The 57,671-nt window shown below is 65.2% G+C and carries 54 protein-coding genes (1 of these 54 cut by a window edge); 25 read left to right on the top strand and 29 right to left on the bottom strand.

Annotated elements, in window-relative coordinates:
• The 7 genes from C0J29_RS09375 to C0J29_RS09345 form a co-directional block, all read right to left on the bottom strand.
• Positions 1–756, bottom strand: the 5' portion of a protein-coding gene (locus C0J29_RS09375) for an MCE family protein (protein WP_370530925.1). It extends 507 nt beyond the left edge of the window; the window shows 756 of its 1,263 coding nt (coding positions 1–756); it begins with the start codon at positions 754–756; its stop codon lies beyond the left edge, outside the window.
• A gap of 95 nt (positions 757–851) precedes the next feature.
• Positions 852–2,141, bottom strand: coding sequence for an MCE family protein (locus tag C0J29_RS09370; RefSeq protein ID WP_120794643.1), 1,290 nt, complete (start codon positions 2,139–2,141; stop codon positions 852–854).
• Positions 2,138–3,160, bottom strand: a complete 1,023-nt coding sequence (locus C0J29_RS09365; RefSeq protein ID WP_120792148.1) for an MCE family protein — start codon at positions 3,158–3,160, stop codon at positions 2,138–2,140. The genes C0J29_RS09370 and C0J29_RS09365 overlap by 4 nt, the downstream gene beginning before the upstream one ends.
• Before the next feature lie 24 nt (positions 3,161–3,184).
• On the bottom strand, positions 3,185–4,606 hold the full coding sequence (locus C0J29_RS09360; RefSeq protein ID WP_120792147.1) for an MCE family protein: 1,422 nt from the start codon (positions 4,604–4,606) through the stop codon (positions 3,185–3,187).
• A 19-nt stretch (positions 4,607–4,625) separates the two neighbouring features.
• Positions 4,626–5,429, bottom strand: a complete 804-nt coding sequence (locus C0J29_RS09355) for an ABC transporter permease (RefSeq protein ID WP_065043015.1) — start codon at positions 5,427–5,429, stop codon at positions 4,626–4,628.
• Positions 5,426–6,199 (bottom strand): MlaE family ABC transporter permease, encoded by a 774-nt coding sequence (locus C0J29_RS09350; RefSeq protein ID WP_120792146.1) that lies wholly within the window; start codon positions 6,197–6,199, stop codon positions 5,426–5,428. Before C0J29_RS09350 ends, C0J29_RS09355 begins: the two co-directional genes overlap by 4 nt.
• 242 nt (positions 6,200–6,441) lie before the next feature.
• Positions 6,442–9,759, bottom strand: coding sequence for a LuxR family transcriptional regulator (locus C0J29_RS09345; protein WP_120792145.1), 3,318 nt, complete (start codon positions 9,757–9,759; stop codon positions 6,442–6,444).
• 225 nt (positions 9,760–9,984) lie between these two features.
• Between C0J29_RS09345 and C0J29_RS09340 the strand changes: the two genes are divergently transcribed.
• The 3 genes from C0J29_RS09340 to C0J29_RS09330 all read left to right on the top strand — a co-directional run bounded on the left by C0J29_RS09340 (position 9,985) and on the right by C0J29_RS09330 (position 13,566).
• Positions 9,985–11,262 carry a cytochrome P450 gene (locus C0J29_RS09340; protein ID WP_120792144.1) on the top strand — a complete coding sequence of 426 codons (1,278 nt, stop codon included), beginning with the start codon at positions 9,985–9,987 and terminating at the stop codon, positions 11,260–11,262.
• 122 nt (positions 11,263–11,384) lie between these two features.
• Positions 11,385–12,914: an Hsp70 family protein gene (locus C0J29_RS09335; protein ID WP_120792143.1), complete on the top strand. Its 1,530-nt coding sequence runs from the start codon at positions 11,385–11,387 to the stop codon at positions 12,912–12,914.
• Positions 12,901–13,566 carry a nitroreductase family protein gene (locus C0J29_RS09330; protein WP_120792142.1) on the top strand — a complete coding sequence of 222 codons (666 nt, stop codon included), beginning with the start codon at positions 12,901–12,903 and terminating at the stop codon, positions 13,564–13,566. Before C0J29_RS09335 ends, C0J29_RS09330 begins: the two co-directional genes overlap by 14 nt.
• 33 nt (positions 13,567–13,599) lie before the next feature.
• On the opposite strand, the gene C0J29_RS09325 is transcribed toward C0J29_RS09330, so the two are convergent.
• Entirely contained in the window at positions 13,600–14,298 is a 699-nt protein-coding gene (locus C0J29_RS09325; protein ID WP_162951609.1) for an MspA family porin, read from the bottom strand.
• Positions 14,299–14,475: 177 nt separating this feature from the next.
• Between C0J29_RS09325 and C0J29_RS09320 the strand changes: the two genes are divergently transcribed.
• The 3 genes from C0J29_RS09320 (at position 14,476) to C0J29_RS09310 (ending at position 16,371) form a co-directional block, all read left to right on the top strand.
• Positions 14,476–14,739 carry a hypothetical protein gene (locus C0J29_RS09320; protein ID WP_120792141.1) on the top strand — a complete coding sequence of 88 codons (264 nt, stop codon included), beginning with the start codon at positions 14,476–14,478 and terminating at the stop codon, positions 14,737–14,739.
• Between the two features lie 73 nt (positions 14,740–14,812).
• On the top strand, positions 14,813–15,643 hold the full coding sequence (locus C0J29_RS09315; RefSeq protein ID WP_120792140.1) for an oxidoreductase: 831 nt from the start codon (positions 14,813–14,815) through the stop codon (positions 15,641–15,643).
• Positions 15,643–16,371 carry a hypothetical protein gene (locus tag C0J29_RS09310; protein WP_065043022.1) on the top strand — a complete coding sequence of 243 codons (729 nt, stop codon included), beginning with the start codon at positions 15,643–15,645 and terminating at the stop codon, positions 16,369–16,371. The genes C0J29_RS09315 and C0J29_RS09310 overlap by 1 nt, the downstream gene beginning before the upstream one ends.
• On the opposite strand, the gene C0J29_RS09305 is transcribed toward C0J29_RS09310, so the two are convergent.
• Complete coding sequence (locus tag C0J29_RS09305) at positions 16,364–16,789, bottom strand: DoxX family protein (RefSeq protein ID WP_120794642.1); 426 nt, start codon at positions 16,787–16,789, stop codon at positions 16,364–16,366. The two genes, C0J29_RS09310 and C0J29_RS09305, sit on opposite strands and share 8 nt — an antisense overlap.
• 183 nt (positions 16,790–16,972) lie before the next feature.
• Here C0J29_RS09305 and C0J29_RS09300 point away from each other — a divergent pair, with 183 nt between their 5' ends.
• The 3 genes from C0J29_RS09300 to C0J29_RS09290 all read left to right on the top strand — a co-directional run bounded on the left by C0J29_RS09300 (position 16,973) and on the right by C0J29_RS09290 (position 18,490).
• Positions 16,973–17,527: an HD domain-containing protein gene (locus C0J29_RS09300; RefSeq protein WP_231513297.1), complete on the top strand. Its 555-nt coding sequence runs from the start codon at positions 16,973–16,975 to the stop codon at positions 17,525–17,527.
• 85 nt (positions 17,528–17,612) lie between these two features.
• Positions 17,613–17,936, top strand: coding sequence for a DMT family transporter (locus tag C0J29_RS09295; protein WP_120792138.1), 324 nt, complete (start codon positions 17,613–17,615; stop codon positions 17,934–17,936).
• Positions 17,933–18,490 carry a TetR/AcrR family transcriptional regulator gene (locus C0J29_RS09290; protein ID WP_120792137.1) on the top strand — a complete coding sequence of 186 codons (558 nt, stop codon included), beginning with the start codon at positions 17,933–17,935 and terminating at the stop codon, positions 18,488–18,490. The genes C0J29_RS09295 and C0J29_RS09290 overlap by 4 nt, the downstream gene beginning before the upstream one ends.
• On the opposite strand, the gene C0J29_RS33655 is transcribed toward C0J29_RS09290, so the two are convergent.
• On the bottom strand, positions 18,487–18,897 hold the full coding sequence (locus tag C0J29_RS33655; RefSeq protein WP_065162317.1) for a CD225/dispanin family protein: 411 nt from the start codon (positions 18,895–18,897) through the stop codon (positions 18,487–18,489). The genes C0J29_RS09290 and C0J29_RS33655 overlap by 4 nt on opposite strands.
• A gap of 167 nt (positions 18,898–19,064) precedes the next feature.
• On the opposite strand from C0J29_RS33655, the gene helR reads away from it, so the two are divergent.
• Entirely contained in the window at positions 19,065–21,278 is a 2,214-nt protein-coding gene (helR, locus tag C0J29_RS09280; protein WP_242460399.1) for an RNA polymerase recycling motor ATPase HelR, read from the top strand.
• Here the strand turns inward: helR and C0J29_RS09275 are convergent.
• Positions 21,215–21,856 carry a TetR/AcrR family transcriptional regulator gene (locus C0J29_RS09275; RefSeq protein WP_371872373.1) on the bottom strand — a complete coding sequence of 214 codons (642 nt, stop codon included), beginning with the start codon at positions 21,854–21,856 and terminating at the stop codon, positions 21,215–21,217. The two genes, helR and C0J29_RS09275, sit on opposite strands and share 64 nt — an antisense overlap.
• A gap of 149 nt (positions 21,857–22,005) precedes the next feature.
• Here C0J29_RS09275 and C0J29_RS09270 point away from each other — a divergent pair, with 149 nt between their 5' ends.
• Both C0J29_RS09270 and C0J29_RS09265 read left to right on the top strand, forming a co-directional pair.
• Entirely contained in the window at positions 22,006–24,522 is a 2,517-nt protein-coding gene (locus C0J29_RS09270) for a glycogen/starch/alpha-glucan phosphorylase (RefSeq protein WP_082977775.1), read from the top strand.
• An 18-nt stretch (positions 24,523–24,540) separates the two neighbouring features.
• Complete coding sequence (locus C0J29_RS09265; RefSeq protein WP_120792136.1) at positions 24,541–25,977, top strand: APC family permease; 1,437 nt, start codon at positions 24,541–24,543, stop codon at positions 25,975–25,977.
• 13 nt (positions 25,978–25,990) lie between these two features.
• On the opposite strand, the gene C0J29_RS09260 is transcribed toward C0J29_RS09265, so the two are convergent.
• Positions 25,991–26,197 carry a long chain fatty acid-CoA synthetase Faa4p gene (locus tag C0J29_RS09260; protein ID WP_065162315.1) on the bottom strand — a complete coding sequence of 69 codons (207 nt, stop codon included), beginning with the start codon at positions 26,195–26,197 and terminating at the stop codon, positions 25,991–25,993.
• Positions 26,198–26,346: 149 nt separating this feature from the next.
• On the opposite strand from C0J29_RS09260, the gene C0J29_RS09255 reads away from it, so the two are divergent.
• The 3 genes from C0J29_RS09255 to C0J29_RS09245 are packed head-to-tail and all read left to right on the top strand — an operon-like array spanning position 26,347 to position 27,857.
• Positions 26,347–27,093, top strand: a complete 747-nt coding sequence (locus C0J29_RS09255; protein ID WP_120792135.1) for an alpha/beta fold hydrolase — start codon at positions 26,347–26,349, stop codon at positions 27,091–27,093.
• A gap of 37 nt (positions 27,094–27,130) precedes the next feature.
• Positions 27,131–27,475 carry a hypothetical protein gene (locus C0J29_RS09250; protein ID WP_065043029.1) on the top strand — a complete coding sequence of 115 codons (345 nt, stop codon included), beginning with the start codon at positions 27,131–27,133 and terminating at the stop codon, positions 27,473–27,475.
• Between the two features lie 16 nt (positions 27,476–27,491).
• Positions 27,492–27,857: a PaaI family thioesterase gene (locus C0J29_RS09245; RefSeq protein ID WP_120792134.1), complete on the top strand. Its 366-nt coding sequence runs from the start codon at positions 27,492–27,494 to the stop codon at positions 27,855–27,857.
• Here C0J29_RS09245 and C0J29_RS09240 read toward each other — a convergent pair.
• Positions 27,842–28,228, bottom strand: a complete 387-nt coding sequence (locus tag C0J29_RS09240; RefSeq protein ID WP_242460398.1) for a nitroreductase/quinone reductase family protein — start codon at positions 28,226–28,228, stop codon at positions 27,842–27,844. The two genes, C0J29_RS09245 and C0J29_RS09240, sit on opposite strands and share 16 nt — an antisense overlap.
• A gap of 27 nt (positions 28,229–28,255) precedes the next feature.
• Positions 28,256–28,732 (bottom strand): DUF1772 domain-containing protein, encoded by a 477-nt coding sequence (locus tag C0J29_RS09235; RefSeq protein WP_120792132.1) that lies wholly within the window; start codon positions 28,730–28,732, stop codon positions 28,256–28,258.
• A 106-nt stretch (positions 28,733–28,838) separates the two neighbouring features.
• Between C0J29_RS09235 and C0J29_RS09230 the strand changes: the two genes are divergently transcribed.
• From C0J29_RS09230 to rnhA, 4 genes are all read left to right on the top strand, one after another.
• The gene (locus C0J29_RS09230; protein ID WP_120792131.1) at positions 28,839–29,411 is read left to right on the top strand and encodes a TetR/AcrR family transcriptional regulator; all 573 of its coding nucleotides are present in this window, start codon (positions 28,839–28,841) and stop codon (positions 29,409–29,411) included.
• A gap of 139 nt (positions 29,412–29,550) precedes the next feature.
• Positions 29,551–29,994: a hypothetical protein gene (locus C0J29_RS09225; RefSeq protein WP_120792130.1), complete on the top strand. Its 444-nt coding sequence runs from the start codon at positions 29,551–29,553 to the stop codon at positions 29,992–29,994.
• 137 nt (positions 29,995–30,131) lie between these two features.
• A complete protein-coding gene (locus tag C0J29_RS09220) occupies positions 30,132–33,341 on the top strand; it encodes an AAA family ATPase (RefSeq protein WP_120792129.1) in 3,210 nt (1,069 codons plus the stop codon).
• Between the two features lie 67 nt (positions 33,342–33,408).
• Positions 33,409–33,879: a ribonuclease HI gene (rnhA, locus tag C0J29_RS09215; protein ID WP_120792128.1), complete on the top strand. Its 471-nt coding sequence runs from the start codon at positions 33,409–33,411 to the stop codon at positions 33,877–33,879.
• 10 nt (positions 33,880–33,889) lie between these two features.
• Here the strand turns inward: rnhA and C0J29_RS33650 are convergent, their stop codons facing one another.
• Both C0J29_RS33650 and C0J29_RS33645 read right to left on the bottom strand, forming a co-directional pair.
• Complete coding sequence (locus C0J29_RS33650; RefSeq protein WP_242460396.1) at positions 33,890–34,837, bottom strand: putative bifunctional diguanylate cyclase/phosphodiesterase; 948 nt, start codon at positions 34,835–34,837, stop codon at positions 33,890–33,892.
• A complete protein-coding gene (locus tag C0J29_RS33645) occupies positions 34,837–36,231 on the bottom strand; it encodes a GGDEF domain-containing protein (RefSeq protein ID WP_242460395.1) in 1,395 nt (464 codons plus the stop codon). Before C0J29_RS33645 ends, C0J29_RS33650 begins: the two co-directional genes overlap by 1 nt.
• A 306-nt stretch (positions 36,232–36,537) precedes the next feature.
• On the opposite strand from C0J29_RS33645, the gene C0J29_RS09205 reads away from it, so the two are divergent.
• The 4 genes from C0J29_RS09205 to C0J29_RS09190 all read left to right on the top strand — a co-directional run bounded on the left by C0J29_RS09205 (position 36,538) and on the right by C0J29_RS09190 (position 40,833).
• Positions 36,538–37,341 carry a DUF1906 domain-containing protein gene (locus C0J29_RS09205; RefSeq protein ID WP_120792127.1) on the top strand — a complete coding sequence of 268 codons (804 nt, stop codon included), beginning with the start codon at positions 36,538–36,540 and terminating at the stop codon, positions 37,339–37,341.
• A 21-nt stretch (positions 37,342–37,362) separates the two neighbouring features.
• Positions 37,363–38,472 (top strand): galactose-1-phosphate uridylyltransferase, encoded by a 1,110-nt coding sequence (gene galT, locus C0J29_RS09200; protein WP_120792126.1) that lies wholly within the window; start codon positions 37,363–37,365, stop codon positions 38,470–38,472.
• On the top strand, positions 38,469–39,572 hold the full coding sequence (locus C0J29_RS09195) for a galactokinase (protein ID WP_120792125.1): 1,104 nt from the start codon (positions 38,469–38,471) through the stop codon (positions 39,570–39,572). The genes galT and C0J29_RS09195 overlap by 4 nt, the downstream gene beginning before the upstream one ends.
• A gap of 109 nt (positions 39,573–39,681) precedes the next feature.
• Positions 39,682–40,833 (top strand): glycoside hydrolase 5 family protein, encoded by a 1,152-nt coding sequence (locus tag C0J29_RS09190; RefSeq protein WP_120792124.1) that lies wholly within the window; start codon positions 39,682–39,684, stop codon positions 40,831–40,833.
• 4 nt (positions 40,834–40,837) lie between these two features.
• Here the strand turns inward: C0J29_RS09190 and C0J29_RS09185 are convergent, their stop codons facing one another.
• The 7 genes from C0J29_RS09185 to C0J29_RS09160 all read right to left on the bottom strand — a co-directional run bounded on the left by C0J29_RS09185 (position 40,838) and on the right by C0J29_RS09160 (position 46,612).
• Complete coding sequence (locus C0J29_RS09185; protein WP_162951428.1) at positions 40,838–41,326, bottom strand: LURP-one-related/scramblase family protein; 489 nt, start codon at positions 41,324–41,326, stop codon at positions 40,838–40,840.
• Positions 41,327–41,342: 16 nt separating this feature from the next.
• Positions 41,343–41,687 carry a hypothetical protein gene (locus C0J29_RS09180; protein ID WP_120792122.1) on the bottom strand — a complete coding sequence of 115 codons (345 nt, stop codon included), beginning with the start codon at positions 41,685–41,687 and terminating at the stop codon, positions 41,343–41,345.
• A 93-nt stretch (positions 41,688–41,780) separates the two neighbouring features.
• On the bottom strand, positions 41,781–42,530 hold the full coding sequence (locus C0J29_RS09175) for a VOC family protein (RefSeq protein WP_120792121.1): 750 nt from the start codon (positions 42,528–42,530) through the stop codon (positions 41,781–41,783).
• 150 nt (positions 42,531–42,680) lie between these two features.
• The gene (locus tag C0J29_RS09170; RefSeq protein WP_120792120.1) at positions 42,681–43,271 is read right to left on the bottom strand and encodes a hypothetical protein; all 591 of its coding nucleotides are present in this window, start codon (positions 43,269–43,271) and stop codon (positions 42,681–42,683) included.
• Between the two features lie 58 nt (positions 43,272–43,329).
• Positions 43,330–45,453, bottom strand: coding sequence for a WD40 repeat domain-containing protein (locus tag C0J29_RS09165; protein WP_162951427.1), 2,124 nt, complete (start codon positions 45,451–45,453; stop codon positions 43,330–43,332).
• A 161-nt stretch (positions 45,454–45,614) separates the two neighbouring features.
• On the bottom strand, positions 45,615–45,809 hold the full coding sequence (locus tag C0J29_RS32770) for a hypothetical protein (protein WP_133436640.1): 195 nt from the start codon (positions 45,807–45,809) through the stop codon (positions 45,615–45,617).
• 290 nt (positions 45,810–46,099) lie between these two features.
• Complete coding sequence (locus C0J29_RS09160; protein WP_162951426.1) at positions 46,100–46,612, bottom strand: hypothetical protein; 513 nt, start codon at positions 46,610–46,612, stop codon at positions 46,100–46,102.
• 438 nt (positions 46,613–47,050) lie between these two features.
• Here C0J29_RS09160 and C0J29_RS09155 point away from each other — a divergent pair, with 438 nt between their 5' ends.
• Positions 47,051–47,611, top strand: coding sequence for a hypothetical protein (locus C0J29_RS09155; protein ID WP_162951425.1), 561 nt, complete (start codon positions 47,051–47,053; stop codon positions 47,609–47,611).
• A 176-nt stretch (positions 47,612–47,787) separates the two neighbouring features.
• On the opposite strand, the gene C0J29_RS09150 is transcribed toward C0J29_RS09155, so the two are convergent.
• From C0J29_RS09150 to C0J29_RS09125, 6 genes are all read right to left on the bottom strand, one after another.
• On the bottom strand, positions 47,788–48,687 hold the full coding sequence (locus C0J29_RS09150; RefSeq protein ID WP_242460626.1) for a YncE family protein: 900 nt from the start codon (positions 48,685–48,687) through the stop codon (positions 47,788–47,790).
• 291 nt (positions 48,688–48,978) lie between these two features.
• The gene (locus tag C0J29_RS09145; RefSeq protein WP_120792115.1) at positions 48,979–50,013 is read right to left on the bottom strand and encodes a hypothetical protein; all 1,035 of its coding nucleotides are present in this window, start codon (positions 50,011–50,013) and stop codon (positions 48,979–48,981) included.
• A gap of 232 nt (positions 50,014–50,245) precedes the next feature.
• On the bottom strand, positions 50,246–50,488 hold the full coding sequence (locus C0J29_RS33640) for a WD40 repeat domain-containing protein (RefSeq protein ID WP_276322739.1): 243 nt from the start codon (positions 50,486–50,488) through the stop codon (positions 50,246–50,248).
• Between the two features lie 53 nt (positions 50,489–50,541).
• Positions 50,542–51,387, bottom strand: a complete 846-nt coding sequence (locus C0J29_RS09135) for a serine hydrolase (protein WP_162951423.1) — start codon at positions 51,385–51,387, stop codon at positions 50,542–50,544.
• Between the two features lie 344 nt (positions 51,388–51,731).
• A complete protein-coding gene (locus C0J29_RS09130) occupies positions 51,732–53,153 on the bottom strand; it encodes a DUF2252 domain-containing protein (protein ID WP_120792112.1) in 1,422 nt (473 codons plus the stop codon).
• Between the two features lie 244 nt (positions 53,154–53,397).
• The gene (locus C0J29_RS09125; protein WP_232004073.1) at positions 53,398–54,006 is read right to left on the bottom strand and encodes a TetR/AcrR family transcriptional regulator; all 609 of its coding nucleotides are present in this window, start codon (positions 54,004–54,006) and stop codon (positions 53,398–53,400) included.
• A gap of 417 nt (positions 54,007–54,423) precedes the next feature.
• Here C0J29_RS09125 and C0J29_RS09120 point away from each other — a divergent pair, with 417 nt between their 5' ends.
• Positions 54,424–57,465, top strand: coding sequence for an MMPL/RND family transporter (locus tag C0J29_RS09120; protein ID WP_120792111.1), 3,042 nt, complete (start codon positions 54,424–54,426; stop codon positions 57,463–57,465).
• Positions 57,466–57,671 lie beyond the last annotated feature (206 nt).

The raw sequence follows: 57,671 nt of genomic DNA, 5'->3' as shown, positions 1-57,671 counted from the left end.
TCGATTCTCGGCCACGAACCCGGTGACGTCGCGGGCCACTTCGGCGACGGCCGCTACGGCGTTGCCCACCTCGTTCGGGTCGTTGGCCAGCAGTCCGGTCACCGCGGCGAGATTCTGGTTGAGTTGTGTCATCAGGTCCGCGCTGCTCTGCAGCGCCGAAACCAGGATCGACAGATTGCGCACCGTGCTGAAGAGGTCGTTGCTGTGGTCCGCGATCGCTGAAACCGCTTGGGAGAGTTCGACAAGGGTGTCGCGGATGCTCGCGCCCTGACCCCGCAGGTTACTGGCGGCGGTGTTGACCACCGCCCCCAGTGCGCTGACATCGCCTGGCCGGGTCGGCTGCAGCAGTTGCGCGAGTCTTTCCAGATCCGAGCGCAAGTCGTCCCACTCCACGGGAACGGCGGTGCGCTCCAGCGGGATCACCGCATTGGTATGCAATTGCGGTCCGCCCGTGTAGGCCGGTGTCAGTTGGATGGCACGCGACGTGACGAGTGACGGCGACAGGATCACCGCTTTCGCGTCGGCGGGCACCTGGTACTTCGAGTCGTAGAAGAAGGTGATCTTGACGCGTTGCGGCTGCGGCTCGATGGTGTCGATCTTGCCGACGGCCACACCCAGGATGCGCACCTCGTCACCGGCGAAGATGCCGTTGCTGTTCTGAAAGTAGGCGACGACTCTCGTTTTGCCGGGCGTCGCCAGCCCGTGCCAGGCCGCCGCGACTCCGCCGATGAGGGTCAGCACCAGCACGGCACCCAGTCCGATTCGAATAAACGGTCCGATTCGAATAAGCGGTCCGATTCGAAAACCAGACCCGACACGAACACCCGACTTGATGCGAATAATGTTGCTGTTCATCGTGGTTCCCCCGGAGCAGGCACGAACACCGGCGGGTGAGTGGGTACCGGCGGCGGGGCGGTCTGACCGGGTGCCAAGGCCGGCGGTCCCGGTGGCGGTCCGCCGGGCGGCGGTGCGGGTGGCGGTTCCCGATAGGGATAGCGGGGATCGCCAGGATTGCCGGTGATGGCGTCGGGAAGGGTCAGCCGCGGCTTACCGCCCTGGCCGGTGCGCGGGTACGGCATCGGCAGTGCCGGGGTGCCGGGCTGCCCGACCTCCGGGTCGGTGAGTTGTGAAGGCAACAGCACATTGGGGTCCAGACCGAGGTCGGAGAACGCGGCGTCGACGAAGGGCTGAATGAACTGGCCCGGGATCAGGTTCGCGATGTAGAAGTTGAACCATGGTCCGGTGGACATGGACTCGCCCAGCGACAGCGCATAATCATTGAACTTCTTGATGGCCAGCGCAATCCGTTCTTTGCGATTGTCGACGATCGCCAGCGCCGCATTGAGCCTGTCCAGCGTCGGCCTGAGGGTCTGCCGGTTTTCGGCGATGAAGCCTTTGAGTTGACGGCTCGCCGCCTCGATGTTGCCGGATAGCTCGTCCAGCGCACGGCTCTGGCTGCGCAATTGGGCCAGGACCGCGTTGGTGTCAGCGACCAGACGCACGATCTGGTCGCTGCGCTCGGCAAGCACCGTCGTCGCCTTGTTCGCGTTCGACAACAGGTTTCGCAGTTGCGCGTCCCGGTCGGCCAGTACCGCGGAGAACCGGGCTACCCCACTCAGCGCGACCTTGAGATCGGGCGCGGTGCCGGAGAAGGTGTCCGCCAGCACGCCCAGTGATTCGGAGAGCCGGTTCGTGTCCAGTCCGCTGATCGTCGCTGCGAGATCCCCGAGTGCGTCGGGTAGCTGGTAGGGCGATGTGGTGCGCTCGAGCGGAATCGGGCCGCGCAGCCTGCCGTCGCCCCGGGGGGTGACCTCCAGGATCTTCGCACCCAGCAGGCTTTTGGTCTTGATGGATGCCTCGCTGCGTTCGCCGAGCCGGATATGTTTGTCGACCTCGAAGGTGACCAGCACCCGCGGCCCGTCCAGGGCAATGCTGTCGACCTTGCCCGCCTTGTATCCCGAGACCTGCACCGCGGTCCCGATCAGCAGCCCGCCCGCTTCGGCGAAGTAGGCCGAATACTCTTTATTGGACTTGAAGAACGGCAGCTTGCTGTACGTCAGGGCGGTCACGACCGCCGCGGCGACGACCACCACCCCGACCGCGCCGACGATAAGCGGATTGCGCTCCGAGAAATACTTCATCGCGGCGTGCACCTCCCCGACGGCTGACCGATCACCTTGACGTAAACCGGTTGCCCCCCTTTGCCATTCACTTTCAAGATCAGGTCACACAGGTAGAAGCTGAAGAAGTCGCCGTGTAGGCCCTGCCGATTGAGCATCTGATAGGCATCGGGCAGCGTGTTGAGCAGATCGTCGAAGTAGTCGTGATCGGCCAGGACGAGACCCGCTATCCGGTCCGACTCGTGCAAGGTCTTCCCCAGCGGCTGCCGTCCCCGTGCCAGCAGATCGGTAATGGAGCCGGCGGCCGCGTTGGTGTAGGCCAGTGACGTGCTGAGGTCCTGTTTGTGGTCAGCCAGCGTGGCCAGCAATTGCGACAGGGCGTCAACGGCTTTGGCGAACTGGGTACTCTGGTCGCCGAGCGATCCGAGCACGGTGTCCAAGTTGGCGATGACCTGCCCGATCAGCCGGCCCCGATCCGCGAGCGTGTTCGTCAGCGCCGCGGTGCGCACCAGGACTGAGCTGATGGTGGCGCCCTCACCCTGGAATGCCTTGATCAGCTCGCTGGACAGCACGTTGACCTGGTTGGGATCCAGCGCGTGGAACAGCGGCCGGAAGCCGCCGATCAGGGCGTCCAGATCCAGTGCGGGAGCGGTCCGGGTCAGCGGGATCGTCCCGCCGGGTGCGAGTTGCCTTGTGCCGCCGCCCCCTTCCTCGAGAGCGAGATAACGACCGCCGATCAGATTCTGGTACCGGATGACCGCCCGGGTGCTCTCGGTCAATACCACGGAATCGTCAGTGCTGAAGTCGACCAGCGCGGTGCCGTCGTCCTGAATCGAGATCTTCTTGACCTGGCCGACTTCGACTCCGGCGATGCGCACGAAGTTGTCGGCCTCCAGCCCCGAGACATTGCTGAACGACGCCCGGTACTGCTTCTCTTTACCGAACCGCAGGTCGGCGAAGATGGCCAGCATCGCGACCAGGCCCAGCACGCATACGGCCATGAAGATGGCGAGCCGCCAGATCGCGCCTAGCACAGTCATTCTCACGTGGGCTGCTCCTATGTCCTAGTGCCCGCTCGGGGTGGGCTGCACCTGGGCGGGCGCCGGTGGCACGAACGGCTCGGATCCCGGTGGCGCCGGGCCGGATTCACGCGGCGCACCGGGCGGGGGCGCCGGCGGCAGCCCCGGGTAGAGCGGAGTCCCGTCCGGGGCGTATTGCGCGGCGCCGTAGGGCGGCGCCCCGGGATACGGGATGGGTCCCGGCGCCGGCCCGCCCGGGTAACGGATGCTGGGCGGCTCGGGCACCCCCCGGGTGATGGGGAGGTAATCGGCGTACGCCGGGAACGCGATGCCCGGATTGGGCCGGATGTCGAGGCCCGTTCCCCAGCCGGTGTCCGTGATGAGTTGCCGCAGCGGCCAATTGGCGGCGACATCGGGCAGGGAGCCGCAACCCGGCTTTCCTCCGGGGCCGCCCTTTGCCCCGACGATCGGCAGGTTCTGCGGATATCGGTATTGATCGGCGCCGAACAGTGGAGTGCTGTCGATGACCAGGGAGTACCCGTTCGCGCCTCCGGTGGCCTCCAGGTAGCCGGTATCCAGGGCGAGCTTGGCGCCGACCAGCATGCACGTCAGCCCGGGGTTGTATTTCATCAGCAGGCTCGTGGTGGGCTCCAGCAGGTTCGCGGCTCGAATCAGGTTGTCCCGGTTCGCTCCCAGAACTTGGATACCGCTGCGCGACAACCCGATGACGTTGGCCAGCAACGCATCCAAGTCGGGTGCGTCCGAGATGGTCGAGCCCGTGACACTGGCGCCGTCCAGTGCCCGCAGAATGTCTTGTGCGGCAGCGCTGTACGTGTCGGCGACCGTTGCGGCCGCACGGGTGTCGGCGCGGATGGTCTCCGCTCGCGGGTTGACCGCCAGTAGCACCTCATTGGCGTCGGTGATGCCCTGGCCGATGGCTGCGCCGTGACCGCGCAGACCGTCGGCCAGCGCCGAGAGCACCCCGTTCAGCTTGGCCGGGTCGATCTGGCTCAGTACCTTGACCAGGTTGGCGAACATCGTGTTGACCTCGGTGCCGACACTGTCGACCTTGATCGCCGCGCCGGCGGCCAGCCGTCGGCGATCCGGATCGCTGGGGTACACCAGGTCAACGTATTTCGCGCTGAACAACGTGGTCGCCCGGATGCGGGCCCGCACGTTCGCCGGGATGTATCTGATCTCCCCCGGGTACATGTCCAGCCTGATGCGTACCTCGTCTTTGCCGGTGCTGATGGCGCCAACCCGGCCCACCTGCACGCCACGCATCTTGACCTTGCCGCCGCGATCCATGACCAGACCCGCCCGGTCCGAGATCAAGGTCACCGGAACATACGATTTGAAAGACCCGCTGAACAGCGCCGAGGTCGCCACGACGACGCCGATGGTCGATACGAGCAGTATCAGGGTCCACCACGCGGGATGCATTCCCCCCGGGCGTGATTCCTGCATGGCTACCCCGATCTGCCCGCTAGCCCGACAAGTTGAAGTGACCGGACTGGCCGTGGACAGACAGCGAGATCGCCAGCACCACAAGGGTCAACACGATCAGGGAGGTGCGTACCGAGTGGCCCACCGCCTCCCCGACTCCGGCGGGCCCACCGCGGGCGGTGTAGCCGTAATAGGTGTGCACCAACATGATTGCGATCGCCGCGACGATCACCGTGACGAATGACCAGAGCAGGTCGATCGAGTTGAGGAAGGTGTGGAAATAGTGGTCGTACACCCCGGTGGACTGCCCGTACAGCCTGGTGGTGCCGAATCGTGCGGCCTGGAAGGCGCACACCACGGCCACGCAGTACAGCGGGATCACCACGACGACTCCGGCCACCACCCGGGTGGAGACCAGGTAGGCCACCGACCGGACAGCCATCACCTCCAGCGCGTCGATTTCATCGGCGATGCTCATCGCCCCCAGTTGCGCGGTGGAACCGGCTCCGATGGTGGCGGCCAGACCCACGCCGGCCACGGCCGGTGCGATGATCCGGACGTTGACGTAGGCCGAGATGAAGCCGGTCATCGCCTCCACGCCGATGCCCGAGAGCTGGTTGTAGCCCTGCACGGCGATGACGGCTCCGGTTGACAGGGTCAGGAAGCCGACGATGACCACCGTCCCGCCGATCACTGCCAGCGCACCGGTTCCCATGCTCATCTGGGCGACGAGTCGTACCATCTCTCTGCCGTACCGCCGGAAGGCCGTGCGCATCTCGGTGAACGTCCGGGCGTAGAAAGCCACCTGGGCGCCAACGTGATTCCAGCTCGCCACCAAACTCATTGCGGCCCCGTGTAGAAGACCGCCGTGGCGACGATGTTGATCAGGAACAGGGCGATGAAGGAGTAGACGACCGTCTCGTTGACGGCGTTGCCCACACCTTGCGGCCCTTTGCTCACGGAAATGCCTTTGTAGCAGGCGATCAGGGCCGCCGCCATCCCGAACAGCGCTCCCTTGACCAGTCCGAGGATCAGATCGGGCAGGTGGGTGATCAGCGTCAGGCCCGCGGCGAAGGCCCCCGGGGTGACGTGCTGAACGAACACCGAGAAGACGAAGGAGCCGGCCAGCCCCACCAGGGTCACCAGCGACACCAGGGACACGGCTACGACGGTGGCGGCCAACACCCGGGGCGCCGCCAGCCGGCGAATGGGATCGACGCCCATCACCCGCAACGCGTTGAGCTCATCGTGGATCGCGCGGGAACCGAGGTCGGCACACATTGCGGTGGCTCCGGTACCGGCGACGACGAGAACCGTCACCACCGGCCCGATCTGGGTCACCGACGCGGTGGCCGCCCCGGTGCCGGAGAAGTCGGCGGCGCCGAACTCCACCAGCAGGATGTTGAGGGTGAATACGACCAGCACCGTGAACGGAATGGTCAGCAGCAGCGTCGGAATCAGCGAGACCCGTGCGACGAACCAGCTCTGCAGCAGGAATTCGCGCCACGGAAATGGCAGCTTGAACATCGCCACCAGCGTGTCCAGTGACATCGCGAAGAACTCGCCGACCGCTCGCAGCGGCCTGGTGACCCTCTCCAACTCAACTGAAACCATCGGCGGCTTCCTCTACTTTGCGCGATGCCGGCCGGTTCAGCTTGCGTAACGCGCGCGCCGCCTCACTAGGGTCTTAGGTCGCCAACTTACGTCCCCGAAAACACTTGCGTACTGGCTGGCTCCCAACTATTTCCGCCTATTCCGCGGCGCTCCCCACTCACGGCGCGCGCTGGCGGCCCGAAACCGATCACCTGACCCTCGGCATCTCAGAGTTCTGTGGTTCTCGTTCCCCGGCCATCAGTTCACGATCCGCGTCGGGTGGCTTCCTGCGCGAGTTGCACCCGCGAAGACAAGTCGAGCTTGGTGTAGACGTGTGTGAGATGGGTTTCGATGGTGCGGGGTGAGACGAAAAGCCTTGCGGCGATGTCTTTGTTGCTCAGCCCCTCGCTGACGAGGCGTATGACGTCGCGTTCTGTGGGTGTGAGCGAAGCCCAGCCGGAGGACGGGCGCTTACGTTCACCGCGACCGCGCCGCGCGTAAGCGATCACCTCCCCGGTCGACAGCGCGGCGCCCTCGGCGTGGGCAGCGTCGAAGTCGCTCTGGCCCATGGCATCTCGGACCGCCGCAACTGCGGCCTCGTAGTCGGCTTGGTGGATCTTGTATCGGGCCTCGCCGGTGCGTTGCCGGATTGCTGTTGCCGCACCGAAGAGTCGGGCCGCTTCCCGGTAACTCACGGCTCGGGCGGCCAGCCCCGCAAGATTTTCGATAACGTCGGGCACGCCCAGCCGTGCCCCGCAATCGGCCGCAAGCGCCAGTGCTTGGTACGCGTCCCTTTCGGCCTCCTCGATGCTCTCCGGGTGGCCTTCGGCAAGGACCACGCGGGCATGAGTATTCAGCGCGAGCGTTCGGTGATATCCCGCAGTTGCCGACACCGCTTGATCGGCCCAGAGCCGGGCCGCCACGAGATCGTTCGCCGCGAGTTCCGTTTCGGCTCTCCACATCAAGTTCGTTGCAGACCAGCCGGCGTCCGGGATGCGGCCGTAAGCCGCAGCGAGAGTATTCCTGGCGGCCGCAACATCTCCCGCGGCCAGGAGCGTCCAACCCAACGCGAGATAGCCGAGTCCCTCGATCGCTGCCCCGAGCTCGGCGGCGGACTCGACCGCCGTTTCGGCGGCGGCGAGCGCCGCGGCAGTGTTGCCGTGCCATCCCAGCACGAAGCTTTGCGCCATCAGGGCGTTGAACTTGGTCAACAGATCGCCGGCCGCCTCGGCATCGGCGAGTAGTTCCCGTAATTCGTCCTCGGCGCCTTGGAGTTCGCCGCGCATCGCCCGCCCGCCGGCGATACCCCAAAGCCGGCACTGACCCGAGGCGACTCGGTCACCGATCGAGTCGGCGAGGTCGCGCCCTTCGACGGCCGCGCTCTCGGAGATAGCGCCTCCTGCCATGGCGGCCGCGTACGCCTGGAAGCCGAGCAGCTGGCTCAATCTCCACTTGTCGCCCAGATCGCGGGCCAACTCAATGGCCTCGGCGAAGTATGTCGCCGCCTGTTCGGGATTGAAGGCGCCCGTACCGACGCAGGCGGTAAGGGCACGGACCAACAGGGATGGGTCGTCGAGTTGGCGGGCGATCGCGAGCGCCTCGTTGGCCTGCTCCCTGCGCTCCGGCACACCGACCCACCCGTCGAACAGCGCCGCGTCGGCCAGCGCCCTCGCCAGCACTGCCGGCGCGACCTCGCGGTCTATCCTGCCCAGGTCCGCCAGCGCCTCATCGATCCAGCTCATTCCTTCGCGCAGGCGGCCGCGTGTCAGCCACAGCGGCTGCAGCGACGACGCGAGCTGCAATGCCAATTCGATGTCGCCGCTTTCCCGACTCCAGGCGAAGGCCGCCCGCAGGTTGTCGAGCTCCGATTCTGTTTGCTCGACTCTGCGTTGGTGTCCGGTGGCGGCCGGCGCGTCGAGCGCCGCCGCCATCGCGGTGTAGTAATCGCGGTGACGGGCTCGCACCTCGGCCGCCTCGCCCGACTCGTCGAGCTTCTCCAGAGCGTACTGGCGAACGGTTTCCAGCAGGCGATACCGGCTTCGGCCCCCGGTGTTGTTGGCCACCACAAGAGATTTGTCCACGAGCAGCGTGAGCTGATCGAGGACCTGGAAGCGTTCGATATCGGTGTCCCCCGCGACGGCCCTCGCGGCGACGAGATCGAAGCCCCCCATGAACGCCGCAAGCCTGCGGAACAACACCCGTTCCGATTCCGTCAACAGCGCGTGTGACCAGTCCACCGACGCGCGCAACGTTTGCTGTCGCCGCACTGCAGTGCGCCTGCCGCCAGTCAGCAACCGGAACCGGTCATGCAGACTGCCCACGATCTCGTCAAGCGACAACGCCCGCATCCGAGCCGCAGCCAACTCGATGGCCAGCGGCATGCCGTCGAGGCGGCGACAGATCTCTTTGACCGTCTCGACATCGTCGTCGACGATCCGGAGGTCGGATCGCGCTCGCCGCGCCCGGTCCAGGAACAGCGCGACCGCATCGTCGTCGAGTGAGAGGGACGGCACGCGCCAGGTCACCTCGCCGGGCACGTCGATCGGCTCGCGGCTGGTCGCCAACAACGTCAAGGCGGGGCAGGCGGTCAACAGCGCGGTGGTAAGCGAGGCAACCGCATCGAGGAGGTGTTCGCAATTGTCCAGTACCACCAACGTCCGTCGGTCCCCCACGAACCGGATCAACGCGTCGGTTGTCGAGCGGCTCGGCTGATCCGCCAGGCCGAGGGCACCCGCTGTTGCGACCGGCACGAGATCGGGGTCGGTGATCGGCGCGAGGTCGACATACCACGCGCCATCGGCGAAGTTGGCGGCCACTTGTTCCGCAACCTGTATGGCAAGCCGAGTTTTGCCCACACCGCCGGCGCCGGTCAGGGTGACCAGCCGGTCGTCCGCCAGGGTCCGTCGCACGCCGTCGATTTCGACGTCACGCCCGACAAAGCTGGTGAGCTGCACCGGCATATGCTCAGCGGCAGCGGATTTCGATGTTCTCAGCGGCGGGAAGTCATTGCGGATACCGGGTTGGCAAAGCTGCGCCACCCGCTCGGCTCGCGCGATTCCGCGCAACTCGTACCTGCCGAGGTCGGTCAGCCACGCGTCAGCTGGAAGCGCGTCGGCTACCAAATCCTCGGTGGTGCCGGACACCACCGTTTGTCCACCGTGAGCCAGATCGCGCAGCCGTGCCGCGCGGTTGATCGTCGCTCCGACGTAGTTACCCTCATCGCGCAGTTGCACCTCGCCGGAATGCACGCCGATGCGTAACCGGATCGGGGCCAACGGCGCCCGCTGCAAATCCAAGGCGCACGCGACCGCCTGGCTCGCGCGGGCGAACGCGACGACGAAGCTGTCGCCCTCCCCCTGCTCGACCGGTCGCACTCCGCCGTGGGTGGAAAGCAGGTCAACCAGCGTGCGGTCAAGGCGCGCGAGGGCCGCCGTCATCTCCTCGGGTTGGGTCTCCCACAACCGCGTCGAGCCCTCGACGTCTGCAAGCAGCAGCGTCACCGTCCCGGTTGGCAGCTCGCCCACGCCCAACACACTCCAGTCCACCGGCGGGATGTCCGCGCGCAGATCAGTTTCCGTCATGCTAGCCAGGATCTAGGGGCTGCCACCGGCAAACATCAGTGAAATCCCGTACTCGACGCCCGTACGTCCTCGAAGCAGCCGACCTGTCGGGCCGATCGTGCGGAAACCCGAAAGAACACAGCGACGACCGGCGACGTCAATTACGCGTTCTCCCTGACGATCCGGCGCCGAGGAAACGCCACAGTCGAGTCAGCCGAATCGACAACCCGCCAGCGGAGGAGCGCCATGACCGAGATTGTGCGTGGTCGCACAAGCGGCCCAAATGTTTTCGAAGCCGGGCTGCCGACGATCAACTACGCAGCCGCTCAACATCCCGACGAAGCCCACGCAATCATCAGCCAGGCCCGTGAGCAGAGCCCGATCGCGATCGGTCCGTACGGACCCGAGTTGCTGACTTATGACCTGGTGCGGACCGTGCTCCGCGACCCCCGATTCCGGGTGCCGCCAGGAATGTTCCTTGCCGCGCAAGGCGTCACCTCCGGACCCCTGTGGGACCGCGTCGCGGCCAACATTCTGAGCCTCGACGGGGATGAACACCGCCGGCTACGCCGATTGGTGTCTGGAGCCTTCACACCTAAAGCGACCGCGCGACTGCGCACAGTAGTCGTCGACATCATCACCGGACTGATTGACCGGCAGACCCCTCGCGGGCACTGCGACGTTGTCACTGATATCGCGCGTCAATACCCGATCCAGGTCATCTGCGCACTACTCGGCGCACCGCCCGAAGACTGGGAACTGTTCTCCCGCTGGGCAGATGTCATCATCAAGGCTTTCAGCTGGGACGCCGTTGCCGAAGCGCCGGCCATCCTCACCGCCTGGGATGCCCTGGACGCCTACCTCGACGACATGCTCGCCCAGCGGCGCCACACTTTGACCGACGACCTGATCTCCGAACTGATCCGCGCCGAAGACGACGGCGATCGCCTCAGCTCCGACGAACTCAGAATGCTCGTCGCCGCCCTGCTGATGGGAGGCAACGACACCACTCGCCACCAGTTGGCCGCGGCGGTACACGTGCTGTGCGACCACCCCGGTCAATGGACACTGCTCGGTCAGCATCCGGAACTGGCATTCAGTGCTGTCGAGGAGGTCATCCGCCATTCGCCGATCACGCTGATCACTTTGCGTACTGCCGTAGAAGACGTCGATCTTGCGGGTCTCACCATCGCGGCGGGCACCTTGGTCGTCGTCAACACAGGGGCTGCCAACCGTGACCCCACCGTCTACGACGATCCCGATCGGCTCGACATCCGCCGGGTGGGGGCCCCCGCGATCCAGACGTTCGGCGCCGGCACGCACTACTGCCTGGGAGCAAATCTTGCCCGTCTCGAGTTGGCCGAGGCTCTGTCGGTCATCACCCGCCGCATGCCCAATGCCCGCCGAACCGGCGCGGCCCCGTGGAAACCGCTGACCGCGCTGACCGGACCGCTGAGCGTACCCATCGCATTCGATCCACTCCTTCGAAACCACGAGTTGTCCTCAGCCAGCCATCAACGTTAGGCCGAATCGCAGCGAGTCCTCGCGAACCGGGCCGCGACTCTGACGCGGTAACCGCGGACGTTAAACGGTTTCCGGGGCCTGCTGGTGTCGAACTGCCTTGCCGGTCCCTAGAATTGTGCGGAATGAGAGTCGGTATCGACTTCGGCACCACCCACACCGTCGCAGCGATTGTCGACCGTGGCAATTACCCGGTCGTCGCCTACGACGGTGTCGACGCGTGGCCGTCGCTGATCGCGGCCAGCGCCGACGGCGAGTTGCGCTTCGGGTTGGATGCGGCGGCCGTGCGCCACGAGCCGGGCTGGGAGGTGCTCCGGTCGTTCAAGCGACTGCTGAACGACGCCGGGCCGCAGACCACCGTGCAACTGGCCGGCCGTGAACACCGATTGGCCGATCTGCTAGCCGGGTTTCTGGCGCAACTGAAAAGCGACCTGATCGAGCGCTCGAACGCCGGTGCCGCCAGCGGTGAGGCCGTGCAGGCGGCGATCAGCGTGCCCGCCAATTCGTCCAGCGCCCAACGCTTTATGACCCTTGACGCCTTCGCCGCGGCGGGGTTCGAGGTCGTCGCGCTGTTGAACGAGCCGTCGGCCGCGGGACTGGAGTACGCGCATCGGTACCGCTCCACGATCACGGCCAAACGCGAGTATGTGTTGATCTACGACCTGGGCGGCGGCACGTTCGACGCCTCGCTGTTGAAGATGGCCGGGCACGTCAACGAGGTTGTGGTCAGCGAGGGAATTCAGCGCCTCGGCGGTGACGACTTCGACGACGCGATCGCGCAGTTGGTGCTGGCCGACTCACAGCTGCCGACGCTGCAGGGCGCACCCTATGAACTGCTCGTGGAAGAGTGCGCCACGCGCAAGGAGGCGGTCGGCCCACAGACCCGGCGTTTCCTGGTAGACCTCAGCGTCATCGACGGCGTCGACCGGCCACCGTTCTCCTGTCCGATCGACGACGTGTATGCGGCGTGCGCATCACTGGTCGACAAGACGACGGAGCTGCTGGGGCGCGTCCTGCACGACCCCGTGGGTGACGGCAGGGACGTCCCATGGTCGGAGGTGGCGGGCATTTATGTGGTGGGCGGTGCGGGCAGCTTTCCGATCGTTTCGCGGATGCTGCGCGCGAGTTTCGGCGACAAGCGGGTCAAGCGCTCACCGCACCCGTTCGCCGCGACGGCGATCGGACTCGCTGTTTTTCTGGACACCGAGTCGGGTTTTGTTCTGTCCGAACGATTTTCGCGGCACTTCGGGGTGTTCCGAGAGGCGCACGCCGGAGCGGACGTGGTCTTCGACCCGATCGTGCCCAAAGACGCCGCACTTCCCGCCGACGGCCGCACCCCGCTGGTCGTCAGCCGAAAGTACCGGGCCGCGCACAACATCGGGCACTTCCGGTTCGTGGAGTGCAGCCGCGTGGTCAACGGACGTCCCGACGGCGACGTCACGCCCTACGATCCCGTTCTGTTCCCGTTCGACCCGGCCCTGAGCGACCGTGACGATCTGGGGTGCCAACCGGTGGGCCGTTGGCACGACGGACCTGACGTCGAGGAGATCTACACCGTCGCGCCTACCGGCGCGGTGGAAGTCACCGTCACTACCCAGCCGACCGGCATTCAACGCACCTTTAGGCTGGAACGGCGGGGCCATGGAGTTCTATGACGTGTTGCGAAGCACTTTCGCCGCAAGGGAATTCACCGACGATCCACTGCCCGACGACGTCTTGTACCGCATCCTCGACAACGCCCGGTTCGCGCCCAGCGGCGGCAACCGGCAGGGCGCGCACATCACGGTGGTGCGTGACGCCGGCACCCGCCGCCGGCTGGCGGAATTCGGGGCGCCCGCCGCCCGCCGCTATTTCGCCCAGCTGACGGCCGGTGAGAACCCTTGGAATCCGGTGCATCCCAGCGCGGTGCCGCAAGACGTCATCGATGACACCGAAATTCCCCAGACGTTTGTCGCTCCGATGATCAACGCCCCCGTCGTCCTGGTCGTCTCCGTCGACCTGACCGTGGTGGCCGCCCTGGATCAGGGGCTGGACCGCGTCGGGCTCGCCGGCGGAGCCTCGGTCTACCCGCTGGTGTGGAGCATCCTGCTGGCCGCCCGCTACGAAGGCTATGGCGGCACCATCACAACGATGGCCATCCCACGCGAAGACGCGATCCGCGAGCTGTTGGCAATTCCGGGCACACACGCGATCGCGGCACTGGTGCCGCTCGGAAAACCTCCGCGTCAGCTGACCAAACTGCGCCGCCGCCCGGTCCCCGATTTCGTCACCCTGGACCGTTTCGACGGCGGGGCCTTCACCGGCTGACCCGGCCTCTCAGAAGGCCTCTCAGACTGCCCCTCAGACGGCCTTGGTGGTGCCGACGTAGGACACCACCACGTCAGACTCATCGGTGATGCGGGTCAGTGTGGAGTACGAGCGGATGAAGGACTGGCCCACGCATCCGTCGATCTTGATGTGGAAGTCGCTGATCATGATCCAGGGGTTCGGACCTTTGAACTCTTTCCGCACCACCGGCACCACAACCACGAAGCCGGGCTTCATGCCCACGCTGACGACCCCGTTATACGAGCCGGTGATCAGCGGCAGCAGCACCGGCGGTTGGCCGGGCCCCAGGGGCAGCTCCGCACCGAGCGACGGAGCGATGCCGCCGCCGTTGGCCATGGTGACGCCGTTGGCGGTGCTCATGTCGATCCCGCAGCCGATCTCGTAGCCCACTTCCAAGATGCCGTGCGGCGGTTCGGGCCCGATCAGCGACGCGACGAAGACTCCGCTGGACAGGTATTCGCGGGACGACGCCGCGGTGGTCAGCGGCGCGACGGGAACCTGTTTCTCGTCTTTCGCGCCGAGGGCCAGCGTCCAGCCATCGGGGGTGTTGACCCGCGCGGGCGTGCCGGGGGGCAGGACCCCGTCGGCCGGCGACCCCGTGCCTGACACCGGTTCGGCGCCGGGCTGGGCGGCCGCCGCAGCCGCGGGCGTCATCAAGAGAAGGCACACAGCGAATACCGCAGCACGGCGAACAACCGCGAACATCGGCATCACGGCCTCCACGCTAAGCACGGGCCGATCGCTCTCGGGTTTGGCCGGGGCGGCAACTCGAAGTCGTTGCACGTTTGTGGCTGGTTCGCGATGCAAAAACGGGAGGCTGGACAAACCGCGTGGCGAGTAGACTCCGCAGGTAGCCGGGATCGTGCCCATCGGCAGGGAGGGCGACCAATGACACGTCACAGGTTCGCTTCAGCACTGCTGGCCGTCCTGATCGCGATGACGGCGCTGGTGGGCAGCGCCGGCGTGGCCCGCGCCGACCCGGAGGATGCGGCGCCTCAGATCATCGACGATCTGCTCATCATCGTTCCGGGATTGACGATCGATCCCCGTGACCGGGACGCCACTGAGAAGGGTCCCGGGCCGAAGGAATGGACCGGTAGCGGAATGTACTGTCAGAACCGAAACGTCAAGTGCCAGAAGATGGGATTCTGAGCCGACCGAGACACGTCGCGAATTCCGTTCCGCCTGCTGGCTTTAACGCCTTCGACCGGAAGGAAAGTCGCCGATGTCCACCTGGCTCATCACGGGTTGCTCGACCGGCCTCGGCCGCGCCCTCGCCGAAGCGGTTGTCGACGCCGGCCACAACGTCGTCATCACCGCACGCGACATCTCGAAAATCGCCGACCTGGCCGACACCGCATCCGAGCGCACGCTGGCCGTCGCCCTCGATGTCACCGACACCGAACAGGTCAGCGCCGCGGTACAGCAGGCCCAGGAGCGGTTCGAGGGCATCGACGTCCTGGTGAACAACGCCGGCTACGGGTATCGCGCCGCCATCGAAGAAGGTGACGACGACGATGTGCGCGCCCTGTTCGAGACTCACTTCTTCGGCACCGTCGCGATGATCAAGGCGGTGCTGCCGGGCATGCGGGAGCGCCGCTCCGGTGCGATCGTGAACATCTCCTCCATCGGCGTACAGCTGACACCGGTGGGATCGGGTTACTACTCGGCGGCCAAAGCCGCCGTGGAAGGCATGAGCGGGGCACTTCATGGTGAGCTTGCGCCGCTGGGCATTTCGGTCACCGTCGTCGAACCCGGGGCTTTCCGAACGGATTTCGCCGGGCGTTCGTTGACCCAGTCGTCCGCCGTCATCGACGACTACGCCGACACCGCCGGGCGACGTCGCATCGAGAACGACACGATGCACGGCAGTCAGGCCGGTGATCCCGCCAAGGCGGCCGGGGTGATCATCACGGCAGTCGAGTCCGACGAGCCCCCTGCGTTCCTGCTGCTCGGCGAGGATGCCCTGTTCTCCTACCGCCACATCGCCGAACGCCGAGCGGCCGAGATTTCGGCGTGGGAAGAGTTCACTACCAGCACCAACCTGGACAGCTGATGCAGGCAGCGGTGATGGCGGCGGGAGTCATCGGCGCACTGGTCTGCACTGCGCTGGGTGTGCCCCTGCTGATCATCGGATTGCGGAATCGTTCGGCGCGGCGCAGTCAGGGCCCCATCGGTTACCCGCCGGGCTACCTGCCCGGGTACCCGGCCGGTTATCCCCCCGCGTTCCCCGGCTATCCCGGTGGCGGTTATGCGCCGGTGCCGCAGCCGCCGCGCAAGTCCGGCACCGGTTTGATCGTCACCGGCGTCGTGCTTCTCGCCTTGAGCGCCCTCGGCGTCGTCGGCACGGTGGCCCTGGCCGCCGGCCGGAGTTCCCGACTGGCGGTCGGCGACTGCTTCACCAACGAAATCCTGGATAAGCAGCGCTGGAAGTCCAAGAGCTGCAGCAGTCCGGAAGCAGTGCTGGAATATGCCGCCACTGCGGACGCCGGGGGGAACTGTCCCGACGGCAAGCTGGACAGCAGCTCGTATCTATCCGTAGAGCATGACGGTTCGCGGCGCTGCTTCATACCCAATCTCCTTGTCAGCCACTGTTATTCCTCCGATCACAATGGCGAGACCATCCGCGCGGTGAGCTGCGGCGCCGGCGGCACCGTCGTTCGAATCACCACGCGGCTGGACAACACGGTGGACACCTCGGCCTGCCCCTCGGGAGCGCGCACGGTCACCTTCCCCCAGCCCAGACGGACCTACTGCAGCGAACGCGTCGCCGGAATCATCTGAGCCGCAACCGCTTACCGTCCACCGCGTACCGGCCCGGCCCCATGAAGACCAGCAGCAGGAAGCCGAAGCAGAACAAGATCGCCGGAGTTCCTCCGTTGCCGTCGGGCGGGTTACTGATCGGCCAGAGCGCCAGCGGTTGATGCATCCAGAAGTACGCGACCGCCATCTGGCCGGAGGCCACGAACGCAGCGACGCGGGTGAAGAACCCGAGAGCGATCAACAGCCCGGTGACGAGTTCGATCACGCCGGCATACCAGCCCGGCCAGTCGCCTACCCGGATGGGATGCCCGGATGGAACGGGCCAGTCGAACAGGATCATCGAGCCGTAGCCGGCGAAGAGAAGGCCGTAGACCAACCGGAACAGACTCAGGACTGCCGGCGACGCGCCGGCCACGCGGTGGTTGAGGTCGTTCGTCATGGCGCCCACGTTACGGTCGCGGCCCGGCATGGCCGAAATAGTGGGATCGGTGTCTGCTGCGCCACTCACGCCCACACCGCCGCGGCTCGTACAGTCGTGCTCATGCAAACGATACCTTCCCTCATTGACTCCCAAGTCGCTTGTGCTGCAATAGAATTAGCTCGCTCCACCGAGTCGTCGGCGGTGTTCAACCACAGCGTCCGCAGCTACCTGTTCGGCGAACTGCTCGCCGCACACGAAGGCCTGCAACCCGGATCAGATTTCGACAGCGAGACGCTGTTCCTGGGCTGCGTCCTGCACGATCTCGGCGCCGGCACCGCCGCCGCCGGCAAAGAGCGCTTCGAGGTCGAAGGCGCGGATTTGGCGGCGAAGCTGCTGACCGAGCAGGGCTGCGACCGGGCGGTGGTCGATGCGGTATGGGAAGCGATTGCGTTGCACAGTTCGTTCGGAATCGCCCAGCGCCGCGGGCCCATCTGCTACCTGGTCAACGGAGGCGTCGGAATCGACTTCGGGCGCAACGCCGACTTCATTGATGAGCAGGCGGCCGCTGCCATCCACGCTCGCTACCCGCGTCTATCGATGGCGAAGTCACTGATGGACGCGATCGCCGCCCAGGCCCAGCGCAGTCCCGAGGCGGCACTGCCCTACACGATGGCCGGAGAGGTGTTGCGCGAACGTCTCGACGGCGGAATCACCCGGTTGGAACAGATGGCCGCGCTCGGCCGCTGGGGCGCTTGACGCTCGCGCAGCACGCCACGCCACCACCCGCCACAGTGCTAGTGTACATTTGTACATGTACATCTGTGCACAAGGGAGAGTTGTCGTGGCTTATGCGTTCCTCCTGGTCGCCATCTTCGCGGAGGTCGCGGCGACCAGCCTGCTCAAGAGCACGGAAGGTTTCACCCGACTGTGGCCCACAGTGATCTGCCTGCTCGGCTACGCGGTGTCGTTCGCGCTGCTTGCGCTGTCCATCTCGCGCGGAATGCAGACCGACGTCGCCTACGCGTTGTGGTCGGCGATCGGGACGGCCGTCATCGTGTTCATCGCGGTGGTCTTCCTCGGGTCACCCCTGTCGGCGGCGAAGCTGATCGGTGTCGGATTGATCATCGGCGGGGTGGTCACGCTGAACCTCGGCGGTGCGCATTGAGTGCTGCACCCGAACGCCGGCCGCGCGACCCGGCCGGTCGCCGTCAGGCGATCGTCGAGGCGGCCACCAGGGTGATCGCCCGCCGCGGGCTCGGCCAGTTGACGCACCGCCTGGTGGCGGCCGAGGCGGACGTCCCGGTGGGGTCGACAACCTACTATTTCGCCGACCTGGGCGAACTGCGGGAAGCCGCCCTGGCGCACGCAGCCACCGCCTCGACCGAGCAGCTGGAGCAGTGGCGTCGGGAACTGGACGCCGACGCCGACCTGCCCGCCGTGCTGGCGCGGCTCACCGCCGACTTCCTGGTCGATCACGACCAGTATCGGACCCTCAACGAGTTGTACCTGGCAGCGAGTTACCGGGATGAATTGCGGCCCCTGGCCCGGATATGGAACGAGGGTCTCGTCGCACTGCTGGAACCGCGCGTCGGACGACGGGCCGCGGACGCCATCGCGGTGTTTCTCGACGGCGCCATGCTGCATCCGCTGGCGACCGGCACCCCGCTGAGCACCGACGCACTGACCGACGCCATCACCCGACTGGCGGACGGCCGTTAGGAAACGTGGGAGCCGATCCTGCCCAGATAGGACAACCACAGCAGCCCGCCGAGAACCGTTCCCACGATGGCCCACGTCTTGGCCGTGTTCGCGGACCTGCTCGCCTCTGCCCAGCGCCCCTGCGCCCACAACCCGTCAACCTTGCTGGAGTACACCGTGGCCACGATGCCCGGGATCATGCACAGGAAGATCGTGATGATCGACCACACCAGGTAGTTGTTGGGCTTCATCGGCTGCCCGTAGGGCCCTTGTGGAGAGAACCCGCCATAAGGCTGCGGCGACGGCGGCGGGTAGCCGCCATAGGGCCCTTGCGGTGGTGGCGGCTGGTAACCGCCGCCCTGATATGGCGGATAACCCTCGGGCGGCTGGTAGCCACCGTACGGATTGTCGGGCGGCGGTCCGGTCATGGCGACTCCAGACGACGAGTTGGAGCTCAAAGCCTTTTTCAAGCCCTTTTCACCTTATAACGGCTCCGGGGGCTTGCGGCAAGGCCCGGTCCATGCCGCACAATTGCTGGCCGGACGTGCTGGCCGGACGCGCTGCTTGAGTTGGGGTCCATGGATTGGGGGGTGAATTGCGGGAGTCAGCTACCAACTTCGACGACGAACTGCGGTTGGAACAGGACTACGTCACCGGCCTGTACGCCCGGCTCGACGCTGAACGGGCGCAGGCGAAGTCGAGGTACAGCACCGCATTGCGGGGCGACGGCGAGACGCCGATGGATCGCGATGTCGAGGTGCGGGCACTGGCGCGGCGGATGAAGCGACTGGATGTCGCCGACGACGGGTTGTGTTTCGGTCGGCTGGACGGCATTTCGGGCAGCCGGGCCTACATCGGACGCATCGGCCTGCTCGACGAGGACAACGAGTACGAACCGTTGTTGATCGACTGGCGGGCGCCGGCGGCACGCCCGTTCTACACAGCCACCGCCGCCAACCCGGAGGACATCAGGCGGCGCCGCCAGTTCCACACCCGCGGACGTCGCGTCGTCGATTTCACCGACGAAGTGCTCGGCCGGCCGGGCGACGGTGACCAGCGCGAAAGTTCAAGCGACGCAGCCCTGCTCGCCGCCATCAACGCCCCCCGTGGCGACGGGATGCGCGACATCGTGGCAACCATCCAGGCCGAACAGGACTCGATCATCCGCCTGGATCACTCCGGCGTGCTGGTGATCGAGGGCGGTCCCGGCACCGGCAAGACGGTGGTCGCGCTGCACCGCGTCGCTTATCTGCTCTACACCCAGCGCGAGCGGATGGAACGCCACGGCGTGCTGGTCATCGGTCCCAATCCGGCGTTCCTGGACCACATCAGCCGCGTCCTGCCATCACTTGGCGAATCCACCGTGGTCTTCATGACCATCGGCGACCTGGTTCCCGGACTGCACATCACCGACGAAGACGAGCCAACGGCCGCGCGCCTCAAGGGTTCCCTGAAAATCCTCGATGTGCTCGCCGCCGCGATCGCCGATCACCAACGGCTGCCGGAGGATCCGCTGTTCATCAAGCTGTCCGATGTGACTTTGCGCATCGACGCCGAGACGGCGCAGTGGGCCAGGGAGGAAGCGCGCGACACCGGGCTGCCGCACAACGCGGCCCGCGCCGCGTTCACCGACATCGTCACCTGGGTCCTGACCGAGCGCGCGATCGGCAAGATCGGGCGGGGCTGGCTGACCCGGTCGGACCGGGACGCGTGGGAGAAGCTTCGCGAGGAGCTGATCGAGGAACTCGCGGACAACACCGCGTTCGCCGCCGCCCTCGACGATCTCTGGCCGATACTTACTCCGGATGCGCTGTTGTCCACGCTGTTCGAGTCACCAGAAAGGCTGCGCGCGGCCGGTGCCGATCCAGCGCTGTGGCGGGAAGTCGGCGATGCGTGGACGGTGTCCGATGTGCCCCTGCTGGACGAACTCGTGGACCTGCTGGGCGTCAACAAGGAAGCCGAGGAACTCGCCAGACGGACCGCTGAACGCGAGCAGGCTGAAGAGGCGGCATATGCGGCCGGGGTGCTCGACCTCATGGTCAGCCGGGAAGACCTGATGGACGACGAAGACCAGTTGCTCGCGCAGGACCTGCTCTATGGCGCGGACCTGGCCGACCGTTTCGTCGAACACGACCTGCGTGAACTGGCGGAACGTGCTGCGGCGGAACGGAATTGGACCTACCGGCATGTGGTGGTCGACGAAGCGCAGGAACTGTCCGAAATGGACTGGCGGGTGTTGATGCGACGCTGCCCGGCCCGATCCTTCACCGTGGTCGGCGATCTCGCACAACGACGGTCCGCGGCCGGAGCGACGTCCTGGGACGCGATGCTGCGACCGTATGTGCCCGACCGCTGGGTGTACCGGTCGCTGACCGTGAACTACCGCACGCCGGCGGAGATCATGGCCGTCGCCGCGGCGTTGCTGGCTGAGTTCGCACCCGATGTCGTGGCGCCCGAGTCGGTCCGCGCATGCGGTGTCCCGCCGTGGTCGCGGCAGCTACAAGAAGGCCAATTGGCTTCGGCCATAGCAGAATTCGTGCAGTACGAGGAGTCCCGCGAGGGCACCAGCGTGGTGATCGGGCCACCCGGCGTTCCCGGCGCGGTGCCTCCGTCGGCGACCAAGGGGCTGGAATTCGACGCCGTTCTGGTGGTGGATCCGCAGCGGATACTCGCCGACGGCCCACGCGGCGCCGCCGAACTCTACGTCGCGCTCACCCGCGCCACGCAACGCCTCGGCGTCCTGCATCAGGAACCGCTGCCCCCGGTACTGGCCGGCCTGGCGACCACGTCTCCGTCGATGTACCGCTGAATATTGGGCGCGACGGCGGCTACCACGTCCTCCTCGGACATCGACGCGACGGGTTCGATTCTCCAGATGAAGCGAATCAGGGCGAAGCCGATCAGCTGACTGGCGATCAACCCGCTGCGCCGCAACCGATCCGTCTCGTCGGTACCCAGTGTCGATCCGCCAATGAGGCTGCGCTCGACCACCGCGCGCAGCTTCTCCCGGGTGCGCTCGTCGTGCGCAGCCGTCAGCACCACGGCGCGCAATACCGGGCCGATCTCGTCGTCGGCCCAGGCGCCGAGCACGGCCCGCACCAGCTGGGTGCCCAACTCAGCGCGGGGCGTGGCCCACGTCGCGGCGACGGTCTCCAGCCATTTGGCCGGCGGCTCGGTCGCCGCGTCGAGCAGGCGCTCCTTGGAACCGAAGTAGTGATACACCAGCGCTGGATCGACGTCGGCGGCGCGGGCGACAGCCCTGATGGTGGTCCCCGCCCAGCCGTGCGTGGCGAATTCCTGCCTGGCGGAGTTGAGGATTCGTGCTTGCAGCACCCCGCGCTCGTCGCGCGGCCCGGGAGTCACCGCCTTCTTGGCCATCTGTTTCATCGTAGCGTGAGACTAATGCATAACGAGTACATAGCCCGCTGTTCATGTTTCGGAAGGCATTCGCGTGCCGGGTGTGCAAACATCGCTGACAGACTGTCTGCCGGTCTTCTGCCATGTTTCGGTGCGATTCCTAGGGAATAGGACCCACGATGACTGATCTCGATCAGACACCCTCCGACGAAATTCCTGCCGCCGGGCGGGCCGAACTGACCGAGCACTCCCGGACGGGGATGGGCGCCGCCGCGCTGCAACGCGCGATCACCGATCATCTGCGCTACTCGATCGGCCGCCCGGCGGCGGCGCTGCGGCCCGAGCACTACTACAAGGCACTCGCACTGGCCGTGCGCGACCGGATGCAGGACCGCCGGGTGGCCTCCACACAGGTGTCCCTCGATCTCGGCCGCAAGGTGACCTGCTATCTGTCGGCCGAATTCCTGATGGGTCCCCAACTCGGCAACAACCTGCTGAACCTGCGCATGGAAAGGGCGGCCAAACAAGCATTGTCGGCGATGGGCCAGAACTACGACGAAGTGCTGGCCTGCGAAGAGGAACCCGGTCTGGGCAACGGCGGCCTGGGCAGGCTCGCCGCGTGCTACCTGGACTCGCTGGCCACCCTCGAGCGCCCGGCGATCGGTTACGGAATCCGCTACGAATTCGGCATTTTCGATCAGGAGATTCACGACGGCTGGCAGGTCGAGCAGACCGACAACTGGCTGGACAGCGGAAACCCTTGGGAGATCGCCAAACCCGACGTCAACTACCTGGTCAAGTGGGGCGGTTACGTCGAGCACTACACCGACGACACCGGCCGCGAACGCGCCCGGTGGGTGCCGGGCCTGATGCTCAAAGGCGTCGCCTACGACACCCCCATCCAGGGTTACGGCGTCAACACCTGCAATGTGCTGACGCTGTGGAGCGCCCGTGCGGTGAAGTCGTTCGCACTGGAAGCGTTCAACACCGGCGATTACTACAAGGCGGTCGAGGACGAGGTCACCTCCGAGACGGTCACCAAGGTGCTCTACCCCAACGACGAACCGGAAGCGGGCAAGCGGCTTCGACTGCTGCAGCAGCACTTCTTCGTGTCCTGTTCGCTACAACACGTGCTGCACATCATGGACGATCTGGCCGACGTCTCGGTGCGTGAACTCCCCCAGCGATTTGCCCTGCAGCTCAACGACACCCACCCGTCGATCGGGGTTGCCGAATTGATGCGGCTACTGCTCGACGAGCGCCACCTGGACTGGGACGAGGCGTGGGACATCACCGTAGCCACGTTCGCCTACACCAACCACACGCTGCTGCCCGAAGCGCTGGAAACGTGGCCGTTGGAGATGTTCGGCGAGTCGCTGCCCCGTCATCTCGAGATCATCTACGAAATCAACCGCCGGTTCCTCGACGAGGTGCGTATCCGGTTCCTCGGCGACCACGACCGGGTCCGCCGGATGTCGCTGATCAGTGAGGACGGCGGCCGGAACGTCCGGATGGCGCACCTGGCCACGGTCGGCAGCCATGCCGTCAACGGTGTCGCCGCACTGCACAGCGAACTGCTGAAAGACAGTGTGCTGAAAGACTTTTACGAGATGTGGCCAGAGCGGTTCAGCAACAAGACGAACGGGGTGACGCCACGCCGTTTCCTGGCGCTGGCCAATCCCGGTCTGCGGGAACTGCTGGACCGCACCATCGGCGACGGGTGGCTGACCGATCTGGGCCGGCTGCGGGGGTTGGAGCAGTTCGTCGACGACTCGTCCTTCCGGGAGCAGTGGCGGGACATCAAGCGCAACAACAAGGCCCGCCTGGCGTCTTTCGTGCGTTCGGCGACGGGAGTGGAGCTGAATCCGGAATGGATCTTCGACATCCAGGTCAAACGGATTCACGAGTACAAACGTCAGCACCTCAACGTGTTGCACATCATCGCGCTCTACTATCGGCTCAAGCAGAACCCCGAACTGTCGATTCCCCCGCGCGCCTTCATCTTCGGCGGCAAGGCGGCGCCCGGGTACTTCCTCGCCAAGCGGATCATCAAGCTGATCAACGCCGTTGCGGAGACGATCAACAACGACCCGGAGGTCAACAAGTTCCTGAAGGTGGCGTTCATCCCGAACTTCAACGTGCAGAACGCCCATCTGATCTATCCGGCGGCCAATGTGTCCGAGCAGATCTCGACCGCCGGCAAGGAAGCGTCGGGCACCGGCAACATGAAGTTCATGATCAACGGCGCCCTGACGGTCGGCACCCTCGACGGTGCCAATGTCGAAATCCGTGAGGAGGCCGGGCCGGAGAACTTCTTCCTGTTCGGTCTGACGGTGCCGGAGGTCGAAGCGCTCAAAGCGAGCGGTTACCGACCGTCGGATTACATCGACCGCAACGAGGAGCTCAGCGCGGTGTTGGATCTGATTGCCGGGGGAACCTTCTCGCACGGCGATCATCAGGTGTTCCGGCCGCTGGTCGACAACCTGCGTTACCACGACTCCTTCCTGGTGTGCGCCGACTTCGCGTCGTACGTCGAATGCCAGGAGCGGGTGAGCCAGGCCTGGCAGGACCGGGATGCATGGACGAAGATGTCGATCCTCAACACCGCACGCAGCGGAAAGTTCTCCTCAGACCGCGCCATTGCCGAATACTGCGAAGACATCTGGAAAGTCTGGCCGCTGACCGTCAAGATCTGAGAATGCCCAGGGGGCTGCATGACCGAGTTTCGCGAGGAATACGGCTACGAGCCCGAACTCAAACGCACGCTGGGTTCTTTTCAGGTGTTCGCGGTCTCGTTCGCGTTCATCTCGGTGGCGGTGGGTATCTTCGGCACTTACGACGACCTGCTGCGAAACTCGGGTCCGGTGGGGATCTGGACATGGATCGTCGCCGCAATCGGACAGCTGTTGATCGCGTTGGTGATCGCGCAGTTCGCCGCTCGCATCCCGCTCAGCGGTTCGTCCTATCAGTGGGGTTCCCGGTTGGCCAACCCGAAGATCGGCTGGTTCTTCGGCTGGCTGACCTTCTGTTACCTGATCACCGGGCTGATGGCGATCGACAGCGCGATGTCGAGCACGTGCCTGATGCCGCTGTTCAACATGGCGCCGGATGAAGGCACCGCGCGCCTGATCACCGTGGCGGTCATGGTGATCCAGGCTGTGCTCGCGATCGCCTCGACAAGGATTGTGGCGCTGATCAATTCGGCCGCGGTCGCGATCGAACTGTCCATCGTCGTGGTGCTGGCCATTGCGCTCGTCGTTGCCGTCGTGGTGACGGGGAACGGATCAGTCGGCAATCTCACGTCGCGCGGTATCACCGAGGGAGCCCCGAACTACTTCGCTTTCGGCGGTGGGTTGATGGCGGTCATGATCGTGGGTCTGGGAACGCTGGTGGGCTTTGACTCCGCCGCCAATATGGCCGAGGAGGCCAAGGACCCCTTCCGCAGCGTCCCGCGTGCCATCGTGGGATCGGTGGCCGCCGCCAGCGTGCTGGGCCTGCTGTTCCTGGTCGCGTTGACGGTCGCCATCGACAACGTCCCCCGCGTCTCGGCCGCCGGGTCACCGGTGGCGATGATCATGCACGATCAACTCGGCACGGTGACCGAACGAATCTTCCTGGTCGCCATAGCGATTGCCTTCTTCGGCGGCGGGATGGTCACGCTGACGAGTGGCTCGCGCATGATTTTCGCGATGTCGCGTGACGACCGGTTCCCCGCCCACCGACTGATGCGGCGCGTCAATTCTCGTACTCAGACGCCTATTCCGGCGACCGTCGTGCCGGTCATCATCGGAATTGCGGTGCTGGCCGCGCTGCCGGGGGACGCCCTACTGGAGCTCATCACCTCCGGGACCGTGTTTCCGGCACTGACGTACGGCATGATCGTCGTCCTGTACCTGGCGGTGCGCAAACGACTCGATCGTCAGGAAGGGGCCTTTGACATCGGGCGATTCGAGTTGCCGATCGCGATCGCGGCGCTGATCTGGTCGATCTGCGCGTTGGTCATCCTGCTCTCCCCCGACGCCGCAACGGTCCCGATGATCATCGTGGCAGGCCTACTGGGGGCGGGTGCGCTGTATTTCGGGTACATGATGATCTTCAACCGCGAAGTACTCGACCACGAGCCTGGCGATCTGACCGTCTTCTCACACTGAGAAACGGGGCCGGTTAACCGCTTTCGTTGGCCACCCATACGGCGACGTAACCGATGGGGATGCCGGTCTTGCGTGCGATGCACTGCCGCGCCGCGAGTTCGACCGCCGACCGTCGACCGGCGCGGGCGATCCCGTCCACCTCGGGTATCCGGATCAACCATCCGTCGGCGTCACGGCTGATGTCGATGTCGAAGCACTGGCCAACCGTTACGCAGTTCAAACGCTGGGTACGACCCCTGCGCGCCGAATGCGGGCGCCGCAGAGTGGGCTGAAGAGGCATAGGTGTGTTCCTGAGTCGATGACGGACCGCGCGCAAGACTAATGCGACTGCGGAGTAAAACCTAATCGGAACTCGGAAAAGGAGGCAGCGTGTCGATTGTTCTGGTGCACGGCAATCCGGAGACGGACGCGATCTGGGGTCCGCTGGTCGACGCGCTGGGCCGCGACGACGCGGTGCGGCTGTCCCCGCCCGGGTTCGGCGCGCCCCTGCCGGAGGACTTCCCGGCGACCTACCTCGCCTACCGCGACTGGCTCGAAGGCGAGCTGGAGCGGATCGGCGGCGCGATCGACCTGGTCGGCCACGACTGGGGTGGTGGGCACGTGATGAATGTGGTGATGCACCGGCCCGAGCTGGTCCGAAGCTGGGCGAGCGACGCGGTCGGCCTGTTCGACCCCGACTACGTCTGGCATGACCTGGCCCAGGTCTGGCAGACGCCGGGCGAGGGCGAGCAACTCGTCGACACCATGCTGGGCGGCACCGTCGAGGACCGGGCGGCGCAGATGGGTGCGCTCGGCATACCGCCGGAAATCGCGACGTCGATTGCGCAGGAGCAGGGTCCGGCGATGGGCCGGGCGATCCTGGCGCTCTACCGGTCGGCGAGCCAACCGGCGATGGCCGAAGCCGGACGGTCGCTCGAGAACGCGGCGACCCGGCCCGGGTTGTCGTTGCTGGCGACCGACGACCCCTACATCGGCGGCGAGGAGACGAGGCGGCGCGCAGCCGACCGGGCCGGGGCCCGCACCGCAGTGCTTGATGGGCTCGGTCATTGGTGGATGGTGCAGGACCCGGCACGGGGTGCGGCGGCCCTGACCGAGTTCTGGAATTTGCTGGACTGAGCGACCCACGTCGCAAACAGGCCTTACGCTTCGTCTCGTGGGGAAATATCTCGTGCTGTATTCGCCGGCCCACCGCACCGGCCAGGAGCTTCGGTGGCGCCTCGCTGAAGACGCCGATGTCACGGACGTGCGCCGTCGCCTCGACAAGGCGCAACCGGGTGAATTCGTGACCGTTCCCGTGGTGCTCGAAGACGAACTGGACACGCTGTTGCTGCGCGTACAACCCCATCAGTTCGGTGCCTGGCTGGTTCTGGACCTGGCCGAGGTGCAGCGTTCGACGGCCCCCCTTCCTGCCGCGCGCGCCCGGGTGCCCGATTTCGGGCAGATCTTCCGCGACGCGGCCGAAGCGGTGCGGGAATCCACGCGCCAGCAGCACAAGTGACACAACCGGTTCGGCGATGAAGCGTCATTTCGCCGAATTCCTCGGCTTCCGCTACGTGCCGTCGGAGGGGCCGGACTCGATCGTCGAGGCCTTGCCGGCTGCGGAGCACTGCAACGAACGCGGAAGCGTCCACGGTGGGTTTCTCGCGGCCCTGCTGGACACCAGCACCGGCCTGGCGGTCCACTCCGCACTCGGTGACGGAGTGGCGGCACCGCACTTCGACTTGACGATCCAGTACCTGCGCCCGGCGGTTGCCGGGACGCTGCTCACCTGCACGGCGCGCACGACGAAGGCCGGTCGCCGCGTCGTCGCCTCAGAGGCGGAGGTGTTCCAGGACGGCAAGTTGGTTGCCCGGGCGATCGGCAGTCACGCGGTCGTTTGACCCGGACCGTCGTGCAGGCGGACCGAGACGGTGACCCGGCCCCTGCTGTCGCGGGTGGCCACCGCGCGCCCGGTGTGCTCGGTGCCGTCGAGTTGCAGCGCCATCGGGCCGCCGTCACCGAGGAAATTGCGCCACCACGTCTTCGTCTCGGGCAGGTTGGCGTTGATGGTGACCTCCTCGCCGGTGCGGCGGTAGGCCACCGGGATGCTGAACTCGCGTCCGGACTGTCGTCCGGTGTAGGTCAGCATGGTGATGTTGCGATTCACCAGCCCGCCGAAACGGCGCGATCTGGCCAGCGCGGCCACCGGCGCGTTGATCAGAGGCGCGGCGCGCATCACAAGTCGCCCAAGGGTTTTCGGTTTCGCAGTCATGTTCGGAGTAGTCCTTTCGGGTGTGAGTCAGGCGGCCAGAGTTAGGCACAGTGCAGTGAGGGCAAGACCCTGCAGGACGGCACGAGCGTTGATGATCCGATCCCAATCGGCCTGCAGGGCACGAACATTCGTCAATACCCGATTGTTTTCGGCGGCGGCGGTGAGCCTTCGGTTTATTGGCGCGCTCACCCGCAGGTAGAGCAGCAGCCAGATCACCAACAGGACAACGGCGACCCCGGCCGAGATCGCCTGGGCCCAGTGCCCGGCGAGGGCGGCAAACGCCGCACTGGCGGCGGCCGCGGCCACACCGACCACCCCTGGCACGGGCATCCGCCGGTCGCCGTAGCGGTGCACGAATCCGCTCACCGCGGCCAGAGCGCGGTCGTCCACGTGGGCCAGCGCGGGCCGCAACACGATCGCGCTGAACACGTCGGTGCCGTAGACCACCGCGTTACCGATGACGGCGATCAACGCGGCGAGTTGGGCGAGTTGTGTCAGGGACATCTCGGAGACTCCTCTTTGCCGATGCTAGATATGCTAGCAATGCTAGGACTCGTCGCCGATGGCGTCAATAGCATTGCTACTAGTTCTAGCGATGCTATTGTCGCGTATGCCCGTCGAAGACCGTCGCACGCGCGAGCGAGCTGCACGGCAGCGGTTGATCGTCACCACCGCGCGCCGGCTGGCCGAAACCGAAGGTTGGGACGCCGTCACCACCCGACGGCTGTCCGCCGAGATCGAGTACAGCCAGCCCGTGCTCTACTCCCACTTCACCAACATGGATCAACTCGCGCGGGCCGTCGCCCTCGAAGGCTTCGGCGAACTCACCGAAAAGCTAAGTGCCGCGCGTGCCGGCGCCGAGACCACGACCGACGCGCTGAGCCGGTTGGCGCACGCCTATGTCGACTTCGCCCGGGAAAATCCGGCGCTCTACGACGCGATGTTCACCCGAGCGACCACCCTGCACTTCGCCGCGGCAGACACCCCGCCCGAACTGGAAGCGGCCTTCGCCGAGTTGCGCGACGCGGTTACACCACTCGCGCAGCACCGGGACGCGGACACCCTCGCCGAGGTGCTCTGGGCAGCCCTGCACGGGTTGGTCAGCCTCGGGCGCACCGGCCGGCTGCGCCCAGACTTCGAGGCCGACCGCCTCCAGCTTCTGATCGCTCAGCTTTCCGAATAATCTGCCGACTCGGCCCTTTTCGGCCCCTTTTCCAGGCGTAGAAATTCGAGGCGTAGAAAACCCGACACCGGGTAAACACACGTGTAATAGTTGCCGTGCAGAACCGGAGGGCTGCGCCGTGAGGTGGTTACTGGGTGTGATGGGCACCGCGGCCGTGCTCGGATCGCTGTTCGGGCTGACCCTGCCGTTGTCCCTGCACGTGGTCGATCGCAGTGGTTCACCGATCGCCTGCGGCACCGCGTTTCACCCCGACCAACGCCGCGCGGCCCGCGAAGACACCGTTAATCAAGAGCTGCACAACAGTTTTGGCGCACCGTACGAATCCAGCGACTATGGGGCTCAGTGCGATGCGCTCATCTCCGCGCGACGCGGCGTCTCGGCCCATGTGATGGCCTTTGGGGCGGCGTTGCTGGGGATCACTTGCCTGTTGGGCTTCGGCGTGAGGAGTGCCGCGGTCTTCTCCCCACGGAGCGGTGGCCTGCCTACGCCACTGCGCGACCCTAAACCCGCGCCGGCGACCGTCGCGTCCTGCGACGATCTACACAAAGCACTGAGCACCATCGGCATCCGCGTCCAGCATTGAGCCGTCCAGCACTGAGTCACGTTTCGGAGCGGCGCTGAGTTCCAGGCGCCACGGTCGGCGCCGGAAGTTGCGACGGTTCGCATCCGGAGGGCGGCAAATTCACGGACATCGTCGACCGGTGATGACACGATATCGACGTGGACCCCAGCGCGGACGACGGTCCCGGTGCACGGACAGCCACCGGGCCGTCCTGCGGGTCGTGTGGCACGCAACTCCTGGCGAGTTTCAAATTCTGTAGCGAGTGCGGCGCGCAGGTCACACGCGTCAGCCCATCGGCTCAGTACAAGCAAGTCACGGTGCTCTTCGCCGACGTGGTGCGGTCGATGGACATAGCCGCCGCCTTGGACATGGAGCGGTTACGCGAGGTGATGACCGAGTTGCTGGTGCGTTCGGCGGCGGTGGCACGCCGCTATGGCGGCGGCACCGTGGAGTACACGGGTGACGGTTTGATGGTCATCTTCGGTGCGCCAGTTGCGTTGGAAGATCACGCTTTTCGAGGGTGCCTTGCTGCACTGGCGATTCAGAAGGAGGTCGACCGACTGGCGGCGGGGGTGGCACAGCGCGACGGCGTGGCCCTGCGGCTGCGGGTGGGAATGAATTCGGGCCGGGTTATCGCCGGTGAAATCAGCCGCGGTTCAACGCTATACGCGGCTACGGGTGAGACCGTCGGCTTTGCACATCGGATGCAGTCGGTGGCACCCCCGGGCGGAGTCATGCTGTCGGACGCGACCGCGCGATTGGTCGAGCACGCCGTGACGTTGGCGGTACCCGAATGGTTGCGCATCAAAGGCGTCGAAGACCCGGTTCGCGGCCGGCGACTTCTCGCGATCGACCCACACGATGGTTTGGTAGGCCGCGTCGAGACCAGCCTTGTCGGGCGGCGCTGGGAGGTGGCGGCTCTCGACGCGATGCTCGAGCGCACGATCGGCCGGCGCGGTGGTGTGGTCAATGTGGTGGGGCCACCCGGCATCGGAAAGAGCCGACTGGCTCGGGAGGCGGCGGCCCTGGCCGCCGGTCGTGGCGTCGAGGTGTTCTGGGGATACTGCGAATCGCATGCTCGGGATGTTCCGTTCCACGCGGTGACTCGCCTACTGCGCGCACGAACCGGAGTGGTCGCCTTGGATGACGACGCCGCCCGTGCGCTCCTACGCCGGCAGCTGCCAGACGCGAACTCGCAGGATTTGCTGCTGCTCGACGACCTGCTCGGTATCGCCGACCCCGATATGCCCTTGCCCCAGATGGACCCGGACGCGCGGCGGCGGCGGTTGACCGCGCTGATCGACGCCTACGCGCTGGCGCAGACGCAACCGGCGCTGCTGATCGTCGAGGACGCGCACTGGATTGACGCGGTCAGCGAGTCGTTGCTGGCCGACGTGCTGGCGGTGCTTCCCAGCACCGCGTCCATGGTGCTGATCACTTCCCGCCCCGAGTATGAGGGTGCGCTACTGGAAGTGCCGGGAGCCCAGACCATACCCGTTGCGCGACTGAGTGATTCACAGATCAGCGGGCTGCTGCAAGAGCTGCTGGGATCGGACCCCTCGGTCGGACAACTCAAAGGGGTGATCGCCGAACGGGCGGCCGGGAATCCGTTCTTTGTCGAGGAGATGGTGCGCGAGTTGGTTCAGCGCCGGGTGCTGACCGGTGACGGCGGCGACTACATCTGTGCCGCCGACGTCGCCGAGGTGAGTGTGCCGGCCACGGTAGCGGCGACAATCGGGGCGCGCATCGACAGGTTGAGTCCGCCGGCCAGGCGAACGCTGCACGCGGCGTCGGTGATCGGAGCCCGCTTTGACGCGGGGCTGCTGCGCACCTTGGGCGTCGATGCGGTGTATGACGAGTTGCTACGCGCGGAATTGATCGATCAGATGCGATTCGGCGAAAGCCCTGAATACGCCTTCCGCCACCCGTTGATCAGGTCGGTGGCCTACGAATCGCAGCTGAAATCCGATCGAGCCGAGTGGCACCGGCGTCTTGCGGCCGCGATCGAGGAGCGTGCGGCGGTGTCGGCGGAAGACGACGCGGCGCTGATCGCCGAACATCTGCAGGCAGCGGGTGAGTTATCCGGCGCTTATGCCTGGCATATGCGTGCCGCCGCGTGGTCGACCAACCGCGATCTCGTTGCGGCCCGGCTGAGTTGGGAACGGGCCGGCCGGATCGCCGACGGGTTACCGGCCGACGACCGCGACCGGCTGGCCATGCAGATCGCCCCGCGCGCCATGCTGTGTGCCACTGACTGGCAGGCCCGGGAGGCTCAGGAGAGCCAGGAACGTTTCGCGGCGCTGTGCGAGTTGTGTGAGGCGGCCGGGGACAAAGTGTCACTGGCCATCGGGATGACCGGCCCGGCGACCGAACACTGTTACGCCGGACGTGCGGATGCGGCGGCGGCCGTTTCATCCCAGCAGATGGAGCTGCTCGAGGTGACCGGTGACCTCACCCCGACCATGGGACTGGTTCCCATCGCGTTCGTCAACTGGATCGGGGTAGGTGCATTCGACAAAATCATGCGGTGGTCGCAGACCGTCATAGACCTGGCTGATGGGGATCCCGGCAAAGGCGCCGGTTTCGGTGTGGCTTCACCGCTGGCGATCGCGTCGGCATGGCGGGGCACTGCTCGATGGTGGTTGGGCCGCGCCGGATGGCGCCAGGACCTCGACGACGCTATGTCGCTGGCTCAACGCAGCAATGCTGAGACCTTCTCGGGCGCCTCGGCGTGGACCTACGGTTTCGCACTGCAGTACGGGGTTCTCCGGGCCGAAGACTCGGTGGTGCGGGTGAGCGAGGACGCGCTACGGACCGCCCAAGCAGCCAGCAGCGATCGCGCGATGGGTCTGGCCGCCTACACCTTGGCCGTCGGGCTTCTCAATCGGGATGCCGCCGCAGACCGGCACCGCGGACTGGAGCTGATGATGCAAACCCGCGACATCTGGCTGCGCAAGCGAGCCCTTTTCCTGATCCCGGTCACCGACATGTGGGCCGCTTGGGAAACGTCAAGGCGCGGCGACCGCGAGGCCGCGATTCCGCTGATGCGCCAGGCGGCGCGTGAGTTACGTCAGGCGGGACACCTCTTCTACGGGGTTTGGGCCACCGGCGTGCTGGTCCAGACGCTACTGGAGCGCGGCAAGGATGATGATCTGGTCGAAGCGCACGAGGCGATCGACTGGTTGACAAAGCTTGCGGCCGAACACGAGTCGGTGATGCTCGAGATCATGCTGCTGCGGCTGCGTGCGCTGCTTTGCCGGGTTGCGGACAACCAGGGCGCCTACCGCGACTTGGCGGATCTCTACCGTGCGATGGCCTCAGAGCTCGGCTTCGAGGGCCATCTGGCCTGGGCGAACGCGATGCTGTGAGCCGGTCCTGTTGGCGGCCGCGCGAGTCGTGCGGAGGAACGCGCGGCGCAGTGAATATTCTCAGCGCATGGTCGACACCGCCAGGGACATCGTCGTCATTCACACCGACGGCGGGTGCCGACCCAATCCCGGGCCCGGCGGGTGGGGTGCCGTGCTGCGGCAACGGCAGCACGTCCGTGAGATGTACGGCGGTGAGTCCACTCCAACCAGCAACAACCGGATGGAACTGACGGCGCCGATCATGGCGCTGGAGGCACTGACCCGCGCGGTGCACGTCCACCTCCACACCGACAGCACCTATGTCCGGAACGGCATCACCAAGTGGGTGCTCGGCTGGGAGCGCAACGGCTGGATGACTGCCGCGAAGCAGCCGGTGAAGAACGTCGACCTGTGGCAGAGGCTGCAGGCCGCCTGCGCGCGACACCGGGTCGAGTGGTTCTGGGTGAAGGGGCACGCGGGTGTCGCTGACAACGAACTCGCCGACCAACTGGCGACCAGAGGTCTACAGGAAGCGATCGGCTGGCAGCGATCGCCATAGCGGCGAAATCTCAGTCAGGGTGGCGCGGTAGCGGTGCCGCCGTCGCGCGGCGGACGTCGACGAGTTCTGCGACGACAGCGGCTGCGGCGGGCATTCCCAGGTAGAAGCCCTGGCCCAGATCGCAACCGTGGTCACGCAGCCAGGTCACCGTCTCGCCATCCTCCACTCCTTCGGCAACCACCGTGATGCCCAATTCGTGGCTGAGATCGATGACGGCGCGAACCACTGCCGCGGCCCGTTGATGACCCGTCACTGACGCAATGAAATGGCGGTCGAGCTTCACCTCGTCGATTTGCAGGTCACGCAGGTAACTCAGCGCCGAATACCCGCTGCCGAAATCGTCGATCGCCACCCGGATGCCGCGTTCACGTAGCCCCCGCAACACCGCCGTCACCTGACTCAAGTCGTTGAGAACAACATCTTCGGTGATCTCGACGGTCAACCTGTCCGCGGGCAGGCCGCGGTCTTCGAGCGCACGGCACAGCCTGACGGGCAGTTGCCTGTCGCGCAGCAGCGCCGCGAACAGGTTGACCGCCACCGGCACCCCTTTTCCCACTGCCATCCACTGCGCAGCATCTTCGAGTGCCTTCTCGAACACCAGATCGGTTACCGGCCGCATCAAACCCTGCCGACGTACGAGCGGTATGAATGTGTCCGGTCGCAACACACCCAACTGCGGGTGCGGCCAACGCAGCAGCGCCTCCACCCCCACGACGTGGCCGGTGCTCAACTGCACTTTCGGCTGGTACACGACATCGAGTTCGCCGCGGTCGATGGCATGACGCAACTCCCCCAGCAAGCGGACCTGTGCAGCTCCATCACTCCCGCGCTGGTCAGCCTCTCTGTCCGACAAGTCCACCGCTTCGGGATCGATCAGCATCATGTCCGGACTGAACGTGGACACCAACGAACTGCGTGAGCGTTTCGCGGCGTACATCGCCAGGTCCGCTCGCGTCATCAACCCTTCCGGCGCCAGATTCGGCTCTGCGACGAGGCAACCGCCATCCCGACACTGGGACGCAGCAGCATCTCCTGGCCGTCGATCACAAACGGCTCATCGAAGGCCTCGACGACGTCCTGTGCGATTGCCTGGGAACGATCGACCCGGCCCTCGAGCAGCAGCGCGAACTCGTCGCCGCCCAGCCGCGCGACCGTGTCCCCCGGCCGCGCGCAACGAGCGAGCCGCTCGGCGACCCCGACCAACACGCTGTCGGCGGCCGGATGACCCAGGCTGTCGTTGACCAGTTTGAAGTCATCGAGGTCCAGCGACACCACTGCCACCCCACGATCATCGCGCTGACGCAACGCCATCGCGTGAGCCAACCGATCGTGAAACAGGACCCGGTTCGCCAGCCCGGTCAAAGGATCGCGCAGTGCCTGATCGGCTACCGCGGAGAGCAGTCGCCTGTTCTCCCAGGCGGCGTATGACTGCCGCATGAAGACGAGCGCCATCAGCACCGGAACCCCCACTCGCAGTGGGCCGGTCATCGCCATGGCCGGCCCGACGGTGCCGGCCAGCAGCAAGGGCAGATAGGGCAGCCACAGCGTCGCCCACGTGGGCACCAGATCCGTCGATCGTGCCGCTGCTCGCGCTCCCCTGGCCACCAGAGCTGCGGCTCCCAGGATGATCAGCGACACCGCCCACCCGACGTCGACTGCAAACCAAGCGTCGAAGCGGCCGGTCGCGATCTGATAACTGAGCGCGATATCGGACAGCTCTCGTAGCAGGAAGGCGGCGGCAACCAACCACAGCGGGCCCCGCTGTCCGGCGCCTGCGTGCGCGAGAGCCAGCACGGCAACCATCGCAATGAAGAGATCGAGGGCTGGATAGACGTGCGCAGGAGCCGATCCCACTGCACCTTCCCGAATCGTCTGCTGGTACAGAGATTCCTCGCCGGTAGCCAACAACAGCACGACCAGAGCCACGGCGACGACCAGGCAGTCCAGTAATAGACGCGTCCGCGAACGTGCGGTCATCCTGGCCGGCAACTGAAGAATCGCGGCGACGGCCAGCACGGAAAACGCCCAGTACATCGCGTCCACCGGTGAAGGCGAGGAAACCTGGTGCAAGACGAGCGAGTAGAACGCCCCGGTAAGTCCGGCCACTGCCAACGCCGCCAACGCGACCGACATCGTGGTCCAGGCGGCACGGCTGCGGCCATGGGCTGACCGCGCGGCCAGCGCCGAGCACACGGTTGCGTAGATCGAGAACACGACCGGACCGACAGAGTCGACGACGATCACGACACCGTCACCACCCCACCCGAAGGCGAGCCAGAGAGCCATACCCAGACACACGAGCACCGAGAACGCGACCGCTGAAGCGGATCGCGGATCTCGGCGAGCGTTCACAATTTCATCTTCGCGGTCATCTTTACGGTCATCTTTGCGTCGTCACCTTCGGAACAGATCGAATTCCCCTCGTTTGGATACGTAGCAAAGCTCAACGATTTCGGCGCTGTGCCCGCATTCTGCGATCTTGAGCCGAACTGGCCCACTTTACAATCACCGCGCGGCGCAGGGGACTTACGCGCCACCCGCAGGAATTGCCTCTTCGACCCCGCTTGGGGCTCGGGCGGGTGAACCGCACGGACCGATTTGGTATCAGCTGCAAAACGCCACTTCTGTTCCCAACAGTCACATACTTAACATCACGCGATGCAGGACTGCTCGATCAATTTTTGTTTACGCCAGGCGCGCCCTGTTGCTCGTCGAGACCTATTGCGCTATGCCATCGCCCTGTCTGCCCTGCCGGGCTTGCACGCGGTGTCGGCAACCGCACCTGCGGGGGCTGCCGCCGCACCCAAGTTGATCGACTTCGCTATGCACCAGATTCCAGCCGAACACATCAAAGCCGCCGGCTACTCCGGGGTCATCAACTACGTGTCGCTGTCGCGTCCCGGCTCGTCCTTCGGCGCGAAGCCGATCACCCGGCCCTACGCCGAACAGCTGACCGCCGCCGGGCTGATGATCGTCAGCAACTACCAATACGGCAAGCCGGGCGGGACAGCACAGTCGGACTTCAAGCGAGGGTTCGCCGGCGGCGTCGAGGATGCCCGCACCGCCTGGAAGCTCCACACCGCCGCGGGCGGCGGTCAGAGTGCCCCGATCTTCTTCACCATTGACGAGGACATCAACCGTGACACCTGGAACAACGTGGCGCTGAAGTGGTTTCGCGGAATCAATTCGGTGCTGGGCGTGCAACGCACCGGTGTCTACGGCGGCATCGACGTGTGCCAATGGGCGGCCGCCGACGGGGTCATCGGAAGTTCACGCACCCCCGGCCACCGGTGGGCCTGGCAGACCAAGGCCTGGTCCGGCAGCAAGATCGACCCCGCCGCGGTGCTCTACCAACGCGTGGTGAGCACCGCGTCAAACCCAGGCCCCAAGGTCGGGGGGCAGGAAGTGGATGTCAACGACGTGCTCGCCGCGGATTGCGGCCAGTGGAATCTACACCCCTGAGCCCGGCTAACCTTCAACGTCGTGGAATCGCCGACCCGGGCAAAGCTGGCCGATGGCCGTGACTTGCTGTTCTTCTCGTTGCCCGGGCACCGTCCAGCGCCGGTTCCGGATCGCCGGCCTCTGCCCGCGCAAAACCCCGACCAGTCGGAGTTGCGCTTCGACCGGTCAACCGGACAGTGGGTGATCATCGCCGCGCTACGCCAGGACCGCACCTACAAGCCGCCCGCCGACCAGTGCCCGCTGTGTCCGGGTCCGACCGGACTAATTAGCGAGGTGCCCGCCCCTGACTATGACGTGGTCGTTTTCGAGAACCGGTTCCCGAGCCTCTCCGGCGACGCACGGTCGACTCCGGCGTCAAATGCCGCATCAATCCTGGCGCCTGCGGATGGCGGCTTTGTGTCGGCGCCGGGACACGGTCGATGCGAGGTGATCTGCTTTTCCAGCGAACACTCCGGGTCGTTCGCGGATTTGGAGCCGGCCCATGCCCGGTTGGTCGTCGATGCGTGGCGGCACCGCACCGCTGCCTTGATGGCCGAACCGGGCATCGAGCAGGTGTTCTGTTTCGAAAACCGCGGCGAGGAAATCGGGGTGACGCTGACCCATCCGCATGGTCAGATCTACGGCTATCCCTTTCTGACGCCGCGGATCACCGCGATGCTGGGGCAGGCACGTGAACATCGGATGCGCTACGGCGGCAACCTCTTTGCCGACCTGTTAGCGCGCGAGGTCGCCGATGGCAGTCGCGTGGTGGCGCGCACCGAGCACTTCACCGCCTTTGTGCCGTTCGCGGCGCGCTGGCCGGTCGAGGTGCACCTCTACCCGAACAGGTTGGTGCGCAGTCTGGTTGATCTTGAGGAGGTCGAACTGGACGGGTTCGCACAGCTGTACCTCGACGTGCTGGGGCGATTCGACCGCATGTACGCCCCCACTCCGCTGCCCTACATTTCCGCCCTACACCAGTTTGCCGCGACCGAAGCCCAAGCCGACGGCTACTTCCACGTCGAGTTGATGTCAGTCCGGCGCAGCGCCACCCAGCTCAAATACCTGGCGGGCTCCGAGTCTGCGATGGGGGCGTTCATCAGCGACGTCATGCCCGAAAGCGTGGCCCAGCGACTGCGGGAACTCGGATGACGGTCCGCTTCGCCGCACCCGGGCGGATCAACCTGATCGGGGAACACACCGATTACAACCTCGGCTTTGCACTGCCGATCGCGCTACCGGAGCGCACCACCGTCTCGTTCACCCCCGACCACAGCGATGCGATCGTGGTCAGCAGCGATCGCGCGGCCGGATCCGTGCGCATTCCACTGGGCACCGCACCCGCTGACCCCGACAGCTACATCGAGGGCTGGGCCGGCTACGTCGCCGGCGTGATGTGGGCGCTGCGTGAAGCCGGCCACCCGGTGCCCGGGGGCGCGATGTCGATCACCAGCGAAGTGCCGATCGGATCGGGCCTGTCTTCCTCGGCTGCGTTGGAGTGTGCGGCGCTGGGCGCGATCGCGTTGGCCGCCGATACACACATCGACCGAATGGAACAGGCACAGCTTGCGCAGCGCGCTGAGAACTACTATGTAGGCGCGCCAACGGGTTTGCTTGACCAGCTGGCATCGCTGTTCGGTGCACCGGCCACCGCTTTGCTGATCGATTTTCGCCGCCTCACCGTCACGCCGGTCGCATTCGACCCGGACGCGGCCGGCGTCGCGCTGATGCTGATCGACTCCCGAACACGCCACACTCATGCCGGCGGAGAGTATGCCGCTCGACGCGCATCGTGCGAGAGAGCGGCCGAAGATCTCGAGGCGTCATCACTGCGTGAGGTTCAAGACCGCAGCCTGTCGGTACTGGCCGCGGTGACCGACCCTGTCGCTGCCCGTCGTGCTCGTCATGTGTTGACCGAGAACCGCCGGGTGCTTGACTTTGTTGCCGCGCTGGGTGATTCGGATTTCGCCCAAGCCGGCCGGATCATGAGCGCCTCGCACGCGTCGATGCGCGACGATTTCGAAATCACCACCGGGCACATCGACCTGATCGTCGATGCCGCCATCGATGCCGGAGCTCTGGGTGCCAGGATGACCGGCGGCGGATTTGGGGGCTGTGTGATCGCCTTGGTGCCGACCGACCGGGCGGATATGGTCGGCGAGGCGGTGCGCCGGGCGACGTGTGACGCCGGGTTCGTGCGGCCGACGATCACCCGAACCCGGGCCGCGGGGGGCGCCGGGGCGGTCCGGTAAGAGGTCCGGAAGCCCTGGCGCCCTAGCGCCCTCGCTGCCGCCGCACCTCAAACGGTCCAAATCGTTCAAACCTGCGCAATCACCTCACCCGGGGAACTATCGTCGTTTCGTGAGGCGTCGAACGGTGCTGAAGCTACCGGCGCTGCTGGCGGCAGGGCCTACCCTGACGCGCGCGCCCCGCGCCGCCGCGCAGCAGAGCCGGTGGTCGCCCGAGCGAGCCAACGGCTGGTATCAAGGGCAAGCCTGGCCCGTCGGTGCCAACTACATCACCTCGAACGCCATCAACCAGCTCGAGATGTTTCAGGCCGACACCTTCGACCCACAACGCATCGATGTCGAACTCGGCTGGGCGCAGCAGCACAAGCTGAACACGGTGCGGGTATTCCTGCACGATCAACTCTGGGCCCAGAATCCCTGGGGCTTCCGAATGCGTCTGGCCGAGTTTGTCACCATCGCGGCGAAACATCGCATCAAGCCGATCTTCGTTTTCTTCGACTCGTGTTGGGATCCGTTCCCACAGCCGGGTCCTCAGCGTGCGCCGACGCCCGGCGTGCACAATTCCGGCTGGGTGCAAAGTCCGGGGGCTCAACACCTCGACGACCTGGACTACCGCCGCACGCTGCACGACTACGTAACGGGAGTGTTGAACCAATTCCGCTCCGACGATCGCATTTTGGCTTGGGATCTGTGGAACGAACCCGACAATCCATCGCGTGCGTACCGCAAGGTCGAGCGGAAGGACAAGCTGGAGCGGGTCGCCGACCTGCTCTCATTGGTATTCGATTGGGCACGTTCGGTGGATCCGAGTCAGCCACTGACGAGTGCCGTGTGGCAAGGTGAGTGGGGAAACCCCAACCGCCGCAGCGTAATTGCCAACATACAGCTGGACAATTCCGATGTGATCACATTTCACAGCTATGACCGACCAGCGGGTTTCGAGGCTCGGATCGCCGAACTCACTCCGCTGGGGCGGCCAATCATCTGCACCGAGTACCTGGCCCGGACGCTCGGCAACACCGTCGAAGCAATATTGCCAATTGCGAAGCGCTACAACGTAGGTGCGATCAACTGGGGTTTCGTCGCCGGGAAGACCCAGACCTATCTGCCCTGGGACTCATGGGATCATCCGTATACGACGACTCCGGAGACCTGGTTTCAAGACCTGATCCAGCCGGATGGAAAGCCGTACCGCGACAGCGAGATTCAAACCATCGGCAAACTGAGCAGCCCCGAAGACGCCGGCAGCCGCGGCCCAGGGTGACTGTTCATTGTGTTGCCCTCCGCCGCGCCCCTTCCTTCTTGACGTAGTTGATGGCGAGCACCAAGCCCAGCACCAGCAGCTCGTCGCGCGGATCCAGCACCTCAATCCGGTACCTGTCGCGGACAGACCATTGCTTGTCGATTCGCCCGATGACAGCGCCGCCACGCTGGATTTCAAAATTCATGTCCCAGATATTGCCCACCACCTCGACGCCGTACGCATCGATGCTGTACTTGGGCTGGAAAAAGCTGGGCTTCTTCTGGATCACCGCTACCTGCTGGCCGCCGATTTCGAGCGTAAAGCGCGGCAGCAGCGAGACAATCGTGTGCGTTACGCCAGCCAGGTCCCGACCCTGCACGTCGTAAATACGAAATTCTTTCGGGATCTTTAAAAAGCTACCGATGACCTGATAGCGAGGATTTCCCGCGTCGTCCGTCACCCAAAACTCGCCACCCAGCGAGAACATTTTTGCGTTGATGATCAGATTGCTCAAAGCAGTCTCCGAAGCCCTATGAGGAAAATCCTCGACCATCCATCCACAGCGGTGGCTCCTGGTCGTTGTACATGCTTGTGGGCCGCCATCGCTGTCGGTGCAACAGCCGGCCGGCGTGGTGCTCGGCTACGTCCTTCAGATACTCGACGTCATCGCTGGTCCACGGGTGCTGGCCCGTCCCGTCCAACGACCACCTCGGTTGGCCGTCCTGCTCGAAGCGGGTTATGCGGTAACGCCAGGCGACGTGCGCACCCTTGGCGTCAACCTGCCAGTCCAGCAGCCGCGGACGGATGACGTCGGGCACTCGCTGGTCAAATTCCCAGGGCTCGGTTATGCGGATCTCGATGAACTCGCCGCCCACGAGTCAACCCTACCAAGGAGCCGGACCGACGATCATTGGTTCTAGCTGCGAAAATAATGGCCTTCTAGGCTCCCGATCCTGTTTCGAGGGCCGTCACGGCGCGCCCACGACGAAACGCACTCCGCCTATCTCGGCGACCGGCCCCGCGCCGCGGGGCAGGCCCTCGAGGCCCGGTGTCAACCAGATCTCGGAGATGCCTTCGGCGCGGCCGTCGACCGCCGGTACGAACCGCACGGCTTGGCCGGCCGCATGCAGCCGGACCACGGCCAGCCGGCCATCTTCCTCCGCGTCGAGCCCGAGAACCTGGGCCCACCGGTGAGCGGCCGTGGGCGGTTCTTCCACGCTGACCGTGATGCCGGCGATTCCGCCGGCCGAGTGATCGGGCGCGGTGCCCGTCCATGCCGGTCCCGCCCAGCGCCACGAGCGGGTGGGCGACGCCCAGTCGAGGGACACGATCGCCCCGGGGATGTCCTTGGGGTGCAAGTGGGTACCGGCGATGTCCTCGAGGTCAACCTTCCACACGACTCGAACTCCCAGCTCGGCCACCCGGCGGCGGGCCCCCTCGAGCGAGGGCACATGGAAAATGGCCATGTAGCCGCTGTCTGATCCGCGGCGGACCAGGTAGCGCCCGGCGGTGGTGTCGGGCCGCACGGGAGAGACGACTTCCACGAAGGTATCGCCGACCGGGAACACCGCGTTGATCAGCCCGAACTCGCCAACCCCCGGGTCATGGAACGGCCCCGGCCAGCCGAACGTCTCCTGCAGAGCAGTGGCGGTGTTCTCGCAGTCGTGCACAACCAGCGCCACCTGGCGCAGACGAGGACCGGGCAGCGAGTCGGGCATACACACCCTCCCATGGCAGTGGCGTAGGACCACCGTACCTGGGCCTCCCCCGCGCCGCGCGCCACCCTTGCCTTTGCGCGCGACCGGGACGGTCCAGCGTCGAAGCGTGATATTGCGTTGCGGCACAGAGAAATTCGGCTGTGCATTCTCTTACTTCGTCGGCGGCGGCATCGGTGCATACTTCGACGCCTCGACGATCTTGAAGGTCGCCTTCTTCATCGCGTCGTACCGGTCCCTTGCGACGGAAACGAACATGTCCCTCTGAGTGACTTCGCCCGGCGCCAGCACGTCGACGAAAGCGGTGTCATCTGCGATGCGATGTCCGGCGGCGTCCAAAGCTTCGACCTCGACGCTGAAGGATTGGCTTTTGTTGCTCATATTGCGCAGAGTCACAACCATTTTGCCGGGCTTGCCCGGATCGCTGTCAAAGACGAATTGTCCGAGCTGGACGTCGAGATCGTCGCGCAGAATCTCTTCGGTGTCCTGCCCGGTGATGGACTTTCTCGAGTCGCCGCGGTCCTGGAAGGAGCTGAGGATCACGACAATCCAGAAGCTCCCCAGGATCAGTGCCAGCACGCAGAGCAAGGTGCCGGCAATGGCCCCGGCTCTGCCCTCGCGCACTCCTCTGATCGCCCCCACCACGGCGACGACGCCGAACCCGAGGCCCACGACGGCGATCGGCGCGGCCAACATCCCGACCACGGGCAACAGCCCCAGACATGTGCCGAAGATGCCGACCAAAAGGGCCGTCAGCGCAAGGCCCTTGCCCTTCTTTGCGTTAGGTGGCGCGGCTGGTCCTCTAACCATTTGCCACTGGTAATCCCGGGCAGCCTGCGATGTAGCCGATATCGGGCGATACCCATTCCCGCCACTCCCGGCGGCTCATATTGGCAGAAAGCTTGGCGCACAACCCGACCACTGCATCGTGATAGTTGAGCCACAACCGGACGCTGTGGTCGACACTGCCGGACACCAGATAATTTCCATCGGGGCTGAACGCCACGCTCGTCACCGGCTGCGTGTGGCCCCTGAGCGGAGCGCCGACGGGTTGCCCGGTGTCGGCATCCCATAGCCGCACGGTGAAATCGTTACCGGCGGAGGCGATCCGCTTGCCGTCGGGGCTGAAAGCGACGCTCCTTACGCCCCCCTCATGGCCGTTCATCGGCTGGCCGACGGGTCTGTCGGTCGCCGCGTCCCACACGCGCACCTCATCGTTCAAACCGCCGGCGGCAACGCGCTTGCCGTCGGGGCTGACCGCGACGCTGTCCACCGAGCCCGGGCCGGCCATCGGCTCGCCAATTCGCTTGTGGGTGGCGACGTCCCACTGGCGCACCATGCCGTCGTCACCGCCCGAAACGATCCGCGTGCCGTCCGGGCTGAATGCGACGCTTAGTAGCAAGCCCGTGCCGGTTATGGGATCACCGACCTGTCGACCGGTCGCTAAGTCCCACAGTCGCAACGAGTCATCGCCGCCGGACACGATCCGCGTGCCGTCCGGGCTGAAGCCGACGATATCTACTTTGTCTCCGATCGGGGCGCCGACGGGTTCGCCGCTGGCCACGTCCCACACCCGTACGGCGGAGTTCTCGGCACTCCTCGCCGCGATCCGTGCACCGTCTGGGCTCCACGCAATGTCTCCCCCGCCGTAGCCCGTGATCGAGGGGCCGACGGGTTGGCCGGTCGCGGCATCCCACACCACGATGCGGTCGCGACTGCCCGAGGCGATCCGCTTGCCGTCGGGACTGAACACAGCGCTGTTTACCGCTCCCGGCGAGCCGGTCAACGGCTGGCCGACCAGTGGGCTCGGTTGCGCACTCCATACCCGGACCGTGTGATCCTCACCGCCGGAGACGATCCGGTTGCCGTCAGGGCTGAACGCCACGCTGTGAACCAGGCGCAGGTTGCCCACCAGGGGCGGGCCCACAGCCTGACCGGTGGCAGCGTCCCACAACCGCACGGTCGTGTCGCCACCACCCGAGGCGATCCGCTTGCCGTCCGGGCTGAATGCCACGCTGCCCACCGGCCCGGTGTGGCCGGTCATCGGCGCTCCGAGAGCCCGGATTGCCTCGGAGTCCCACACCTGTATGGTGCCGTCCCCGCTACCGGAGGCGATCCGAGCGCCATCGGGACTGAACGCGACGCTGACCACCCTGCTGCCAATCAGTTGCTGACCGACGGGTTGACCGGTGTCCGTATCCCATACCCGCATTGTCTTATCTGCGCTACCGGAGACGATTCGCCGACCGTCGGGGCTGAAGGCCACGGCATCCACCGAGTCCTGGTGCCCCGCAAAGTAGCGCCCGACCGTTCGGCCGGTATTGAGGTCCCACACCTGCACGGTGCCGTCGCGCCTGCCGCAGGCGATCCGGGTACCGTCCGGGCTGAAAGCCACGGCGTCGGTAATGCCGACAAGACTGAGCTGGTTACCGATCGGATGACCGGTCTGGGCGTCCCATACCCGCGCGACATTCGCACTGACCGCAACGACCCGGGCGCCGTCCGGACTGAACTGCACCGCACGGATCGAGAAGAGGCTCATGCGCTCGCCGGTCGGCTGGCCCGTGTCGGCATTCCACAGCAGCACTCCGTTGGCGCCGCCTGAGGCGACCCGCCGCCCGTCGCGACTGAACGCCACGCTGTCCACCGACTCAGGTGTCTCGATGATCTTCAAGAGCCGCGAATTGTTTTCCAGTGCGCTGCGCAACGGACCGTCGTCGGGCGTTTGCGCGAGTTGCGCGGCGGTAACCAGTCTTTGGAAGGCCGTCACGTCCGACCCGGGTCGGGTGCGGGCCAGAATCGACTGGGCCTCGGCGACCAGACGAAGGCTGGTCGCCTGGCGAAGATCCCGCTCCGCGGAATGCTTGGCCCGGAATGCCATCACGAAGCCGACCGTGGCGGCGACCAGAGCCGCAACGGCAGTCACCACCAGCACCGCTATCAGAACCCGCGGGCGCTCTGTGGCCGCGGGAGAGTGCCTTTGGGCAGCATCCGGTGCAACGGCAACCTGGGGACCGGCCTTCTCTCCCACGGAAGATCTCCTTCACAGCAATGCGTTTGCCGCCTTGCACAGGTCTGGCTCCACGACTATTTCGGCTTTGTCGTCGAGGTCTTGTCGGGCACGCACGTCTCGGGATTGTGCTCGCAGTGATAGCCGGTCCCAGGGCAGGAAACGCAGTACGGCGTCGGCTCCGGAAACGTCGTCGATCCCGCGCCACGCGAGTTGCCGCAGGCGGCCACCAAAATCGTTGCCGCAAAGACGAATAGCCAGCGCAAGAACATTTTTCGCTCCTCTCAGAAGCAACTCGTTCGCGGTTTCCGCGGGTTAGGTCGCCGCTGGGCGGAACGCGGCAAACGCCGTTACGCTCGCCGCCGCCGAAAGTGTGCGAACCATGTCACGTCCTCGATCTTGTAGCGCGGGTGCTGAATTCGTGAAACGTCACGTTCCCGCATCCCAGTGCTGTTCGAGAAGGGCCTTTTGAACCAAGCGCGGAGAGTCTTAGGGCCCCGATATTCGCAGCAAGGGTCCAATTACTCTTTTTAGAGCCATTGGGAGCCCCGACCGGCCGCGGCTATGAAGGCGGTTGCCAGCCCACCGGAAACCAGCCCGCGCGTGCCCAGCCGACCGCGTTAGGGCCGCCGGTCCGGAACGGGCCCATCGGAGTATCGATCGGTGTGGCGTCCGGTGCTACTTCGCTGCCCGAATGCAGGAGGGCGCTATGCCATTGCGGCTCGGCCGAGGTTTCGTCGCTGACGTACATGCGGTACACCCAGTCGTTCGACACGCCGATCGTGGGCGCGTTGGTCGTGTGGGTCTTCATCCACTCCATCATGTCGACGCGGATCATTCCGCAAACGTCCCAAAGCACCCCGCACTGGACATTGACGAAGTCTCCGAGGGGCGTGCTCACCCGTTGCCCACCCTGAACTTCGAGCGGAGTACCGCCGGTGTCGTACAGCACGCCACGCCAGCCCTGGCTCCTGGTATCCGGTGCAACCACAGCCATTTCGTACAGCAGGCGACCTGACGGGTCGGCCCGCGCGGTGCTCGGCATCAGCAATCCCCCGAGCACGGCCACTGTCAAAAGCAGCAGGGTCCACAGCGGTCTTGCGGGGCGACGCGCACTGTCGTACCCCCGCACAACTCTCGTGTCCAGGCAAATGCCTGAAGAGCTGAGAGTCGACACACCTCCCTCGGACGGCGATTGACAATCCGCCAGTCGCCAATACCATTGTTCAACAATGGAATTAGTCGCTAGTGAGGGAGGCCGCAACTGAACATGTGGCAGCCATCTCGACAAAAGCGCCGGCACCAGCCCTAGCGGCGATACGACAGCTGACAAACCTGACCTCATGATGGCTTTCCCTTCGTCCGCGATGTGGGCAATCGTCCGTGAACTCCCCGGTAAGGGGCTAGGACCGAAAGTCCTTTTGCGGAGAAGTGGTCAGGTCCGCGATGCGGGGTTTTGGCGGCGCGTTCTCGTAGCGAAAGGGTCGAAACTATCGGAAGCCATCTAAATCCGTTGCGGTGGCTGGCAATCCGGCCCCTTGCGGTGGCCGGAGCCGTCGCGACGATCGCCATCGGTGCGGCTCCGACGGCCGGCGCCGGCCCCGAAGAACAGCTCAGAAGTGTGCTGCCAGCCGGGTATGGCCCCGCTTCGTGCCAGTCGCCGGACAACCCGTCCTCACCAACGGGAGTGCCGCAGTCGACGCATGCCCTGGCCGCCCTTGAATGTCGGGACAATTCCCTGCCTGGCGGCCCGACCTATGCCTACTACAGGCTGTACGGGGATCAGACCACGCTGGATAAGGCCTTTTCGGGGGAAAAGGGCGCCAGTCGCCAGGCGTATTGGTGGTTTCTGCCGTGCCCCGGCCAGGAGGGAACCGGTCCTGCAACCTGGCGTGACAACCGCGCACCCGACAAGGTCGCCGGGTGGGTGGTGTGCGGCAAGGTCTACGGGCCGGTGCACGGGAACCCCGAGGCGAAGTCCATCATGTGGACGAGGGATGCCGACCTGCTCCTCAGCATTGCCGAAGGGCCGGATCTCGCCAGTTTGTATGACTGGTGGACTCGCAACAGGTGAGCTCTCTACGGCGCTGCGAAGATGACTGTGGTGTGACGGTTTCCCAGTAATACCCGCGAGACCGACAGGCCATGTGCCGACTTAGTCTTGAGGTCGAGGTGTGGCCATCCGGGTGGTGGGCGTAAGCGCCTCCTGCACAGCCCTTTCCATCGCAATCAGGTCCGCACCGGCACACCCTACGATCGACGTTCGATCACCAACACCGTGGCTTTGCCTTGGTTGGCGCCAAAGACAGGGCTGCTGACGTAGACGGTATGGGCGCCCGGGTCCACCGCCAGCGTGTGGAGCGTTTCCTTGCCAGTGGGCAAGTGCACGGTCGCGGTGACAGTGCGGGTCGCACCGTCGATCACGGACATCGTCTCGTTGTAGTCGTAGGTGACGTAGACGCTCTGGGTACCCGGGTCCACCGCCAGGTCGTACGGGTACGCGCGCATCGAGCCGTTGTCGATGTGCAAGGGCACGGTGGCGGTGACGGTGCGCGTCACCCCGTCGATCACCGACACACCCTCGCCCGCGCTGACGTAGACGGTGTGCGTGGACGGGTCGACCGCCAAGTTGTCCGGATGGGGTCCCTCAATGGGAACGGTGGCGGTGACGGTGCGTTTCGCGCCGTCGATCACTGCCACGCCGCCGAGCGTGCTGACGTAGACGGCATGGGTCTCTGGGTCGACCGCCACGTCGTCTGTGTCACCGTTCAGGGACATGGTGCCAGCGACGGTGCGGGTGGCCCCGTCGATTACCGAAATCGTGCCGTCGCCGTAGCAGAACCCTGCGTTGCCGCACCGACGTCCGGTGGTGACGTAGACGGTGTGGGTACTCGAATCCACCGCCAGGTCAACGGGGCCGGCGCCGACGGGCACGGTGGCGGTCACGGTGCGCGTCGCCCCGTCGATCACCGACACCGTGTTGTCAGCGTTGGCGACGTAGACGGTGTGGGTGCTCGAGTCCACCGCCAGGCCTGCCGGACTCTTGCCGACGGGCACGGTGGCAGTCACGGTGCGCGTCGCCCCGTCGATCACCGACACCGTGTTGTCAAGAGCGTTGGCGACGTAGACGGTGTGGGTGCTCGGGTCCACCGCCAAGCCGAACCCGCCGCCTTCGACGGTTATGGTGGCCGCGACGGTGTAAGGACCTGGCCCGTTGGGATCAGGCTTGCTTGTCGACGACGCAGCCGGTGGGGAGCTCGCGGTCGAAGCCTGACCCCCGGTCGAGCCCCGGCATCCAGCTAGGACCACCGCGAACACGACGGCTGCGATGACCGCGAGAACGCCGGTGCGCGCGGGGATGCGGGCCGGCCGCGGATTTTGGCGAGTGGGTCGGCGTTGCAGCCTGACGAGGCTTGGGAAGAGGGCCGGGCTTTTCACAATTCACTCTCCAGTGCGTTCGAATGTGTCGTCGAAGTCGTAGGCGCTGTCGCACCGGGTACCGCCGGTCACCTGTTGGTGGGCGCGCCCTTTGAGGACGGGAATCGGATCCTGCGGCGCAGGTGGCAACGAGAATTCCCGGATATCCGCATAGCGCCCCGCGCCACCGCTCGCGCAGATGACGTCGCGTTCAAAATTCACGGTCCATTTTTGGCCCGCAAAGATCAGCGGCGTAAAGTCCAGCGCAGTGTAGACGAGACTCATACAGCGGTCTCCGCTGCGAACGCAATAGGTCTTGACAGTATTGCTGCGGGTGTAGGTTCCCGTTTGTTCTTGCATTGTCTCCAGATATTGACCGTGTAGTCCCTGGGCAGGGGACGCGTGTCGCGGCGGTTGCGCCTCGGGGTCGGCCCCCTGAAAAGGCGGATCGACGTTCCCGCTGCGGCGGAATGTCAGAATTTGCTTGGCAGGCAAGCTAGATCCCCGAATCCCAGGAGCGCCGCACTGGATTTGAGGGACCTCGAGATATTCGCCGGACAATGTCCCATCGGGACGGGGTTGCAACGTGAAGATCACCCAAACATCGGTGCTGACGGTGTCACATGTGCCTGGTGTCACCGCGACCGCCAGCCATCGTCCGTCGATCTCGTCAAACACCAAAGCTGACAATTTGGAGTTCAGTCGGCCATATGCTGCGGTCGCCACACATCCACTAGCCCGGCACGTGGACCGGATTGACCATGGTCCGTCATATTTTTCGGTCACCACATTCCCTTGATAAGCGTTGCCGAAAATGTCAGTCCGGGGGCCGAATTCATCAATGAAAGTGCCATCGAGAGCACCCGCGGGTCCGGCGTTGCTACGGCCGGGCCTCGCCGTCGATTGTTCTGCAGCCCGGCGCGAGAGGACGATGACGGCCGCGATCGATGCGGCGAACACCACGACGACCAGAACGGCGGCAAAGATGCCGGCGCGGCCGGTCCGGCGGCGCCGTGGCACGGCGGAGTCTGCGTCATGCTCAACCGAGGTCTCGGCCACCGAGCCCTCCCCAGAGTCCAGCTCATAAGCCGACTCACCGTAAGGCGCGATTGCCCACTCGCCATAGGCACCTTTGGCACCAAAGACGAGGACAAAGGTCCATTCGGCTCGGGCGCATTCGGCCAGGGCCAGGAGCGAAGTCGTTTGTCCTACAGCACCGCAGCGATGCCGCACTCGACTTCGCCACACGCCATTGGCCCGGCAGGCTTGACGCTTCACCAGGCCGGCACGACTACCACTCGAACTCTTTCTTTATCGGAAGTCCCGGGCAGGCTTCGATGTAGTCGATATCGGGCGACACCCAGACTTGCCACAGCCTGCGGCTCATATTGGTCGAGAGCTTGGCGCACAATGCCGACGCCGCGTCGGAATAGTTGAGCCATAGCCGGACGGTCCCGTCCTCACTGCCAGACACGAGAAAAGATCCGTCGGGGCTGAATGCCACGCCCGTTACGTCCGCGGTGTGGCCTCGCAACGGGGCGCCGACGGGCTGTGCGATGCCGTCACCGCCGGAGGCGATCCACGCTGCTATTGAGTAGCCCGGTAAAACGCGCGGGTGATGTCGGCCATGAGGGCCGAGCTGTCTTTGCTGTTGGCCATCCCGCGGACGAGTATCACCAGGACGAAGGGTTGCGGCCCGTAGACGATTGCCGCATCGTGATGGATTGCTTTGAGGGTGCCGGTCTTATGGGCGACGGGAATGGTGGGGTCCAGGCCGGAAGGGATGCCGTCGTTGATGTGCTGGCGTTTGAGGATTTCGACCATTTGGCGGGATGCGTCGGAGTCGACGACTTTGCCCTCAGCGATGGCACTGAGCAGGATCGCCAGTGCGCGTGCGGTCGTGGTGTTGTTGAGACCCAGGTCGTAGGCCTTGTTGTCTTCGACGCCGCGAAGCACGTTCATGCCATCGGCACCGAGTAGATGAACGGTGGCGCGAATGTTCTCTATGCCGAGTTTCTTGATAAGCAGATTCGTTGCGAGATTACTGCTCATCGTGATCATCAATTCGCACAGTTGGCGAAGGGTTCGGGTCTGGCCCTCAGAGCTGTAGAGGTCGGTGGAGGCATCGTTAGCAGGATCAAGGTAGAAGGCCGAGCCATCGACAAGAGAGAAAAACTCATTGTGGATGAGGAGCGGATCGTCCAGGGTGAGCTGGCCTTGATGCGCCTGATGAAAGAGCTCGATCATCACAGGGACCTTCATGGTGCTCGCGGCGTGGAATGTGTCATCGGGCTGGTAGGACCACTCCGATTCACCGCCCAGGAGACGGAAGAAAACAGCGACATCGGCGGGCGCGGCAAGGATGCGTCGTTCGACTTGACGTTCGGCGCCGGCCAGTGAGTAGATCCGGGGCGCGGATGAGGGTACTGCCATCGACGCCAGCAAGGCGAAGACGAGGGCGGCTCGAAGCTTCCGGAGTACGTCTGGGCTCGTTCGCCTGCAACTTGGCACCGGTTACCTAACTAGCGGTGCAAGTGACGCTGGTATGCGAAGGATCTACCGGACATTTGCCTGTTTTTGTGTCAGCCATGTCTGTTTTCCCGTCGTCTCACCAGACGGCGACTGCTAACGAAAAACTGCCTCACGGCTCGGCCGCCACCTCTACGACGCCATCATCAGGCCCCAAATCGGAATGCGGCAGGGACTTTTGACCCCTAGGTGCGCGGCCTTTGTACGTAAGACTCGAGGACGGATGTCATAGGGACACGCGTCCGGTGCTAAACCCCGCGCTCGACTGGCAACAGTCCTCGATCGACGGCGCTGACCAGTGCGGCATGGTCTTTTTCGGTCTGATCGGCGTAGCGCCGCGCGAACTTGCACAGCGCCTTGTCAACTCGATCGGAGCTCCCCAGGTAACCGGCAATCATCGAGGCACCGCTGGTCCTGGCGTGTCCCTTGGCCAGAAGCTGACCCACCACGCCGGCGTAGTCAGTCAACGCCGCCGCGTCGATTGCCTCTAAAGGGATGCTTCCCTTCATGTTTCGGAATTGGCGCACGTAGTACTGCAAGCCGTCAATCGTGGTCCAACCCAGCAATGGATCGCTCACCGTCTGCAGTGACTGCTGGTATTCCACAACCCGCTGTCCCTGGTGAGCGTGCCATGCCGATTCACCGTGCACGTAGCGAGCGAGCACCGATCGACGAGCTTGCTTGAGCTGTAGGAAAACAACGTCATCTTCCGATGAGCCTTCCAACAGCGCCACGTAGGCGCGCAGACCTACACTGCCCACTCCGACGACCTTGTGTGCAACGTCGACCAACGTGTAGCCACCGAGCACGCGTTGCCAGTACGAGGGCAGGGTTTCGAGATACTCGTCGAGTGCCTTCGCCAGTAATTCCGATTCACCGGAGGACAGTTGTGTGATCAGAGGTGGTTCCTCGACAATTTTCCGCTCGCCCGCGACCTCGTGGGTGAAGCGCGGCAACGCCCGGTCGCCGGTGCGGTGGCGCGCCCGCTTGGCCGACCTCACGACCTGTTTTCTGAGCCGGCCTGACGTATCGGCTGCCAGCCTGTCAACATCAAGCCTCACGAAAGACCTTGTGAACAAGGGCAGTTCGGCGAGCCGCCGCAATTCCTTGCGGTAGGAACCCACACAGGATCGGACGGCATCGCAGCAGTGGTCCTCCGACGTCCCGTTATTCCGCCCGGCGACCCAGATACTCGCGGCCAACCGCCGCAGGTCCCACTCCCAGGCGCCTGGGTGGGCCTCGTCGAAATCGTTGAGGTCGATCACCAGATCCCGCTCAGGAGATGCGTAGAACCCGAAGTTGCCGAAGTGCGCGTCACCGCACACCACGGGGGTGATTCCGGTCGCCGGCAGATGCGCGACGTCCTCGGCCATCACCACCGCGGCGCCGCGCAGAAAGCCGTACGGCGAGTCGACCATGCGACCGACCCGGATCGGTATCAGCCGGTCGACCCTCCCCTGGTGACTGACGTTGACGAGTTCGACGGGGTCGGGACGATCAGATGGCGCCGTCCATTCAGCGAGCGACCTACGCGGCACCCGCTTACGCAGACTTTTGCCGAGGGCGTAGCGCTCGGCCCGCGTCACCGGCCGCTGTCGTAACGACCGATACGCGGTGCCGTCGGCATCGGCGAGTACGGTATGCGCGCTGGCAACTGAATCGCGATCCATATCGGCTTGATACCCCAATCGTGACGGGGTAGTCCAGGGCCAGTTGGCGGCCTCAGACGGTGGCGGGGCGCCCAAGCCCGACCCGCAACCCTGACCGATTTACGAATTGTGCTCGACACTGCGACAACTCCGCGCTCGTCAACATCTCCGTCGACCCCCGACGCCCAGGCCGCTGGCGGACTCCTTGGACAACTAGGCTCCGAAAGCGCCCGCTAAGCCACCCGGCCGCTCACGTAATCAGCTGCTAAGCAGTGTCTTTCGGTCCTGATCTACCCTTACGCCGGGGCTTGAGTTGACGGCCCAACTCCCCGCTGATGTCAGTGGTCGTCACGACAAGGGCAGTCATGAACTCGATGAGTTCCATTTGGCTGACGCTGATTTGGTGTCGATACCACTGCGTGACGAGTTCAAGTAGACCGCTGATGACGGTCAACGCCGTCAGCCTGAGGTTTTCGTCGGTTCCGGCGGCATCACCGAGTAGTGCCCGTGCTTGGCCGATCATGATCTGAACAAGAACATCGATGATCTCGTGACGCCGTTCGACGAGCGCCTCGGCGGTCTGTAGCTCGATCAACAGCCGTGATCGCCGTGGATCCTCGTCAATGAATGCGAACGCGAACTCGAGGACCGCCTTCGCGCGGGGTCGCAGTTCGTGTGGCGAGTCGGCGACCGTCGCCATGATTCCCGTCAGTGCGCGGTGGAATTGGTCATCGAAAGTGGCGAGCAGTAACGCCTGGCAGTCGGGAAAGCTTTCGTAGAAGTAGCGGTCGTTGAGTCGTGCACGTGCGCTGATGGCGCGTACCCGTAGGTTGCCCACACCGTGTTCGGCAATGGCGTCGAGGACCGCCTCCATCAGTTGACGGCGGCGATCTTCACGCCGTTGATCTGCGGTTCGGCCGCGATGCATGGCCATCGAAGTGTGAACACTCCTTCAACTCCGCCGACACGGCTTGCGTTGCCGCGTCGGTTTGGTGAAGGATATCACCAACGACTTTGGTGAAGAGCTTCACCACTAGGGGAGGAGTCGACAAGTGACACGCGATGACCAGACGCTCAGACATCCGGCAGCGTTGCGGGCGTTTCCGCCAGGTGAAACACCGACGGCACAGGTTGAAGTTCGGCTGCTCAGATTCTTTTTCGCAGCGGACATTTCTTATAGCCCGAACACGTTGGCTCCTCGGTTTCCGTCCGGTGGTAGGTCCGCGGCGATGGCGGCGATCTGTCTGACGATCGGAGCGATCTGGTTGTCGATCGCCGGTGGTTTGTTGTGATGGATTCGGACGGCGCCACGACGGAAACCCTTGAGTCACCGCGAAGTTGCCCGACTGGCGGGAGCCCGTCGCGTGAATCCACCGGTGAATACAGCACTCGCCTGGCGGCGCTCGGTGCATTCGCCGTGCGGCACAAGACTCTGGTGATCGGCGCGTGGATCGGCGTGGCGGTGATCCTGGCCGTGGTCTTCCCGCAGTTGGAGACCGTCGTGCGTCAACAGTCGATACAGCTGCTCCCCAATGACGTCGCGTCATTTCGCGCAGTCGATGACATGGCGGCGGCATTCAACGAGCGGGGCGCCAAGACCACGGTCGTCGTCGCAATGGAAGACCCGGCCGGTTTGACCCCGTCGGCGCGGCAGCGCTATGACACGGTTGTTTCCAAGCTGCGCGCCGACCGCGCGCACGTGCTGCTGGTACAGGATCTCCTAGCCGACCCGATCACCCGGACCGGTGTGGTGAGCACAGACGGAAAAGCCTGGTTCCTTCCGGTCGGGATCGCGGGCACACTCGGTGACCCCAAATCAGCCGCGTCGGTTGATGCGGTGCGCGCGACCGTCGCCTCGGTATTCGCCGGGTCTGCGACTACCGCGCATGTGACCGGACCCGCCGCGACCTTTCATGATCAGATCGCGGCCGGCGAGCACGATGCGCTGATCGTCTCGGTTGTCACCGCCGTTCTCATCGCGCTGATTTTGCTTCTGGTCTACCGATCGATGTTCACCGCACTGCTACCGCTGCTGGTCATTGGCGTCAGCGTGGCCGTCGCCCGCGGTGTCCTGTCGGCGCTCGCTCAATTCGGTGTGCCTGTCTCACAATTCACCATCACCTTCCTGGTTGCCATCCTGTTGGGCGCCGGGACCGACTACACCGTGTTCTTCATCAGCCGCTACCACGAACAACGACGACAAAACGTCGATCCAGAACAGGCGATCACCCATGCGTGCGGCAGCATTGGGCGCGTCATCCTTGCCTCGGCTGCCACCGTCGCGTTGGCTTTCGCCGCAATGGTTTTCGCCCGTCTCAGTGTGTTCAAGGGCGTCGGCCCCGCGTGCGCTGTTGCCGTGCTGATCGGTTTTCTCGCCACCGTGACGCTGCTCCCGCCGGTCTTGGCGCTCGCCGCCAAGCGGGGCATCGCCGAGCCCCGCGCCGACCTCTCCCGCCGGTACTGGAACCGTGTTGCCGTCGTGGTAGTTCGGCGACCGGGGCGACTGCTGGCCGCCAGCCTGGTCGTGCTCCTGGCTCTGGCCGGCGTCGTGGCCGGGATGCGGATCACCTATGACGACCGGGCGGGCCAACCCGCAAACACGGGTAGCAATCTGGGTTACCAGCTGCTAGACCGACACTTCCCCAAGGACACCGTCCTCAACGAATTCCTGCTGGTGCGATCCAGCACCGACATGCGCACCGCAAAGGGCCTGGCCGACCTGGACGAACTAGCGTCACGGGTCGCGCAGCTCCCCGGGGTGAAGCGGGTTTCCGGAGTCACCCGCCCCACCGGAAAGCGGCTCGATGAAGCGCAATTGTCATGGCAGAACGGACAAATCGGCGACAGAATGGCTGGCGCGGTCGCCGACGGACAAGCCCACCGAGACGACCTTGCCAAGCTCACCAATGGAGCCGACCAACTCGCTGCCGGCCTCGGCCAACTCGACACCACACTGCGGCGCGCACTGGCTCCGCTGACCGGCCTGCTCAGCCAAGCCCAAAACGCCGGCCAGCAGTTGCAGAACGCCCGTCCGCTGCTGCAACAACTCGACGCCACCGCGCCGAGTCTCGATCAAGCCGTGCGCAGCGGCGCGGGACTACGGACACTGGCCGAACGAGCCGCGACCGCTATCGCGGTCATCGAGCCCCTGGTCCAGAGCCTCGACGCCTCGCCGTGGTGTGCCACTACCCCCGAATGCACGCAACTGCGCGACGAAACCCGGGTACTCGTCACGCTGCGCAACGGCGGATTCTTCGATCAGATCGCCAGCCTGAGCGACCAATTCAGCCAGAACGCATCCCTGGCCAGCACACTCACCGGCATCCACAGTGCCGCCACCACCATGCAACAAACCCTCGGCGCCGCAGGGAACCCCGCGGACCTCGTCGGCAACGTCCACCGCCTCCAAGACGGCGTCAGCCGTCTCGCCGCAGGCGCGCAGGCACTGGCAACCGGAGTTCGCACCCTGGCCGACAGCAACATTCAACTGCTCGGCGGCATGAGCAAGATCGCCACCCAGCTGCAGAACTCCGCACGTGCCACCTCCGGATCAGACTCCGCTGCTGGCTTCTACCTGCCGCCTGATGCACTCGGCGATCGTCGATTCGGAGATCTAGCACGCCAATTCGTGTCCCCGGACGGGCGCACGGCCCGGTTCGCCATCGCCTCCTCCTTCGATCCCTACTCTGCCGACGCCATGGCCTTGAACCGCACCATCGTGGACACGGCCAACGCCGCCAGACCCAACACGTCGCTGGCGAACACTGTGATCTCCATGGTCGGCTTTCCCGCCGTGAACTCCGACCTGCAACATCTGCTGTCCAACGACTTCAACCGCCTGGCCACCGCTACCCTGCTGGTCGTCGGGATCGTCTTGATTCTGCTGTTGCGTGCTCTGGTCGCCCCGCTCTACCTGCTGGGCACCGTCGTGTTGAACTATTTTGCCGCCCTGGGATTGGGAGTTCTCGTGTTCCAGTACGGGCTTGGTCACGACATCGCCTGGCCGGTACCGCTTTTGGCCTTTATCCTGCTGGTCGCCGTCGGCGCCGACTACAACATGCTGCTGGTATCCCGACTCCGTGAAGAATCCACCAGCAACATGCGCGTCGGCGTCCTACGCACCGTCGCCAACACCGGGTCCGTCATCACCTCGGCAGGAATCATCTTCGCCGCCAGCATGTTCGGCTTGATGATCGGATCAGTCGGCATGATGATCCAAGCGGGGTTCATCATCGGATGCGGGCTTCTGCTGGATACCTTCGTCGTCCGAACCGTCACTGTCCCTGCCATCGCCACGCTGTTGCGTGAGAAGAGCTGGTGGCCACATCGATGAGGTGAGCCGGCCGGGATACGGAGGACGAATACTCGACTGGCCCGACGACCACTCCCTGCGCAGTGGACCGACACCGAACTCTGGATTCTCGCCGCCGCCGACACGACGGCCAGCTTCATACGGTCCCGGCGATGTCGCCGCACGATCGCGTTTTTCGCCGGCGCGGGCCGCGTGACCACCACCGGCCACTACGCTCCCATTAAGAC

Origin of the sequence: Mycobacterium paragordonae (genome assembly GCF_003614435.1) — a bacterium.
Taxonomy (GTDB): Bacteria; Actinomycetota; Actinomycetes; order Mycobacteriales; family Mycobacteriaceae; genus Mycobacterium; species Mycobacterium paragordonae.
Note: the sequence above shows the minus strand (reverse complement) of the source record. Positions and strands in the feature narration are given on the sequence as shown.

Bases quoted from the DNA above. Each gene is read 5' to 3' on its own strand.
- C0J29_RS09370 (WP_120794643.1), bottom strand. From the start codon at position 2,141: ATGAAGTATTTCTCGGAGCGCAATCCGCTTATCGTCGGCGCGGTCGGG.
- C0J29_RS09365 (WP_120792148.1), bottom strand. From the start codon at position 3,160: ATGACTGTGCTAGGCGCGATCTGGCGGCTCGCCATCTTCATGGCCGTA.
- C0J29_RS09360 (WP_120792147.1), bottom strand. From the start codon at position 4,606: ATGCAGGAATCACGCCCGGGGGGAATGCATCCCGCGTGGTGGACCCTG.
- C0J29_RS09355 (WP_065043015.1), bottom strand. From the start codon at position 5,429: ATGAGTTTGGTGGCGAGCTGGAATCACGTTGGCGCCCAGGTGGCTTTC.
- C0J29_RS09350 (WP_120792146.1), bottom strand. From the start codon at position 6,199: ATGGTTTCAGTTGAGTTGGAGAGGGTCACCAGGCCGCTGCGAGCGGTC.
- C0J29_RS09345 (WP_120792145.1), bottom strand. From the start codon at position 9,759: ATGACGGAAACTGATCTGCGCGCGGACATCCCGCCGGTGGACTGGAGT.
- C0J29_RS09340 (WP_120792144.1), top strand. From the start codon at position 9,985: ATGACCGAGATTGTGCGTGGTCGCACAAGCGGCCCAAATGTTTTCGAA.
- C0J29_RS09335 (WP_120792143.1), top strand. From the start codon at position 11,385: ATGAGAGTCGGTATCGACTTCGGCACCACCCACACCGTCGCAGCGATT.
- C0J29_RS09330 (WP_120792142.1), top strand. From the start codon at position 12,901: ATGGAGTTCTATGACGTGTTGCGAAGCACTTTCGCCGCAAGGGAATTC.
- C0J29_RS09325 (WP_162951609.1), bottom strand. From the start codon at position 14,298: ATGCCGATGTTCGCGGTTGTTCGCCGTGCTGCGGTATTCGCTGTGTGC.
- C0J29_RS09320 (WP_120792141.1), top strand. From the start codon at position 14,476: ATGACACGTCACAGGTTCGCTTCAGCACTGCTGGCCGTCCTGATCGCG.
- C0J29_RS09315 (WP_120792140.1), top strand. From the start codon at position 14,813: ATGTCCACCTGGCTCATCACGGGTTGCTCGACCGGCCTCGGCCGCGCC.
- C0J29_RS09310 (WP_065043022.1), top strand. From the start codon at position 15,643: ATGCAGGCAGCGGTGATGGCGGCGGGAGTCATCGGCGCACTGGTCTGC.
- C0J29_RS09305 (WP_120794642.1), bottom strand. From the start codon at position 16,789: ATGACGAACGACCTCAACCACCGCGTGGCCGGCGCGTCGCCGGCAGTC.
- C0J29_RS33655 (WP_065162317.1), bottom strand. From the start codon at position 18,897: ATGACCGGACCGCCGCCCGACAATCCGTACGGTGGCTACCAGCCGCCC.
- C0J29_RS09275 (WP_371872373.1), bottom strand. From the start codon at position 21,856: ATGAAACAGATGGCCAAGAAGGCGGTGACTCCCGGGCCGCGCGACGAG.
- C0J29_RS09270 (WP_082977775.1), top strand. From the start codon at position 22,006: ATGACTGATCTCGATCAGACACCCTCCGACGAAATTCCTGCCGCCGGG.
- C0J29_RS09265 (WP_120792136.1), top strand. From the start codon at position 24,541: ATGACCGAGTTTCGCGAGGAATACGGCTACGAGCCCGAACTCAAACGC.
- C0J29_RS09245 (WP_120792134.1), top strand. From the start codon at position 27,492: ATGAAGCGTCATTTCGCCGAATTCCTCGGCTTCCGCTACGTGCCGTCG.
- C0J29_RS09240 (WP_242460398.1), bottom strand. From the start codon at position 28,228: ATGACTGCGAAACCGAAAACCCTTGGGCGACTTGTGATGCGCGCCGCG.
- C0J29_RS09235 (WP_120792132.1), bottom strand. From the start codon at position 28,732: ATGTCCCTGACACAACTCGCCCAACTCGCCGCGTTGATCGCCGTCATC.
- C0J29_RS09230 (WP_120792131.1), top strand. From the start codon at position 28,839: ATGCCCGTCGAAGACCGTCGCACGCGCGAGCGAGCTGCACGGCAGCGG.
- C0J29_RS09225 (WP_120792130.1), top strand. From the start codon at position 29,551: ATGGGCACCGCGGCCGTGCTCGGATCGCTGTTCGGGCTGACCCTGCCG.
- rnhA (WP_120792128.1), top strand. From the start codon at position 33,409: ATGGTCGACACCGCCAGGGACATCGTCGTCATTCACACCGACGGCGGG.
- C0J29_RS33650 (WP_242460396.1), bottom strand. From the start codon at position 34,837: ATGACGCGAGCGGACCTGGCGATGTACGCCGCGAAACGCTCACGCAGT.
- C0J29_RS09205 (WP_120792127.1), top strand. From the start codon at position 36,538: ATGCAGGACTGCTCGATCAATTTTTGTTTACGCCAGGCGCGCCCTGTT.
- C0J29_RS09195 (WP_120792125.1), top strand. From the start codon at position 38,469: ATGACGGTCCGCTTCGCCGCACCCGGGCGGATCAACCTGATCGGGGAA.
- C0J29_RS09175 (WP_120792121.1), bottom strand. From the start codon at position 42,530: ATGCCCGACTCGCTGCCCGGTCCTCGTCTGCGCCAGGTGGCGCTGGTT.
- C0J29_RS32770 (WP_133436640.1), bottom strand. From the start codon at position 45,809: ATGTTCTTGCGCTGGCTATTCGTCTTTGCGGCAACGATTTTGGTGGCC.
- C0J29_RS09135 (WP_162951423.1), bottom strand. From the start codon at position 51,387: ATGGCAGTACCCTCATCCGCGCCCCGGATCTACTCACTGGCCGGCGCC.
- C0J29_RS09130 (WP_120792112.1), bottom strand. From the start codon at position 53,153: ATGGATCGCGATTCAGTTGCCAGCGCGCATACCGTACTCGCCGATGCC.
- C0J29_RS09125 (WP_232004073.1), bottom strand. From the start codon at position 54,006: ATGGAGGCGGTCCTCGACGCCATTGCCGAACACGGTGTGGGCAACCTA.
- C0J29_RS09120 (WP_120792111.1), top strand. From the start codon at position 54,424: ATGGATTCGGACGGCGCCACGACGGAAACCCTTGAGTCACCGCGAAGT.